Consider the following 57,671-nt stretch of genomic DNA (forward strand, 5'->3'; position numbering starts at 1 on the left):
TGACCACAACCCCTACAACCACTCCCACCGACGAGTCACGCCGCCGGACGCTCCACCGCGCGTGGCTGAGTCCATTCTCGGACTAGGTCGCGCAGCGACCGTGTCGAGATGAACCAGGCACGCCCCTGCGCCGGCTGAGCGACCGAGGAACGAGGGAGTCGAAGCCAAGCCCACAGACTCGCCCAAGAACTTCTCCAAACCCTCTTGACTGAATCAAACACAGTGACTATTGTTGGATGCAGCAGATGAGAGGAGGTGACCAAAGATGACCACCAACGAACGAGCCCAAGTGTTCGCCGCGATCCGCGCCGAAAGCGACACCATCGCCCAGGCCGAAGCACACCGCCTGGTCGCGATCGCCGCCGCCTGCGACACCTACTCCGGCCTCAACACCCACACCGACGAACTCACCACCCGCGTGCTCCACGGTGAACAACTCGTCTTCCCCGGCGCCGACGGCACCCCCGGCATCACCGAGTTCTTCCACCTCGAACTCGCGCTCTCCCTCGAGTGTTCACCCGAGACCGCGCAGGTCTGGACCGCCGACGTGCTCAACCTCCGCCACCGGCACCCGATCCTGTGGCAAGCCACCCTCGACTGCGACATCCCCGTCTGGGTCGCCCGCGACATCTCCCGCGCCGCCCTGCACTTGAACTTCACCCAGGCCCGCGAATTCGACTCCCTCTGGTCACTCCGGCTGGTCAACCTCACCCCGAAACGAGCGGTGGCGACGACCGAGGCCCAGGTCGCGTTGATTCTCAACGACGACAAAGAAGCCGAACGCCAGGCCGCCAAGAAGCAACGCCGCGTCGAGTTCCAGTCGTCCTCGATAGCAGGGATCACGAACCTGTTCGCATCGATGGACGCTTGTGATGCGCACCAGCTCAACGGCACCCTCGACCGCCTGGCCGATGTCTTGAAAGCCGGCGGCTCCACCGCCGGCCGTGACGAGCTCCGCGCCGAAGCCCTCGGCCACCTCGCGCATCCCGACCGGGCCCGACAGTTGCTCCAGCCGTCGTTGCTCGACGGTGCGATCGTCACCCCGCAAGGGGATGTGGTCAACAGCAACGGCGAAGTCGTCACAACGACAAGCGAGAGGTGCCGGCACGGCGCCGGGCTGATCCTGCACATGAACTCCCGAGACCTGGCCAACGGCCGTGGTGGTGAAGGCGAAGCACTCGGGCCCGTCACCCTCCAGCATCTGAAAGAACTGCTGGAGCACTGCTCCGGCACCGTGAAAGTGCGGCCGGTCATCGACCTGGCCGCCCCGGTGATGGTCAACACCTACCGACCCAGCGACGAGTTGGCGCAGCGGGTGAAGCTGCGGGACCGCTACGTCCGCTTCCCGCACTCCAATCGCTCCGCGTTCGGCCGCGGGATCGACCTGGACCACACCATCCCCGCACCCGACGGACCGACCAGCTCGAGCAATCTGGGACCGCTGACCCGAACCCCGCACCGCGCGGTCACCCACGGCGGCTTCCTCATCGAACAACTCTCCTCAGGGGTGTTCCACTGGAAAACTCCCGCCGGGCAGGAAGCCTGGCTCACGCCCCACGGCACCTGGGACCACCCACCACCCGACCACCTGATCAACGACCCGGCCGCCTCCCTGTCCCGGACCGAGCAACTCCTCCGCGACACCCTCGGCAACGGCCAGACCCAGTTGGAGAAGGAACAGGCCGAAGCCGAACAAGCCGCCGACGAAGCTCGCGAACGCGAGCGACTCCGCCGCGCCCGCAAAGCCCAACGCCTCCGCGACCTACGCCAGGCGGCCCGCGACCAGGCCAACGCAGCCAAACAGAAGAGGGCGAAGAAGCCGGCTCCGCCGGATTCCCAACCTGCCCTGATTCCCAACCAGGGCTAGGTTTTCACACGCCCATCGAGCAGGCCGGTATGCCAAGATGGCGCATGAGCAGCCCCACCCGGCACACCGTGCGCACCCGCGAAGAGCAGATCGAGGCCGGGTTGGACGCCCGCGAACGCATCCCGCCGGCGAGTCTCGGTGAGCTGGCGGGGTACGCCGGGCGTACCGACCCGGTCGACCTGCTGGCCGACCAGTCCGCCGACCGGATCGCCGAGCTGGTACCGATCCGCTACGGCCGGATGGCCGCGACCCCGTTCACCTTCTTTCGCGGCGCCGCGCTGCCGATGGCCGACGACCTCTCGCGTACCCCGAACTCCGGGATCACCGTCTGGCTCTGCGGGGACGCCCACCTGAGCAACTTCGGGTTGTACGCCACCCCCGAGCGGGAACTCGCGTTCGACCTGAACGACTTCGATGAGGCATACCCCGGCCCGTTCGAGTGGGACGTGAAACGGCTGGCCGCCAGCATCATGGTCGCCGGCCGCGAGAACGGTTTCACCAGGAAGGAGGCGCGGCGCGCGGTCCGCGCGATGGCGAAGCGCTACCGTGCGGTGATCCGCGAGCAGGCCGACAAGCACACCCTGGCGGTCTGGTATTCCGGGGTGAAGGCCACCGACATGGTCGAGGCGGTCGGCGCGGAGCTGGACACCTCGGCGACGAAGAAGACCCGCAAGGCGCTGCAGAAGGCCCGGCACCGCAACAACGTGCAGGCCTGGGGCAAGCTGACCCACGAGGTCGACGGGATCCGCCGGTTCACCGACGAGCCGCCGCTGATCGTCCCGATCCACCAGCTCGCCTCCCCCGAGCTGATCGCCAACGGCTTCCAGAACGTGCGCCAGGCGTTCGACCGGTACCGCAGCACGCTCAGCTTCGCGCACCGCCACCTGCTCAACGAGTTCGAGGTCAGCGACATCGCCCGCAAGGTCGTCGGGGTGGGCAGCGTCGGGATGGATGCCTGGATCGCGCTGATGCACGGGGCGGCGCAGGACGACCCGCTGATCCTGCAGCTCAAGCAGGCGACCACCTCGGTGCTGCAGCGCTATCTGCCCGGCCCGGCGTACCAGCATCACGGGGAACGGGTCGTCGACGGACAGACCCTGATGCAGCGCACCAGCGACATCTTCCTGGGCTGGCAACGCACCGAGGGCGTCGATGGGACGACCCGCGACTACTACGTGCGCCAGCTGCGCGACGGCAAGGGCTCGGTCGTCGTCGAGGCGCTGACACCGCAGGAGATGGCGATGTACGCCGAGTTCTGCGGGACGGCGCTGGCGTACGCCCATGCCCGCGGCGGTGACCGCTACGAGATCGCGGCCTATCTGGGTGAGGACAAGGCCTTCGACAAGGCGATGGTCGCCTTCGCCGACGCGTACGCGGCCCGGAATCTCGAGGACTATGAGAAGTTCACCGCGGCCATCGCCGACGGCAGCCTTCCCGCCGAGACCGGCGTGTGATGCTGGAGCCTGTCAGCGGCGAACGCGGATCCGAGCCAAGGAGAGGAATGACATGACCAAGGTGCTGTACGCCGAGTTCACCGCGACCCCCGGCAATGCCGACCGGGTCGCCGAACTGCTGGCGGGGTTGGCCAGGGATGTGCGGGCCGAGGAGGGCAATCTGATCTTCGATGCCCATCGGCTCAGCGAGGACCGGGACAAGTTCTTCGTCTATGAGGTCTATCGCGATGACGACGCCTTCGAGACCCACATCGCCGCCCCCTATGGCGCGGTGTTCAACGCCGCCCTCAACGACCTGATCGTTGAGGACCACTCGGTGCTGACCTTCCTCGACCCGGTCGAGTGACCCCGCCCACCGCAGACATGACAGAAGGCCCTGGTCGGAAACCTCTCCGGACCAGGGCCTTCGCGTTGTCGGGGTGACAGGATTTGAACCTGCGACCTCTTCGTCCCGAACGAAGCGCGCTACCAAGCTGCGCCACACCCCGATGCCCCGAACCGTCGGCTCCGGGCACCCGATGAATGATAGACCCACCGAGGTTCGGGCCACAAACCGGAATCAGCGGGCGATGGTGATGGTGTCGTAGGGGCGGACCTCGCGCGCGACGGTCCGCAGCTGCTCATCATCGATCGTGATCCCGGCGCGGGCGGTGCCGTCGTCGGCCTGCACTGCGGCCGCGCGCGCACCCTGGTCGAGCGCGATCGCGATCCGCGGGTCGGCACCGGCGAGATAGGGATTCGTCCCCAGTGGGTACGCCTCGGCGAGCGGATAGCTGCCCGCGGCCAGCCCGCTCTCCCACGCATCGGCCGCGACGACCTGGTCGAATCCGCAGGTCGAGTTGGTGCGCAGATAGAGCTTCAGCGAGGCGGCGGCGCCGGTGCCGCTGACCACGGTGAGGCTGCGGTTGTTCGCCGGCCAGACCACATCGACCCCGTCCAGGGTGAACCGGCACTCGGTCCACAGCGGCGAGGATTCCGGGCGCCCGGTCATCTCGATCCGGGTCGCACCGCTCGCCGCGTCATAACCGATCCGGCCGTACTGGAAGTCGCTGGCCCGCCCACCGGGCACGGCGTACTCACCGCCGACCGGCAGCCCCAACTCGGACACCTCCGCACCCACTGCCCGGTAGCGGGCCGCGATCGCACCCTGCACCGCCTGGGCACCGGTGGCCGGCGACCAGAGGATGACCCCGTTGCTGAAGCTGCTCACCCGGCTGCCCGGCAGCCGGCCGTCCTCCTCGTCGCTGGTCGGCAGACCCAGGCCGGCCCCGACCTGGCGGTAGCGCTCGGCGATCACACCCTGCACGGCGTACGCGCCGAGCTCCGGTGTCCAGTAGATCTGGCCGTTCTGGAATGCGGTCCGCCGGGCACCGAGGTGACCGTCGGTCTCGTTGCCGACCGGCAGCCCGAGCGCCTCCCGCACGGCCGGATCCCCGGCGTACCGGCCGTCGATCTCCCCGAAGACCACCTGCGCACCGGTCTCGGCGGACCAGTAGATGGCACCACCGGTGAACCGGCTCTGCCGGCTGCCCGGACGCGAGCCGTCCTGCTCGTCACCGACCGGGGCGCCGAGCCGGGTCTGCTCGGCCGCGCTCAGGGTGCTGAACCGCCGCTCGATCGCGCCCACCAGGACCCGGGCGGCCGGTGGGGCGTAGTAGATGGTGCCACCGGCGAAGCGCTGGATCCGGCTGCCGGGCACCGGCCCATCGGTCTCCGCGCCGACCGGGCTGCCGAGATAGGAGTTCGTCCCGCCGAGCTGCTGCCAGCGCTCGGTGATCGGGGTGGGCGCGTTCGGGGCCGCGGACGCCGAGGGCGCGAGCAGCGCGAGCACGGCCACGCCGAGCCCGAGCACCATCGCGAACCGTCGGCGCACGATCACTCCTCTCCTCACCGTTCGGCAGCGTAGGACGGGTGCGCGCGGGGGGCCTAGAAACTCTCAGCCGCCGGCTGAGGGTTGGGGTACGCCCGATCGGGCCACCCTGCAGCCACCGGCGCGGCGCGTTAGGCTGCCCGGGAGCGCCCAATCGGGTTCTGGCAACGATGAGGGAGATGGCATGGACAAGGTGGTCCGTTCGGCCGCCGAGGCGGTGGCGGAGATCCAGGACGGGTCCCGGCTGACCGTCGGTGGCTTCGGGTTGTGCGGCATTCCGATGGTGCTGATCAAGGCGCTGCACGATGCGGGCACGACCGATCTCGAAGTGGTGTCGAACAACTGCGGGGTCGATGACTGGGGGCTGGGCATCCTGCTGGGTGACAAGCGGATCAACCGCATCATCGCCTCCTATGTCGGTGAGAACAAGGAGTTCGCGCGGCAGTACCTCTCCGGGGAGCTCGAGGTGGAGCTGACCCCGCAGGGCACGCTGGCGGAGCGGATGCGGGCCGGCGGCAGCGGGATCCCCGCCTTCTACACCGTCACCGGTGTGGGCACCCAGGTGGCCGATGGTGGCCTGCCGTGGCGCTACGACGCCGATGGCAATGTCGTGAAATCCTCGCCACCGAAGGAAACCCGGGTCTTCGAGACCCTCGATGGCGACAAGGAGTTCGTGCTCGAGCACGCCATCGTCTCCGACTTCGGCCTGGTCCGCGCCTGGAAGGGCGACCGGCACGGGAACCTGGTGTTCCGCGAGGCCGCGCAGAACTTCAACCCGGTGTGCGCGATGGCCGGCAAGGTGACGATCGCCGAGGTGGAGGAGCTCGTCGAACCGGGCGAGATCGATCCCGCCGAGGTGCATCTGCCGGGTGTCTATGTGCACAAGGTGGTTCCGCTGACCCCGGAACAGGCCGCCGACAAGCGGATCGAGAAGACCACCGTACGTCCCCGCCCGGAGTCGGCGGACGCGCAGAGCAAGGAGGCCTGAGATGCCCTGGACCCGTGAGCAGATGGCCGCCCGCGCCGCGCAGGAGCTGGAGGACGGCTCCTATGTGAACCTCGGCATCGGGCTGCCGACGATGGTGCCGAACTATGTCGCCGACGATGTGGAACTGGTGCTGCAGTCCGAGAACGGCATCCTCGGCACGGGGGCGTACCCCTATGAGGGTGATGAGGATCCCGACCTGATCAATGCCGGCAAGGAGACCGTGACGCTGCGCAAGGGCGCCTCGCTCTTCGATTCCGCGCTCAGCTTCGGGATGATCCGTGGCGGCAAGATCGACGCCGCGATCCTCGGCGCGATGCAGGTGTCGAAGAACGGTGACATCGCCAACTGGATGATCCCCGGCAAGATGGTCAAGGGCCCCGGCGGGGCGATGGATCTGGTGCACGGCGCCAAGAAGGTGATCGTGCTGATGGAGCACGTCGCCAAGGACGGCTCCTACAAGGTGGTCAACGAGTGCTCGCTGCCCTACACCGGCAAGGGTGTGGTGCAGCGGATCATCTCCGACCTCGGCGTCATCGATGTCACCGAGAACGGCCTGGAACTGATCGAACTCGCCCCGGACGTCACCGAGCAGGAGATCCGCGACAAGACCGAACCGGAGCTGATCAGCAAGCTCTGAGGGTCAGCGCGGCGGTTGCTGGGTCTGTTGCAGGTACGCCCCGGGCGGACCCGGCGGGTGGGTCGATTGCGCGCCCTGGCGTCCACCCCAGGCCTTCACGACCGCCAGCACCAGGCAGACCGTGCTGGCCAGTCCGAGCACGCTCGCGACGATCTGCGGCACGAGGACGATCAGGACCCGGTCGGCGGAGTCGGAGGCGAGGGCCGTCACCGCGGGGAAGCTCGCCCGGGCCAGCAACATCAGCACACCGGCCACCACGACCAGCACCCGCACGGCGCCACCGGTCTTGACGATCGCGAAGATCAGCACCGCAAGCGTCGCCAGGGTGAACGCGATGGACATCACGGACACGATGAGGCCGATCTGCGCGACCGAGATTGATCCCATGCGGCAACGCTAGTCGGCGACGGTGTCAGCGATCTCGCGGCCCGCGTCGATGAGGGCGGTGAGCATGGCATCGGCGGCGGGGGTCCGCGCGGTGCCGCGGAGGACGGTGACCCCGACCGACCAGCCGACCTCATCCAGCGGCAGGTCGAGTGTGGTCAGGGCCGGGTCGTCGCGGACCAGCGACCGCGGCAGGATCCCGAGGTACCGCCCGGTGCCCAGCAGCCGCCGGATGGTCAGGAAGGTGTTGCACTCCACCACATTCGCCGGCAGCACGCAGCCGTGCCGGGTGAAGAACTGCTCCACCTCGGTGCGCAGGGTGGTCTCGGCGACCGGCAGCAGCCACGGCTGGCCCAGCAGCTCGGGCAGCTCCGGCGGCGCGGCCGAGGCGAGCGGATGCCCGGTACCGACCGTGAGCGCCATCGGCTCGCGATACACGCCATGGAAGGAGAAACGGGGATCGTCCTGTTGTGCCGCCCGCCCGGTGATCAGGTCCAGTCCACCCGCCGCCAGGGCCGAACGCAGCATCCCCACGGTGTCCTCGCGGACCACCACCCGCAGTCCCGGATGCCGACTCTTCAGCCGGTCGATCGCCAACGGCAGCAGCAGATGCGCCGCCGCCAGATAGGTGCCGACGGTGACCGTGCCCAGATCGGCGCGCCCGAGCTGCTCGAGGTGGGTCTGCGCGCTGCGCAGCTCCGCCAGCACCGACTGCGCGTGCCGGACGAACGCCGCACCGTAGTCGGTGACCGTCATCCCCCGCGGGTGCCGCTCGAACAGAGGTACGCCCAGGATCTCCTCGAGTTCCTGGATCGCCCGGGTGACCACCGGCTGGCTGATGTAGAGCTCCTCGGCGGCCCGGACCAGGCTGCCGTGCTCCGCCACGGCCGTGACCAGTGTCAGGTGCCGCAGCTTCAGCCGGCTGTCGAATCCTCGCGTGCTCATCCCGCCCCCTCCGCGTACACCTATGCCCGGAGAGGCATAGCCCCTGCGCGAAATCCTACTGGCTGGGTATCGCCCCCGGGGGCACAATCAAACCAGAGCAGCCGAGCAAGGAGGACCATGACCGACGCCAGAACCGTGCCGGGCAAGGCGAAACCGCGCGGCCGCTTCCCGCATGTGAAGGTCTCCGGCGGGTTCGCATTCGTCTCCGGCACCAGCAGCCGTCGCCCGGACAACACCTTCGCCGGGGTCGAGGTCGACGAGCTGGGCACCACGAACCTGGACATCCGCGCCCAGACCGAGGCGGTGATCGGCAATCTCGCCGACATCCTGGCCGAGGTCGGTGCCGGGCTGTCCGACATCGTGCAGATCACCACCTTCCTGGTGAACATGAACGACTTCGGTGGCTACAACGAGGTGTACGCCCAGCACTTCGAGGAGACCGGGCCGGCGCGCACCACGGTCGCGGTGCACCAACTCCCCCATCCCCATCTGCTGATCGAGATCCAGGCCATCGCAAGCATCCCGGAGGAGCAATCGTGAGCATCCCGACCGTCTTCAACTTCGAACGTTGGATCGCCGAGCATCAGGACCAGCTCCGGCCACCGGTGAACAACAAGCAGATGTATGAGCAGACCGCCGACTTCATCATCCAGGTCGTCGGTGGCCCCAACCAGCGCACCGACTTCCATGTCGACCCCTACGAGGAGTGGTTCTACCAGTACCGCGGCTCGATGCACGTCAACATCCAGACCGAGAACGGGGCCGAGCGGGTCGTCATCAACGAGGGTGACATGTGGCTGCTGCCGGGCAATGTGCCGCATTCGCCGCAGCGCCCCGAGGCCGGGTCGATCGGCATCGTGGTGGAACGGATCCGCCCCGAGGGTGTCCTCGAGTCCTTCCGCTGGTACTGCCCCGAGTGCAACCACCAGCTCCATGAGGTGGAGTTGCAGGTGCGTGACATCGTCGCCGACCTGCCGCCGGCCTTCGAGAAGTTCTATGCCGACGAGGAACTGCGACACTGTGCCAACTGCGGTGCGGTCCATCCGGGGCGCGGCGCGTGAGCCAGGAATCCCAGCCACCGTTGACGAATCCGATCCTGGACAAGGTCGACGCCCATTCCCATCACGTCCCGCACGGTTGGCCGGAGCTGGCCGAGGTCGCCGGTGGTGGGGCGGACTGGCCATGGCTGAAACCGCTCACCGAGCGGGAGGCGATGATCATGGTCGGCTCGACCGAGTTCCGGCGGATCGGTGACAACTGCTGGTCCCCCGAGGTCCGCCTGTCCGACATGGCGCGCAGCGGGGTCACCCACCAGGTGGTGTCACCGACCCCGGTGTTCTTCGGCTACGACCGCCCGCCGGAACAGGCGATGCGGGTGGCCCGGGTGTTCAACGATCTGGGTCGGGAGATGTTCGCCGACACCGGCGAGGCGTTCAGCACCTTCTGCCAGGTGCCGCTGCAGGATGCCGACCTGGCGTGTGCGGAGCTGGACCGCTGCCTGGCGAACGGTCACCGCGGTGTCGAGATCGGCAACCATGTCGGCGACCGCGATCTCGACGACGCGGGCATCGTCACCTTCCTGCAGCACTGCGCCGAGGTCGGTGCACCGGTTTTCGTGCACCCGTGGGACATGCCGAACTCGCCGCGGCTGAACCGCTACATGCTGCAATGGCTGACCGGGATGCCGGCAGAGACCCATCTGTCGATCCTGTCGCTGATCCTCAGCGGCGCCTTCGACCGGATCGATGACCGGCTGCGGATCGCCTTCGCCCACGGCGGTGGGTCGTTCGCGTTCTGGCTCGGCCGGGTGGAGAACGCCTGGCAGCGCTCCCCGAATGTCAACCGGGGCAGCGAAAAACCGCCGTCACACTATCTGGACCGGATCCTGGTGGATTCGGTGGTCTTCGACCAGCGGGCGCTGCGGCTGCTGGTGGACACCCTCGGCGCCGACCACGTGCTGCTCGGCTCGGACCACCCCTATCCGCTCGGCGAGGAGCCGGTCGGCCAGGTCGTCGAGGACGCCGAGGCCGCCGATTGGCTCACCGCCGAGCAGGCGGCGGCGATCCGTGGCGGCAACGCGCGCCGCTATCTCGGTCTCGCCTAGGCGTACCCGTCAGCGGCCGGTGCCGGCGTAGACGACGGCCTCACCCTCGGCGTCCAGCCCGAACGCGGTGTGCGCGGCACGGACCGCGCGATCCACCGCCTCGGCGTCGACGACCACCGAGATCCGGATCTCGGAGGTGGAGATCATGTCCAGGTTGACCTCGGCATCGGCCAGCGCCCGGAAGAACCGCGCGGTGACCCCGGGGTGCGACTTCATCCCGACGCCCACGATCGACACCTTGCCGATCTGGTCGTCGAAGAGCAGCTCCTCGAAACCGACCTCGGGCTGGATCTCGTTCAGCTTCTGCATCGCGTTCCGGCCCTCGGTCTTGGGCAGGGTGAAGGAGATGTCGGTGCGCGAGGTGGAGACCCGCGACTGGTTCTGCACGATCATGTCGATGTTGATGCCGGAGGCGGCGATCGCGTCGAAGATCCGGGCGGCCTCACCGACCTTGTCGGGCACCCCGACGATGGTGATCTTGGCCTCGCCGCGGTCGTGCGCGACACCGGAGATAATGGCCTGTTCCATCGGGTTTCCATCCTTGTCGGTCGTGGCGATGTCCTTGAGGTCCTTGACCCAGGTGCCGGGGCGGTCGGAGAAGGAGGAACGCACATGCACCTGCACGTTCTCCCGGCGGGCGTACTCGACGCAGCGCAGGTGCAGCACCTTGGCGCCGCTGGCCGCCATCTCCATCATTTCCTCGTAACTGATCTCGGGCACCTGGCTGGCGGCCGAGACGATCCGCGGGTCGGCGGTGAAGATGCCGTCCACGTCGGTGTAGATCTCGCAGTAGTCGGCGCCGACGGCGGCGGCCAGCGCGACCGCGGTGGTGTCGGAGGCGCCGCGGCCGAGGGTGGTGATGTCCTTGGTGTCCTGGGCGACGCCCTGGAAGCCGGCGACGATCACGATCGAGCCCTCATCGAGAGCGGTGGTCACCCGGCCGGGGGTGATGTCGATGATCCGGGCATCACCGTGCTTGCCGGTGGTGATCACCCCGGCCTGGGAACCGGTGTAGGAGCGGGCCTCGACACCCAGATCGGCGAGCGCCATCGCCAGCAGCGCGGCACTCTGCCGCTCACCGGTGGTCAGCAGCATGTCCAACTCGCGCGGCTTGGGGATCGGCGAGACCTGCAGTGCCAGGTCCATCAGCTCGTCGGTGGTGTCCCCCATCGCCGAGATCACCACGCAGACGTCCTTGCCCGACTGCTTGGTGGCCAGGACCCGCTTGGCGACGCGCTTGATGCTGTCGGCGTCGGCGACCGACGAGCCGCCGAACTTCTGCACTACCCGGGTCAACTCATTCTCCTCGCTGCCTCACCTGGTCGCGGCCCGCGAACGGGGTCCGCCGATGCAGCGGCCACAATACCGGCCGTGCGGGAGGGCACCAGACTCGTCCACGGGCGCCGGCGCGGTGCCTCTAGGCTGAGCCCATGACTACGCGCTGGGGTATCGCCGGGACCGGACGGATCGCCGATGTGGTGGCCGAGGACTTCGCCCATGTGAGCGATGGTGAACTGGTCGCGATCGGCTCCCGGGACGCCGACCGGGCGGCCGAGTTCGGTGCCCGGCACGGCGGCGCCCGCGGGCTGACCTATCGCCAGCTGATCGACGATCCCGAGGTGGATGCGATCTATCTGGGTACGCCGCATCCGCAGCACCGTGATCTGGCCCTGGCCGCCATCGCCGCCGGAAAGGCCGTCCTGGTGGAGAAGGCGTTCACCGCGACCGTCGCCGGTGCGGAGCAGGTGGTCGACGCCGCGCGGCAGGCCGGGGTGTTCTGCATGGAGGCGATGTGGACCCGGTTCCAGCCGGCGACGGTGAAGGCGCGGGAGCTGATCGCCGACGGCGCCATCGGTGAGGTGCGCCAGGTGCAGGCCGACCTGGGTGCCTACCGGGCGTACGACCCGAGCGACCGGCTCTTCGACCCGAAGCTCGGTGGCGGGGCGGCCCTGGATCTGGGTGTCTATGTGCTCTCGATCGCCCAGCAGTTCCTGGGTACGCCGGACAAGGTCACCGCGCACGGCGAGTTGGCGCCCAACGGGGTGGACATGAGCTTCGGCGCGCTGCTCGGTCACGCGGACGGGCGCGTCGGCGTGGTCACCGCCGGGTTCGACGTGGCGTCCCCGGGCCGCGCGGTGGTGATGGGCAGCGACGGTTCGATCGAGCTGATGCCGCGCTTCCACCACCCCACCCGGCTGCGGGTGACCCCGCGCCAGGGTGATGCCTATGAGCTCGAGCTGCCGGCGAGCGGGCGCGGGTACGCCCACGAGTTCAACGCGGTCGATGAATACCTGGCCCAGGGGTTGACCGAGAGCCCGGTGATGCCGCTCGATGACACCCTCGCCGTCCAGCGGATGCTCGGCCAGGTCACCGACCAGCTCGGCGTCCAGTACGAAGAAGGCACCGTCGAGGTCTGACACCCCACGCTCATCGAGTGGCCGACCATGCGCAGCGACGCGGAGCAATGGTCGGCGTGGGATCGCGTCAGAGAGGGCGGAAGGTGAGGCCCAGGCTGAAATCCCGCGGGGTGAGCCAGTGTTCGCGGCTGGGCGGGGCGCCGCAGGCGGCGGAACCGAGGGCGTGCTGGGCGAGGTCGAGATTCAGCCAGTGCCGGTCCCCGGCCACCAGGTCATCGACGTGGGTCGCGGCGGCCAGCTGCTCGGCGGTCCACGGGCGCAGCGACACGTTGATCGGGGTGTCGGACTCGATCCGCAGCCCGTGCCCGGCCTCACCGCCGCCGACCAGACACCAGCTCACCTCGGCGCGGTTGCCGTTCTCCTGCGGGAAGACATACGGCGTCTGCAGCTCGTCGATCCCGGCGGTCCAGCGACCCAGTCGCTGCGACTCGTGCGAGTCGACATAGGCCTCCCCCGGGCCGCAGCCGAACCAGGTCAGCCGATCCCATTCGGCCGGTACGCCGAACCGAAGGCCGATCCGCGGCAGGGTCGCCCCGAGGTCGCCGACGACCTCACCGGTCACGTCCAGGCGTACCCCGCCCGGCACGGCGGTCCAGCGCCAGCTGGTGCGGTACCCGGCGTTCGTCGCGGCCGGACCATCCTGGGTGACGAACTCCAGCCCGGTGGCGGTGTCGGCCGCCGAGACCAGCCGATGGTGCAGTCGGTGCAACCCGATCCGCTCCCAGGCGGTGGCGGCGTCGGCGGCATGACTGCCCCGCCGGTCGTTGTCGATCGGTGCCCGGTAGAGATCCAGCACCGGGCCCTCGACGGCGACGCCGAACAGCTCGGTGAGGCGGCCGCGCCCGTCGAAGCTCGCCACCTCCGGCGCGGGTCGTCCCGCTCCCGCGTCCGGCGTACCCGGTTCGCGCCGATCCGCCTGGCCGAAGGTGATCTCGTGGCCGGTCTCGGCCCAGTTCCGCGCCTCGGCCAGTGTCGCCGACACCGTGAGCACACCCGCCCCGGTGGTGGGCAGCGGCACCGTCACCCGCTCCCCGGTGGCCACCGGCGGCACGCCGAGCTCCCCGGACTCGAGCTCGTCACCGGAACCGTCGACCAGCGTCCAGGCGAACCGGAGATCGGTGCAATCGCCGTGCCGGTGGAGATTCTCGACCTCCACCACGTCGGCACCGATGGTGATCCGGATCGGTTCGAACACCTTCTTCAGCTCGATCAGGCCCGGGGACGGAGTGCGATCGGGAAGCACCAGCCCGTCGATGACGAAGTTGTCGTCGTGCAGTTCCTCGCCGAAATCCCCGCCATAGCGGAAACTCCGCCGCCCCTGCGCCGGTGTGATGCCGTGATCGAGCCACTCCCAGACGAACCCGCCGGCGATCCGGTCGTGCCGTTCGATCAGCTCCTGGTGCTCGCGCAGCTCCCCCGGCCCGTTGCCCATCGCGTGCACGTATTCGCAGAGCATGAACGGCAGGCTGCGGCTGCGTTCGGTGTAACGCGGCGGCACCACCCCGGTCTGGTAGCCGTCGTGCTCGGCGAGCCGCTGCCCGATCGCATCGATCTCGCTCAGTGAGGAATACATCCGCGAATAGATGTCGACGTATTCGCACTCGTAGTCACCCTCGTAGTGCACCGGCCGTGAGGGGTCGCGTTCCTTCGTCCAGGCAGCCATCGCGGCGATCCCGGGTCCGGTGTGCGATTCGTTGCCGAGGGACCAGAGCGCGATGCAGGGATGGTTCTTGTCACGCTCCACGGTGCGCTGCATCCGTTCCAGCAACGCCGGGAAGAAGCGTTCGTCGGTGGCCGGCGTGCCCTGCCAGCCGATCACCTCGAAACCGTGGGTCTCCAGGTCGCATTCGTCGATCACCCACAGCCCGTATTCGTCGCAGAGATCCAGAAAGTCCGGATGCGGCGGATAGTGCGAGGTGCGCACGGCGTTGATGTTGTGGCGCTTCATCAGCAGCACATCGGCCAGCATCGTCGCCCGATCGAGCGTACGCCCGGTCTCGGGATGCCATTCGTGCCGGTTGACGCCACGGAAGATCAGCGGCCGGTCGTTGGCGTACAGCACCCCGTCGCGGATGGCGATGCTGCGGAAGCCGATCCACTGCCGCACGGTCTCGCGCTCGCCGACCACCTCGAGCAGGTAGCGACGCGGTGACTCCGCCGACCACGGTTCGATGCCGGGCAGCTCCCGGGTCTCCCCCGGTGCCAGCTCCAGATCCAGCTCGGGCAGGCGTACCGTCGCCGGCCCGCCGCTCACCTCGACCCGCAGGGTGCCGACCCCGTCGGCCCAGTCGGCGTGCACGAAGACGTCGTCGATGCCACCGGCGGGGCGGGTGAGCAGGCTCACCGAACGGAAGATGCCCGAGAGCCACCACATGTCCTGGTCCTCCAGATAGGAGGCGGCCGACCACTTGTGCACCCGGACCGCGAGCACGTTGCGGCCCGGTACCAGCAGGTCGGTGACGTCGAACTCGTGCACTAGCCGGGAGCCGGTCGCGGTGCCGACGAGTTGTCCGTTCAGATAGCAGGCGAAGCTGGAGTCGACCCCGTCGAAGCGCAGCAGCACCCGGTCCTGGTCGTCCCCGAATCCCTGTGGTGGCGTGAAATCCCGGCGGTACTCCCCGGTCGGGTTCGCATCGGGAACGTGCGGCACGTCGATCGGGAACGGATAGAGCACATTGGTGTACGCCGGCAGGTCCCAGCCGAGGGGGTCCTGGTCCGGGGTGCGCTCGGCGATGTCGGTGAGCTGCCAGCAGGACGGCACCGGCAGGGTGCGCCAGTCGGAATCGTCGAAGTCGACGGACTCGAACCCCTCGGTGGTCGCGGCCAGGCTCGGTGACCAGCGGAACCGCCAGTCCCCGTCCAGGTCCAGGCTCGGCGCCGAGGTGTCGAGCCGGGCCCGTGGCGGCAGCACCCCCTGCGACGCGGTGAAGTCCTCGACATAGCCGAAGTCAGTCATGCTCTCTCTTCCTGTGTCCACGCACCGCTGCGGGATTGTCGCTGGCCGCCATCCACCCTGCCACACGCCTGCGGTAGCCATGCGCCGACTAGGCTGGAGGAATGAGCGACGAGCAGTTTTCGATGCGAGCCGGCGATGCGGATCGTGACGATGCTGTGTCGTTGCTGCAGGAGCACCTGACCGCCGGCCGGTTGAGCCACGAGGAGTTCGATGAGCGGATCTCCAAGGCGCTGAGCGCCAAGACCCAGCAGGAACTGCGGGACCTGTTCACCGATCTGCCGGGCCGGCGACCGGGTGAGGCGGCCGGCGCGTCGCGGGCACCGCAGGATCCGCCGGGCCGTGGTTTCGCCGAGTACCCGCAGACCCCCGGTGGCTATCCCGCCCCGGTCGACCACCCGGCGTACGGCCCCGGTGCCGGCTTCGCGCCGCCGAAACCCGAACGCCCCTGGTTCGCCCAGTGGTGGCTGCTGCTGGTCGCGATCTTCGTGTCCGGGATGAGCGGTGGCCGGCTCGGCCCGCTGGTGCCGATGGTGATCATCTGGCTGTGGGTGGTCTGGCCATTCCTGATCCGACCGCGGATGGGTCAGCAGTACCAGCCCCGGCAGGAGCAGGCGCCCTATTCGATGCGGATCACCCACACGGTGCGGGAGACCTACTATCCGACCCATGGATCGCGGCCGCTGACCAATGAGCAGCGGTTGCAGATCGAGGGCGCGCTGACCTACGGCAACAAGCACGAGGCGATCCGGCTCTACCAGGAGTTCACCGGCGCCGGGATCCCCGAGGCCACCCAGGTGGTCCGTACGATGCAACGCGAACTCGGCGGCTGAGCACCTCCCGCGATACGCTCGCCACAGGCCCTTCCGGACCACCAGCGATTGCGGTTCCACCAGGGGCCGGAAAGGTGGCCAGGTGTCCGCAACGGTTCTTGTGCTCAACAGCGGCAGCTCATCGGTGAAGTTCGCCCTCTACGATCCCGAACGCGAGCAGGAGCTCCTCAGCGGCATCGCCGAACGGGTCGGTACGCCCCGGGCGAGCGCGACGATCCGACTGCCGGACGGCGAACGCGAACTGACCGACCTGGGCGACGGTGATCATCAGGCGGTGCTGAGCCGGGTGCTGTCGGGGCTCGGTGACTGGCTCGACGAGCAGGGCCATCACATCGCCGCGGTCGGGCACCGGTTGGTGCACGGCGGGGAGCGGTTCCACTCCTCGGTGGTGCTGGATGAGGAGACCCTGGCCGCGGTGCGGGACTGCATCCCGCTCGCCCCGCTGCACAATCCGGCCAACATCGCCGGCGTCGAGGCCGCCCAGCAGGTGCTGCCGGAGGTGCCGCAGGTCGGGGTGTTCGACACCGCCTTCCACCAGACGATGCCGGCGCACGCCTATCGCTATGCGGTGCCGCCGGAGTGGTACAGCGACCTGGGCGTACGCCGGTACGGATTCCACGGAACCAGCCACCGCTACGTCTCGCAGCGCGCCGCCGAGTTCCTCGACCGGCCGCTGGCCGAGCTCCGGATGATCACCGCCCACCTGGGCAACGGCTGCTCGCTGACCGCGATCCGTGACGGCGTCAGCGTGGACACCTCGATGGGACTGACCCCGCTGGAGGGTGTGGTGATGGGCACCCGCTCCGGGGACGTCGATCCCGGCGTACCGGGTTATGTCCAGGATCGGACCGGTGCCGAGCTGGAACAGATCACCCTCGATCTGAACAAGCGCAGCGGGCTGCTCGGCCTCTCCGGGGTGAGCAACGACATGCGCGAGATCCGAGCCGCCGCCGACGACGGCGATCCCGACGCCCGGCTGGCGTTGGAGGTGTTCGGCTATCGGCTCGCCAAATACGTCGCCGCGCTGGCGGTCGCGACCGAGGGGGTGGATGTGCTGGTGTTCACCGGCGGCATCGGCGAGAACGACACCCAGATCCGTGCGGAAGTGCTGCAGCGGTTGGGATTCCTCGGGCTGCGCCTGGATGCCGGCGCCAATGACGCACTGCGCGGCGAACCGGGTGTGATCACCACCGAGGACTCCCCGGTCACCGCCCTGGTCATACCGACCGATGAGGAACTGGTGATCGCCCGGGACGCCCACCAGCTCACCACGGAGGCAGATCGATGAGCCGCCGGATCCTGGTGGTGCCGATCAACCACGGTGCCGAACTGACCGCCACCTGTCTCGGCCTGGTGCACGCCCTGGACGCCCGGGGGGTCGATGTCGGCTATCTGAAGCCGGTCGCGCAGAACCGCGGCGGCCGGCCCGACCACGCGCATCGGCTGGTCCGCCTGATCAGCCCGTTGCAGGCACCGGAGCCGATCGGGGTGAGCGAGGCCGAGGGGTTCATCGCCCGCGCCGAGGACGACGACCTGATGGAGCGCGCGCTGACCGTCGGCGAGGAGGTGCTCGCCCGCCACGATCTGGTGGTCGTCGAGGGTCTGCTGCCGAGCGCGGAGCTCACCTATTCCGGTCGGGTCAACCACGACCTGGCGCAGGCGCTGGACGCGGAGATCCTGCTCGTCGGCGCGGTCCGGGACCATTCCCCGGAGCAGCTGGCCACGCTGGTGTCGGGGGCGGCGGGCTCCTATGCGGTCGGTGAATCGAGCCGGGTCTGCGGGATCCTGCTCTGCCGGTTGCCGGCCGACGCGGACGCGGAGGCGTACCGGCGCCTCGTCGGGCGCAGCGGGCCGCCGGTCGTGGGGGTGGTCACCGAGTCGCCGGACCTCTACTGGCCGCGGGTCGCGGATCTGGTCCGCCAGCTCGACCTGGAGGTGCTGAACGCCGGCGATCAGGAGCGCCGGATCCGGCGTACCACGATCATCGCCCAGGCGATCCCCGGTGCGGTGCCCGAGCTGAAGGAGGGCCGGCTCTGCGTCTTCCCCGGTGACCGGCACGATGCGGTGATGGCTTCCGCACTGGCGACCATGAGCGGTACCCGGTTGGCCGCGGTGCTGCACACCAAGGGTGTCCCGCCGGACCCGAGCCTGATGGCGCTCGCCCAACCGGCACTGGATTCCGGCCTGCCGATTCTGCTGTCCCGCGAGGGCACCTTCGACACGGTGGACAAGGTGATCCGGATGGACACCGAGATCCCCGCCGACGATGAGACCCGCACCCGGCTGGTCACCGAACGCTTCGGCGAGGCGTTCTCCGAGCAGTGGCTGGCGAGCCTGCCCGCCGAGTCCACCCGGCGCCGGCTCAGCCCGGCGGCGTTCCGTCGCCAGCTGACCCTGCTGGCGCAGCAGGCCGGCAAGCGGATCGTGCTGCCCGAGGGTGCCGAACCGCGGACCGTGCAGGCCGCCTTTTCCTGTCAGCGCAAGAAGATCGCGCAGTGCGTGCTGCTGGCGCCGCGCCCGGAGGTGGAGGCGGTCGCGATGCAGCTCGGGCTCGAGGTGCCCGACGACATCGAGATCATCGACCCCGCCGAGGTGGCCGACCGCTATGTCGATGCCCTGGTGGAACGCCGCAGGCACAAGGGCATGTCGCCGCAGATGGCCCGGGACTCGCTGGCCGACACCGTGGTGCTGGGCACCATGATGCTCTATCTGGGTGAGGTCGACGGGTTGGTCTCCGGGGCGGTGCACACCACCGCGAACACGGTCCGCCCGGCGCTGCAGATCCTCGGTACCAGCCCGGATGCCAGCCTGGTCTCCTCAGTGTTCTTCATGGGCTTGCCCGATGAGATCGTCGTCTACGGTGACTGTGCGATCAATCCCGATCCGGATGCCGAGCAGCTGGCCGATATCGCGATCCAGTCGGCGGATTCGGCGAAGGCCTTCGGGATCGAGCCGCGGGTGGCGATGATCTCCTTCTCCACCGGGACCTCCGGGGCCGGTGCGGATGTGCAGAAGGTGGCCCGGGCGACCGAGCTGGTACGCCAGCGGCGCCCGGATCTGCTGGTCGACGGCCCGCTGCAGTACGACGCGGCGACGACCGCCTCGGTGGCCCGCTCCAAGGCACCGGATTCCCCGGTCGCCGGTCGGGCGACGGTGTTCATCTTCCCCGATCTGAACACCGGTAACACCACCTACAAGGCGGTCCAGCGCAGCGCCTCGGTGATCAGCGTCGGGCCGATGCTGCAGGGCATCGCCAAACCGGTCAACGATCTCTCCCGCGGCGCCCTGGTCGAGGACATCGAATACACCATCGCCCTGACCGCGATCCAGGCGGCCGCCGCCGGCTCCTGACCCTCCGAACTTGTCAGGGGTTATGCACACTGCCTGCGCCGAGAACTGTGTGATCGGCCCCAGGAGTTCGGATGGCGCGCCGCGCGCGAGCCGGACGACACACCCCATTCACAGGGTCCTCACAAATTGGCGACGTTTACTCTCCCGCATGACATCCGATCCACGAGATCTGCGCATCGGGGACGCCGAACGCGACGACGCCACCCAACTGCTGCAGGAGCATTTGAGTGCCGGCCGACTGGACGCCGACGAGTTCGACGAACGCGTGCAGCAGGCCCTGCAGGCGACCCATGAATCCGATCTGGGCGCCCTCTTCCGTGATCTGCCGGGCCGCCGACCGGGGCAGGGGATGGCCCCGGCCCCGGTGCAGCGCCCGCTGGTCCCGCAGAGCCCGATCCCGCCGATCGCCTGGTGGATCGGTACCGCCACGCTGGCGGCCTTCACCCTGATGGCGATGATCGCGCCGCTGGCGGCGCACCATCCCGGCCGGTACGGGCATCACGGCCGGGGTCGTGGCCCGGCCGCCGATCAGGTCGCCCAGCAGGGTGGCCAGCCGGTCTTCTGGGTGGTGCTCGGGATCATCGGCCTGGTGGCCCTGGTGGTCGCCGGGGTGTTCGCCGTCCGGAAGATCCGCAGCAGGCGCCGAGCCTCCGCGAAGCGCGGCTGAACCGGGGTGATACGCCGCCTCAGCGGCGTACCACCCGAACCGCCAGACCCAGGTCGGCGTCGCTGACCCAGCCCTCGCCCTGCCCGTCGCCGCGGCGTACCGAGCCGGCCAGCACCTCGTCGGCGATCAGGTCGGCGTGCCGTTCCACCGCCTCGGCGAGCTCACCCTCGGCGGCCCAGTCCAGCGCGATCCGGTCGGACACCTCGAAACCGCTGTTCTTGCGGGTCTCCTGGATCAACCGGATCGCCTCCCGGGCCAGGCCGGCGAGCCGCAGCTCGTCGCTGACCTCGAGATCCAGGGCCACCGTCTCGCCCTGGTCGTTGACCACCGACCAGCCCTCGCGGGGGCGTTCGGAGACGATCACGTCGTCGACCGCCAGTTCGACCGGTTCGGCACCGACCTCGGGCACCTCGATCGTCGCGGATCCCCGGGTACGCAGGGATTCCGCGAGCGCTGCGGCATCACCGGCGGCGATGGCGTTCGCCACCACGGGGGTCTGCTTGCCGAACCGCTTGCCGAGCGAGCGGAAGTTGCCCTTGACGGTGTAGTCGACCAGGTCCCCGGCGGAGCCGAACGGCTCGACCGCGACCACGTTGAGCTCGGCGGCGATCTCGCTGCGCAGTTCCGGAGTCAGCGAGTCGTACGCCGCAGAGGGCACCAGGATCCGTGCCAGCGGCTGACGCACCTTGACCCGTGCCTCGGCCCGGGCCGCGCGGCCGAGCTCGACCAGCCGCTCGGTGAGCGCCATCGATCGCTCCAGCTGCTCGTCGACCAGTGACTCGTCGGCCACCGGCCAACTCGCCAGGTGCACCGAGCGCGGGCCCTCGGGATCGCTGCTGACGAAGAGATCCTGCCAGACCCGTTCGGTGATGAACGGGGTGAGCGGGGCCATCAACCGGGTGAGCACGTGCAGGGTCTCGTGCAGCGTCCAGAGCGCCGCCGGGTCGCCGTCCCAGAACCGCCGCCGGGAGCGCCGGACGTACCAGTTGGACAGTTCGTCGATGAAGTCCTGGATCAGGGAACCGGTGCGCTGGGTGTCGAAGTTCTCCAGTGCCGCGGTGACCTCCTGCACCAGCCGGTTGGTCCGGGAGGTGAGCCAGCGATCCAGCACGTGCCGCTCGGCGACGGGTGGGGCCTCACCGGCCGGCGCCCAGCCGTTGGTCCGGGCGTACAACGCATGGAAAGCGACGCTGTTCCAGTAGGTGAGCAGCACCTTCCGCACGGTCTCGGTGATCGAGGCGTTGCCGACCCGGCGGGCCATCCACGGTGACCCGGAGCAGGCCATGAACCAGCGCACCGCGTCCGCGCCGTGGTCGTCCATCAGCGGGATCGGTTCCAGGATGTTGCCCAGATGCTTGGACATCTTGCGGCCGTCCTCGGCCAGGATGTGGCCGAGGCAGAGCACGTTGCGGTAGTCGTTCTGATCGAAGACGGCGGTGTTCACCGCCATCTGCGAATAGAACCAGCCGCGGGTCTGGTCGGTGGCCTCGCAGATGAAGTCGGCCGGGAAATGCTTCTCGAAGACCTCCGCCGAGCCCTCCTTCCACGGATAACCCCACTGCGCGAACGGCATCGACCCGGAGTCGAACCAGGCGTCGATCACCTCCGGCACGCGGCGGTAGGTGCCCGGCTCACCGTCGAGGGTGAAGGTGACCTCGTCGATGAACGGACGGTGCGGGTCGAGATCGGAGAGATCCTTGCCGGCAAGGGATCCCAGCTCCTCGAGGCTGCCGACGGCGACCACCTTGCTGGGGTCGGCGTCGTTGCGCCAGATCGGCAGCGGGGTGCCCCAGTAGCGGGTCCGCGACAACGCCCAGTCGACGTTGTTCTTCAGCCAGTCGCCGTAGCGGCCCCACTTGATGGTCTCGGGATACCAGTTGGTGTTCTCGTTCTCCCGCAGCATCGCATCCTTGAACTCCGTGGTCCGGATGTACCAGGAGGGCTGCGCGTAGTACATCAGCGGCGTGTGGCAGCGCCAGCAGTGCGGATAGGGGTGCTCGTGCTTCAGGGTCCGGAACAGCGTGCCCTGCTCGCGCAGGTGGTCGATGATCACCGGATCGGCGTCCTTGAAGAACAGCTCGGAGACGAACCCGTTGCCGGGCAGGAAGCGTCCGTCCGGGCCGATCGGGTTGACGAAGGCGACGCCGTTCCGCTTGGTGGACAGGAAGTCGTCCTCGCCGAAGGCCGCCGACTGGTGCACCAGCCCGGTGCCCTCGCCGGTGGTCACATAGTCCTCGGTGACCACGAACCAGGCCCGGCCCGGCTGCTCCATCACCTCGATCGGGCGCTGGTAGTCCCAGCCGACCATCTCGGCTCCGGTGAACCGCTCACCGGCCTCCCAGCCCTCACCGAGGGCGAACTCGACCGATTCCGCGGCGACCACGACCGGCCGCTCGCCGTCGGAGCGGGCGACCACATACTCGATCTCGGCGCCGACCGCGATCAGCGCGTTCGAGACCAGCGTCCAGGGCGTGGTGGTCCAGATCAGCAGGTCCGCGCCGTCCGGCAGCCCGGGCGTGCCCCCGGGGGCGTAGGGGCCGGAGGTGAGCGGGAAGCGGGCGTAGACCGTGGTGTCGACGGTGTCCTCGTAACCCTGCGCGACCTCGTGGTCGGAGAGCGTGGTGCCGCAGCGCGGGCAGTAGGGGGCGACCCGCTGATCCTCGGTCAGCCAGCCCTTCTCGTAGATCTGCTTGAGCGCCCACCATTCGCTCTGCACATAGTCCGAATCCATCGTCCAGTAGGCCTCGTCGAGGTTGACCCAGTAGCCCATCCGGGTGGTCAGCTCGGCGAAGGCGTCGACATGCCGCATCACCGACTCGCGGCAGCGGGCGTTGAACGCCTCGATGCCGAAGGCCTCGATCTCCGGCTTGCCGTTGATGCCGAGTTCCTTCTCGACGGCGAGTTCGACCGGCAGGCCGTGGCAGTCCCAGCCGGCCTTGCGGTCGACCCGGCGGCCCTGCATGGTGCGGAACCGCGGGAAGACGTCCTTGAAGACGCGGGCCTCGATGTGGTGGGTGCCGGGCATCCCGTTGGCGGTCGGCGGGCCCTCGTAGAAGGTCCAGGTCTCACCGTCGGCGGTCTGCTCCAGGGATGCCTCGAAGGTGTCCTGCTCGTTCCAGAGCTGGAGGATCTCGCGCTCCATCTGGGGCAGGTCGATCTGCGGCGGCACCGCGCGGTAGCTCTCGGTGCGTTCGGTGGCCGACTCGGTGGTCGTTTCACTGCTCATCGGAAAGGGCGTCCTCTTCGTGGATCCTGCACTGCGAAGAGGGACGAGCCGTCGGCCCGCGGTACCACCCTCGTTGGCCGGCCACCCACGGCGTCCGGCCCACTCGATTGCTCGCCGCGGCCGGGTCTAGTGAGCGAGGCGTACGCCTCAGCCGTTCTTCCGGCAGCTCCGGGGTGATGGCCCCATCAATGCCTTGCGACCTCTCCATTTTGACAGATGGCGCAAGACTGCTCCACCCGGAGACCATCCACCGCTCAGCGCGGCGGCGCGGTGGAGGCGCGCACCACCAGCGCGGGGGTGAACAGGATCTGCCGGGCGGCACCGGGGTCGAGCAGCAGACCGGCCGCCTCGGCGCCCATCTGGTACATCGGCTGGCGCACCGAGGTCAGCGGCACCGCCAGCTCGCCGGCGAAGGAGACATCGTCATAACCGAGCACCGACAGCTCACCGGGCACCGCGACCTCGGCCTCCCGGGCGGCGCGCATCGCCCCCAGTGCCACCAGATCGTTGATGCAGAAGACCGCGGTCAGCTCACCGTGGTCCTCCAGCAGCTGGGCCATCGCACCGTGCCCATTGGTGGCATCCATCGAGGCGACCTCGATCTCGATCAGGTCCTCGTCCGGATCCCCGCCGTGCTCGGTGATCGCCTGCCGGGCACCCTCGCGGCGGTCGCGGCACTGCTTGATGTCCAGCGAGCCGTTGAGGAAGCCGATCCGTCGATGACCCAGTGCCAGCAGGTGCTGCAGCGCGATCCGGCCGCCGGCGACATCATCGGAGGCCACCGCATCCAGATCCGAGTCGGCGGGCCGGTGGTCCAGCAGCACCACCCGGGTGCCCTGCTCCAGCAGGATGCCCAGGTTGTCCCGGGTGCCGCGGGAGGGGGTGACCAGCACCCCGCGCAGCCGCTGCTGGGCGAACTGTTCCAGCACCCGGCGCTCCCGTTCCGGATCGGCGTCGGAGGAGCTGAGCGACATGGTCAGGCCGGCCTCGATGAGCCGGTCCTCGATCCCCCGCGCCATCTCGGTGAAGAACGGGTTGGCGATGTCCAGCACCAGCACCCCGGCGGTCCGCGAGGCCCCTTCGCGCAGTTGCCGGGCGGAGGCATTGGGCACGAAGCCGAGTTCGGCGATCGCCGCGTGCACCCGGTCCCGGGTATCGGTGGAGACGATCTCCGGGCGGTTCAGCACATTGGAGACCGTGCCGACCGAGACGCCCGCGGCCCGCGCCACATCACCGATCCGCACCTTCGTCGCGCTGGCCATCACCCTCCTCCGCACCCCTCTTGCGGTTGTTCATCAAACCTGATTGAATCGTTTCATACCAACCGCGACACGGTCTGCGCGCGCCGCAACCGAACCGCTCGCCGCGGACCGTACGACGCCGAAGGAGCCGTCCATGACCGAATCCGCACCACGCCTCGCCGATCTGCCCGGCGAGGCCCGCGCCGCACTCGATGCCCAGACCATCGAGCTGCCGTCCTGGGCGTTCGGCAATTCCGGCACCCGGTTCAAGGTCTTCGGCACCCCGGGCACCCCGCGCGACCCCTTCGAGAAGATCGCCGACGCGGCCCAGGTGCACGCCCACACCGGGATCGCACCCCGGGTGTCGCTGCACATCCCCTGGGATCTGGTCGATGACTTCGACGCCCTCGCGGCCCACGCCAGCGAGCACGGCGTCCGGATCGGGGCGATCAACTCCAACGTCTTCCAGGACGACGACTACCGGCTGGGTTCGCTGTGCAATCCGTCGGCGGGGGTACGCCGCAAGGCGATCGATCACCACCTGCGCTGCATCGAGGTGATGCGGCGGACCGGATCACGGGACCTGAAGATCTGGCTGGCCGACGGGTTGAACTACCCGGGCCAGGACGATCTGCGGGCCCGCCAGGACCGGCTCGCCGAGGGCCTCGCCGAGATCTATGCCGGCCTCGGTGCGGAGCAGCGGTTGATCCTGGAGTACAAGTTCTTCGAACCGGCCTTCTATGCCACCGACATCCCGGACTGGGGCACCTCGCTGCTGCACTGCCTCGCCCTCGGTGAACGCGCCAAGGTGGTGCTGGACACCGGGCACCACGCCCCGGGCACCAACATCGAGTTCATCGTGATGCAGCTGGTCCGCGCCGGCCGGCTCGGCGCCTTCGACTTCAACTCCCGGTTCTATGCCGACGACGACCTGATGGCCGGCGCCGCCGACCCGTTCCAGCTGTTCCGGATCATGCACGAGATCGTCCGCGTCGGGGCCCTCGACCCCGCCGCGGGAATCAACTTCATGCTCGATGAGTGCCACAACATCGAGGACAAGATCCCCGGCCAGATCCGCTCGGTGCTCAATGTCCAGGAGGCCACCGCCAAGGCGCTGCTGGTGGACCGGGAGGCCCTCACCAAGGCGCAGGCCGCCGGCGACGTGCTGGCCGCGAACGGCGTACTGATGGATGCCTACAACACCGACGTCCGCGCCCTGCTGGCGGAGTGGCGCACGGACCGCGGGCTGCCGGCCGACCCGATGCGCACCTTCGCCGAGTCCGGCTATCTGGCCCGGATCGCGGCCGACCGGGTCGGCGGTACGCCCGCCGGCTGGGGCGCCTGAGGCCTCTCCCCTGTCCCCCCGAACTCCCTGTTTCGACACACCGGAAGGAAACCAGCGACATGACCCACCAGGCCGTCGCCGATCTGCTCGCCCGCTCGAACCGCCTCGGCAGCGATCCGCGGAACACCAACTACGCCGGCGGCAACACCTCGGCCAAGGGCACCGAGACCGACCCGGTCACCGGCGCCGATGTCGAACTGCTCTGGGTGAAGGGCTCCGGTGGTGACCTCGGCACGCTGCAGGAGTCAGGGCTGGCGGTGCTGCGCCTGGACCGGCTGCGGTCCCTGCCGAAGGTGTATCCGGGGGTGGAGCGCGAGGACGAGATGGTCGCGGCCTTCGACTACTGCCTGCATGGCAGGGGTGGCGCCGCACCGTCGATCGACACCGCGATGCACGGCCTGGTCGAGGCCGCCCACGTCGACCACCTCCACCCCGATGCCGGGATCGCGCTCGCCACGGCCGCCGACGGCGAGCGGTTGACCAAGGAGATCTTCGGCGAGCAGGTCGCCTGGGTGCCCTGGCGGCGGCCGGGATTCCAACTGGGATTGGACATCGCGAAGATCAAGGCCGAGAACCCGGCGGCGAAGGGGGTGATCCTCGGTGGTCACGGCATCACCGCCTGGGGGGACACCTCCGAGGAGGCCGAGGCCAACTCACTGATGATCATCGAGACCGCACAGCGCTACATCGACGAGCACGGCACCGACGAACCCTTCGGTGCGCCGCGGAGCGGTTTCGAGGCCCTGTCGGCCGAGCAGCGCCGCACCCGGGCCGCCGCCCTGGCACCGCTGCTGCGCGGCATCGCCTCCACCGACCGGCGGATGGTCGGTGACTTCAACGACGCCCCGGAGGTGCTCGAGTTCCTGGCCGGTGATCAGCTCGATCGGCTGGCCGAGCTGGGCACCTCCTGCCCCGACCATTTCCTGCGTACCAAGGTGAAGCCGCTGGTTCTCGACCTGCCGGCCGATGCCGAGCTGGACCAGGTGACCACCCGACTGCGGGAGCTGCACGAGGCCTACCGGGAGGACTACCGCGGCTACTACGAGCGCTACGCCACCGCAGACTCGCCCGCGATGCGCGGCGCCGATCCGGCGATCATCCTCATCCCGGGGGTCGGCATGTTCAGCTACGGCAAGGACAAGCAGACCGCCCGGGTGGCCGGGGAGTTCTATCGCAACGCGATCAACGTGATGCGTGGCGCGGAGGCGATCTCCACCTACACCCCGATCGAGGAGTCGGAGAAGTTCCGGATCGAATACTGGGCGCTCGAGGAGGCCAAGCTCGCCCGGATGCCCAAGCCACGCAGCCATGCCGGCCGGATCGCGCTGGTCACCGGTGCCGCCTCCGGTATCGGCCGGGCCATCGCGACCCGGCTGGCCGCCGAGGGCGCCTGTGTGGTGATCGCCGATCTGGACGCCGAGCAGGCCCGCGCCGCCGCGGCCGAGCTGGGCGGACCGGATGTGGCGATCGGGGTGGGCGCCGATGTCACCGACGCCGCCCAGGTGCAGGCCGCCGTCGACGAGACGGTGCTCGCCTTCGGCGGTGTCGACCTGGTGGTGAACAACGCCGGCCTGTCGATCTCCAAGCCCCTGCTGGAAACCAGCGAGGGCGACTGGGACACCCAGCACGCGGTGATGGCCAAGGGATCCTTCCTGATCGCCCGGGCCGCGGCGCGCGCGATGATCGAACAGGGCCTGGGTGGCGACATCGTCTACATCTCCTCCAAGAACGCCGTCTTCGCCGGCCCCAACAACATCGCCTACAGCGCGGTGAAGGCCGACCAGGCCCATCAGGTGCGGCTGCTGGCCGCCGAGCTCGGTGAGCACGGCATCCGGGTGAACGGCATCAACCCCGATGGTGTGGTCCGGGGTTCGGGGATCTTCGCGGGCGGCTGGGGTGCCAAGCGGGCCGCGGTCTACGGCGTACCGGAGAGCGAGCTCGGTGCCTTCTATGCCCAGCGCACCCTGCTGAAGCGGGAGGTGCTGCCCGAGCACGTGGCCAATGCGGCGGCCGCGCTGACCTCCGAGGAGTTCAGCCACACCACCGGGTTGCACGTGCCGGTCGATGCGGGCGTGGCCGCCGCCTTCCTGCGATGACCGGGCCGTCGGGCGCCCCGGCGGGGGCGCGGGTGTTCGGCGCGATCGACATCGGCGCCTCCGGGGGCCGGGTGATGGCCGGCGTCCTGACCGCTGGCCGGCCGGAGCTGCACACGGTGCACCGCTTCGGCAACCGGGCGGTACGCACCCCCGACGGGTTGCGCTGGGACTGGTCCCGGTTGGTCGCCGAAGTCGAACAGGGGTTGGGATCGCTGGCCGAGGCCTACCCGCAGACCGAGTCGATCGGCATCGACACCTGGGCGATCGACTACGGGTTGCTGGACGCCGAGGACCGGTTGCTCGCCGATCCGATGAGTTACCGCGATGACCGTGGCCCGCGGGCGGTGCCGGAACTGGATGCCCGGATCGATCGGCAACAGCAGTATGCGATCAACGGCTTGCAGCACCTGCCGTTCACCACCGGATACCAGCTGGCGGCCGAACGCTCGGGGCCGCTGTGGCCGCGGGCGGCGCGGATCGTGCTGCTGCCGGACCTGCTCGCCCACCACCTGACCGGTGTGCTGCGCACCGAGGCCACCAACGCCTCGACGACCGGCCTGGTCGATGTCCGCACCGGCGACTGGTCTGCCGAAATGCTTGCGGCGCTGGACATTCCGGCCGGCATGCTGCCGCCGATCGACCAACCCGGTGAGGTCCGTGGCCGGCTGCGGCCGGAGCTGGCCGAGCGCTGGGGGTTCGATGCGGTGGTGACGACGGTGGGGTCGCACGACACCGCGTCGGCGGTGGTCGGCGTGCCGGCGAGCTCGCGGAATGTGGCGTACGCCTCCAGCGGGACCTGGTCGCTGGTCGGGGTGGAGCTGGACGAGCCGGTGCTGACCGAGGCCAGCCGGGACGCCAACTTCACCAATGAGCGCGGTGTGGACGGCCGGATCCGTTATCTGCGCAACGTCGGCGGGCTCTGGCTGCTGCAGGAGTGCCTGCGGGCCTGGGACGCCGAAGCGGACCAGGCGGCGCTGCTGGCGGCGGCCGCCGAGGTCGCCCCCGGTGGGCCGCTGATCGACGTGGACGATGAGGAGTTCATCGCCCCCGACGGGATGCCGGAGCGGATCGCGGCCGCGCTGCGGCGTACCGGTGCCCCGGTTCCACAGGATCGCGCGGGTCTGGTGCGCTGCATCCTCGATTCATTGGCGGCGGCGTACGCGAACACCGCCAGCCGTGCGGCCGAGCTCGCCGGGCGGCGGATCGAGGCCATCCACCTGGTCGGTGGCGGTTCGCAGAACGAGCTGCTCTGCCGGCTGGTGGCGCAGGCCGCCGGGCTGCCGGTGATCGCCGGCCCCGTGGAGGCCACCGCATTGGGCAATGTCCTCGTCCAGGCGCGCGCCCATGGTGCCGCACCCACCACCCTGGAGGAATTGCGCCGCCGGTTGGCAACCAGCCAGGAACTCCGCCGCTACTGCCCCTGAGAGCTGAGACCATCGCCGCATGGATGCGTGGTGGCTCGTGGTGGTGCTGGTGGTCGGCATCCCGCTGGCCATCGCGATCACGATCGCGGTGCGCCGGCAGATCCGGATCAACAAGCTGCGCGGTCACGGCTGGGCCTTCGAGTCCGCACCGGGACCCGAGCCGGCATACCGGTTGAACTGCCCGCCGTTCGGTCTCGGCGAGCGGCGCCGGGTCAAGGATCTCATCACCGGTCAGACGGCCGGGGGGACGCCGTTCAAGGTGTTCCGCTACGACTCCGACGGTTTCGACAACCAGGTGCTGGTGCTGCCGCTGCCCCGATCGGTGCCCGAGACCCGGTTCACCGCCAACGGTTGGCAGGGTCAGGACCCGGCCTTCATCGATGCGATCCGGCCGGCGGTCGAGGCCGCCGCGGCCGGTTATCGGGCGGGCCCGCTGCACCTCAGCCTGGACGGCGCCGCGCTGGTCCTCTGCGGCGTACCGGTCGACCCGGATGAACTGAAGACGGCCGTCGAGCAGGCGTCGGCGATCCAGCGGGCCCTGGTGGCGGCGATCCCGGCGAATGCTCCGCAACCACTGGTACCGAATGAGCTGAGCGTCCACGGCCGGCCGCACTGGACCTATCGGGAGCAGGACGACTCCTGGCTCGACGTGGTCCGCACCAACGGCGCGCGCGGGGAGGCGGAGCGGGTGCTGTTCGGTGAGCACCACGGCATGCGTTGGGTGGCGCTGACCCATCACTGGACGACCACCACGACCACCACCTCGACCGATTCCGAGGGCCGCACGCAGACCCAGACCCAGACCCATCATCATCGCGAGGATCTCTTCGAGGTCTGGGTTCCCAGCGGATTCGGCAACCTGTCGCTGAACCGGTTCGAGCTCTTCGCCCGCCCGATCACCTTCGAGAGCGCGGCCTTCAACCGGAGGTTCAAGGTGCGCGGGGACGATCCCCGGTTCTGCCACGACGTGATCCATCCGCGGATGATGGAGTTCCTGATGGCCCGCGGGGCACCGGCCTTCGACATCGACGGCGGTGTCTACCGGACCGATTTCGCATACTCGCACGAGGCGATCGACCACCACCTGGAGTTCCTGCGGCAGTTCCTCAGCTGGGTGCCGTCCTTCGTCTGGGAGAACATCGGGCACCCCGATCCGCCAGACTTCGGCCCCAAACCGCTCCCGCGGTAATAGCATGCGAGTAACGCATCCACCGGAAGGGCGGTCATCATGTTGACCCTACGGACCTCCACCTCACTCATCATCTCCGGCATCCTCGCTATCCTCTTCGGCATCCTGGCGAGCATCTGGCCGGCCACCGCAATCCTCACGCTCGTGCTGATCTGGGGCGCCTACGCCCTGATCGACGGCATCATCATGCTGGTGCTGGCCTTCCGCCGCGGCGCCAGCGGCGCGGGCCGGGTCTTCCTGATCATCGCCGGCATCATCGGCGTCCTGGCCGGGTTGATCGCCCTGATCCGGCCCTTCCAGAGCGCGGTCGCACTCACCTGGGTGCTGGGCATCTGGCTGATGGTGCGCGGCATCATGGAGATCATCTCGGCCTTCAGCGCCGGCCGGGGCGGGCGGCGTTGGCTGCTGGTGCTCGGTGGTGTGCTCTGGTTGCTGGCCGGCATCCTGTTCGCGGCCAATCCCGGCGCGGCCGCGGTCGGCATCAGCCTGTGGATCGGCATCATGGCGATCATCTGGGGCGTCCTGCTGGTGATCGGCGGCATCCAGCTGCGGTCCGCGCTCAAGCAGGAGAACAGCCGCAACCTGAGCTGAGCAACCAGAAACCTCAGCCGTACGCCGCCGGCCGCCGGTCGGCGAAGACGTGGTTGTGCGGGCCGAGTCGCTTGTCCTCGGCGAGCGCCGGGTCGAGTTCGACCAGCAGCTCGGTCGGCACCGGGGCGGCTGCCGGACCGGCCAGCGGATAGCCATCCGGCCCGACGATCACCGAACCGCCGACCCAGTGCTGACCGCGTTCGACACCACAGCGGTCGGCCACCACCACGAACACCCGGTGCATGGCCGCCATCGCCTGGGCCCGGATCACATCGACCGGCCGCTCACCGGCCGGCGGTGCGCCATCGGCGGGCCAGTTCACCGGTGCGGCGAGCAGTTGGGCGCCGCGGCGGGCTGCCGACTGCACCAGCTCGGGGAACTCCAGGTCGTAGCAGACCAGCGGCGCGACCCTGCCGATCGTGGTCGCAACGACCGGTACCGGTTCGTCACCGGCGGTGAAGATCGCCGCCTCGGTGCCCCAGGCGTGCACCTTGCGGTGCACCGCGAGCAGCTCACCGCCCTCGACCAGCACCGCACTGTTGCGGAGCCGGTCACCGTCCCGTTCCGCCAATCCGGCGACCACCACGCACCCGTGCCGCCGGGAGCGTTCGGCGAGCGCGGTGACGAAGGGGCCGTCCAGGGGTTCGGCGAGCCGGAGCGCCTCGGCGCTGTCGGTGAACACGTAACCGCTGCTGGCGAGTTCCGGCAGCACCACCAGATCGGCGGCCGGTGCCAACCGGTCCAGGGCGTCGAGGACCCGGTCGCGGCTGCCCGCCTGATCGGTGATGTCGAGCGGGAGCTGGGCGGCGGCGACGGTGATCATCGCGCCGCGAGCCACTCCTGGCGGGCCCGCGAGGCGGCGAGCGCCGTCCGTGGCAGCACCGATCGGGGCGCCAGATAACCGTTGGGGTCGAGCACCCAGTCGTTGGCGGCGGCCTGTTCGACCACCTCGGGCGCCCAGTCCAGCAGCACCCGGCCATCACCGCCGCAGACGATCACCAGTTCCCCGGCATCCTCGCCGGCGGCCGGTTCCACCAGGCGGGCGCTGCGCCAGGCACCGGGGGGCACCGAGATCTGGTCGGCGGGGCCGACCCGCACGGTGCGTGCCTGCTCGGCCTCGTTCACCGTCACCTCCCAGACCCCGGTACGCCCGATCAGCACCGACGGCTGGTCGTGGCGATGCCGCAGGATGCCCTGCCCGGCCTCGGCACGCAGCACCGCCAGGTTGAAGCTGTGCGGTTCGGTGAGCCGGGGCGCCTGCCGCCGGTTCTCGCTGATCCCGTAGCCGATCACCAGATCGAGACCGGCCGCACCGCCGGCCGCCCGGGTGCAGAGCAGCGCGTCGGGGTCGAAGACCCGGTCGCCGACCTGCGAGACCCGGGTGCGCATCTCGGTCGGGGTGTAGTGGGTCAGCTGGTCGATCGACCGCTGCTCCATCGGGGTGATCAGCTCGGCGTCATCGGGTTTGGGCTGCCCGTTGACGGTGTCGATGAGCATGTTGTCCGCGCTCAGGTAGAGACCGTGGTTCTCGGCCTGGCGCAGCACCGAGGGGCCCCAGATGATGCCACCGGTGTCGTCGTGACCGAGCACGGTGAGCAGCACGCCGGAATCCTCGCCCTCGTTGGTGAATCCGCGGAAGATCCACGGCGGCACCGAGATGATGTCCCCGTCGGTGGAGAGATATTCACCCTCGTTGCCGTCGGCCCCCCAACGCACCCGGTAGGTGCCACCGAAGTTCAGGAAGACCTCGGCGGTGAAGTGCAGGTGCAGGCTGTTGGTGGTGCCGTGCGGCATGCCCGCCGCACCGGTCTGGAAGCCGTGCGGTTCGGAGAGGTTGATGAACTGCTCGGAGCTCTGGGAGACACCGACCCCGATGAAGGAGTAGTTGTCCTTCAGATCCGAACCGGGTGTGCGGCAGTCGATGAAGGCCGCCTTGCACGGCACCCAGTCGGTGCGGGCGATCGTCCGGCGCCGGAGCTCTTCGGCGCTGATGGTGGGAACTGCTGTGGGCATTGGCTTTCTCCGGATCAGTAGAGGTTGTCGAACTCGTGCACCAGGTCACCGCGGGTGGCGTTGATCTGGGCACGCAGCCCGATCTCGTCGTAGACACGCATCTCGCGCACGATCCGGCCTTCGTGCAGCTGGAACTGGGAGATGCCGAGCAGGTCGATCGGGGCACCGGTGAGCGGGCCGAACTTCGCGATACCGGTGTAGCTGCCGCGCATCTTCCAGAGCACCGCGATCCGCAGGCCGCCGTAGCGTACGCCGTTGTTGGTCTGCACATCGCGCACCTCGAAGGTGGCGTCGGGGAACGCCGAGACCAGGTCCAGGGTCGCCTGGCCGTAGCCTCGGGGCCGGATCAAGGTGGCGTCACCGACGGTGTGCAGGAACAGGTCCCGGTCGAAGAAATCCTTGATGGTGTTGAGATTCCGGCGGCTCCAGACGCTGTCGATCATCTCCAGCACCAGCTCGCACTCGCCCCGGTATTCATCCGGTCGCGGACCGGAATCACCGGCGGCGAGCACATCGGCGGGCGGATCGTCGGTGAGGCTCGGCTGATAGCCGACGAACTTCTGCCGACGCGCGACCTCATCGGGATCCAGCCCCCGGTTCAGGCACTTCGTCAGTTCGTCGCGGACCACCCATTCCTCCACCATCCGGCCGCGCCGATAGAGGCAGTTGGCGATGGTGCGGCTGCTGGTGATCCGGCGCCCGTTCGGGGTGTCCACCGGGTCGCTGGCGAAGACCAGGTGCGAGCTGAGGAAGGCGTCGTCACCGCGGGCCTCCCAGATGACGTCCTCGGCCTGCCCGACGTGGTCGTAGTCGGTGGCCATCCGCATCGTGCTGCCCTGGACCACCTGCTCCACACCGATCGCGGTCCCGAACGGGCCGTGCACGATCGAGTCCGGCTCGTAGTTGTCGTAGATGTGCGAGATGTCCTTGTCCACCCAGATCAGGTCGGTGACCTCCCGGATGAATGCGTCGGGATCTGCATAGGGCCGGTAGGCCACCTCATCGAGTGCCATGTCTTCCTCCTGCCCACCACGGGGCCGCCGAGTTCAGTCAACGTGACTGTATGCGTATGCATTGATGTGTGCAAGACCCTGCCCGGAATCCGAGGGTGCCCCGCCGACGATCAGCCGCGGTCGGCGGGGCCGATGCTGCCGCGCTCGAGGAACGAGCTCTCGAAGACCTGCTGGGTGAAGGTGTCCTCGGCGCGCCCCTCCGCCCGCTCGGCGATCAGGCGCACCGCGGCGCGCGCCATGCCCGGCAGGTCGAAGGCCACGGTGGCCAGGTCCAGCAGCGGCCAACCGGCCATCGGCAGGTCGTCGAAGCCGAGCACCGAGATCTCCTCGGGGACGCGGACCCCGCGCTCGCGGGCGGCGTTCAGCACCCCGACCGCCACCACGTCGTTGCCGCAGACGACCGCGCTCGGGCGTTCCGGCAGGTCGAGGATCTCGCTCATCCCGGCATGGCCGGAGGCCACATCGAAGGGTCCGCGGCGGCAGGCGGCCTCGTCGAGCACCAGGCCGGCGGAGCTCAGCGCGGCGCGCAACACGGCCTCGCGGTGCAGGCCGGTGCTGGTGTTCTGCGGACCCAGCACCGCACCGACCCGGCGATGCCCCAGCTCCGCCAGCCGGCGCGCCGCGGCGGCGTACCCGGCGGTGGCGTCGACGACCACCGAGTCGGCCGCCACCCCCGGTACCGTGCGGTTGAAGTAGACGAAGGGCAGCCGCCGATCACGGAGCCGGATCGGCAGCGCGGAGTCGGTGGTCGAGGTGGTGAGCACGACCCCGTCCAGCCCGTTGGCGATGATCCGCTCGGCCACCGGATCGGCCTCCTCGGACTCCGGCAGCAGCACCATCTCGTATCCGGTGGCGCGCAGCTCCCGGTACAACGGCGCGATCAGATGGGGATAGAACGCGTTCTCCACATCGGTGAGCAGCAGGCCGATCCGGTGCGAGCGCCCCACCGCCAGGGCACGGCCGGTGGCGCTGGGCACGTAACCGAGCAATCGGGCCGCATCGCGGATCCGGGTCTTGGTCGCCTCGGACACCTTGGGGTCGTCGCGCAGGGCGCGGGAGACCGTCGGCTGGGAGACGCCGACATAGCGCGCGACGTCCTGACTGGTGACCACAGCACCTCCCGTGTTGCTCATGGGCGTCGGACCACCACGTGCGGGCCAAGCCGTCACAGGCTAACCCACGGCGCGACCGGTCCACTCGGGCACGATTCCCGACCCGGGTCCCCGTTACCCCTTGACGGCGTCATCGACACCGCCTTCAATGTAGGGCATACGTATGCTATTGACGAGAGGTTCACGGTGTCAAAGGTTCTCAAGTCCGGACGCTCGAAGTCGTTCATCGATACCAATCAGGCGGACGTGCAGCAGCGCGTGACCGAGCTGATCGCCGAAATCCGCGGACGCGGTGAGGCAGCGGTGCGGGAATGCTCCGCGCAGTTCGACAACTGGGAGCCGGAGTCCTTCCGGTTGTCCGAGGAACAGATCCAGCAGATCATCGGCACCCTGGACCAGCAGGTGATCGACGACATCGCCTTCGTGCAGGAGCAGATCCGCGGCTTCGCCCAGGCACAACGGGATTCGATGACCGACATCGAGGTGGAGACCCTGCCCGGGGTGTTCCTGGGCCACACGCATGTGCCGGTCGCCTCCGCCGGGGCGTACATCCCCGGTGGCAAGTATCCGCTCACCGCCTCGGCGCACATGACGATCATCACCGCCAAGGTCGCCGGCGTCCCCCGGGTGGTCGCCTGTACGCCACCGATCCGCGGCGAGATCCCGGCAGCGACGATCGCGGCGATGAAGATGGCCGGCGCCGATGAGATCTACGTGCTCGGCGGGGTGCAGGCGGTCGCCTCGATGGCGATCGGGACGGAGTTCATGGAACCGGTGAACGTGATCGCCGGGCCCGGCAATGCCTATGTGGCCGAGGCGAAGCGGCAGCTGTTCGGGGAGGTCGGGATCGACCTGTTCGCCGGGCCGACCGAGATCCTGATCCTGGCCGATGAGACCGCCGACCCCTTCCTGATCGCGGTCGACCTGCTCTCCCAGGCCGAACACGGCCCGGATTCGCCGGCGGTGCTGGTCACCACCGATGAGGGGCAGGCTGCTCGGGTGCTCGAGCTGATCGAAGAGATCCTGCCCGGATTGCAGACCCGGGACATCGCCGAGGTCGCCTGGCGTGACTACGGCCAGGTGATCGTGGCCGACTCGATGGACGAGCTGTGGCAACTGGGTGACGAGTTCGCCTCCGAACACGTGCAGGTCTTCACCAGCGAACCCCGGGATGCGTTGACCCGGATGCAGGACTACGGCGCACTGTTCCTCGGTGAGAACACCTGTGTCTCCTACGGCGACAAGGTGATCGGGACCAATCATGTGCTGCCGACCCTGGGCGCCGCCCGCTACACCGGTGGCCTGTGGGTCGGGAAGTATCTGAAGACCTGCACCTATCAGGAGATCCGCGATCCCGCCGCCAGCGGTGAGCTGGGCCTGGTCTGCGGCCGCGCCGCCCGGGTGGAGCTGTTCGAGGGGCATGCCCGCTCCGGTGACGCCCGCGCGAATCGCCATCTGGGCAGGGATTTCGCCTGGATCGACGAGGTCGGTTCCCTGCAGGCGGTCCGGTGAGCGGCGACGATCCGCTCGCCGGGCGGACCGCGCTGGTCTCCGGTGGCGGCAACGGCCTGGGGGCGGCGATCGCACGGACCCTGGATGCCGCCGGCATCCGCGTCATCATCACCGGCCGGACTCTTGAGAAGCTCACCCGGGTCGCGGCGGAGCTCGGTGGCCGGCCGCGGGTGGAGACGGTCGACGTCTCCGATCCGGTGCAGGTCGAGGAGCTCGCCGAACGATTGTCCGACGAGCGGATCGACGTGCTGGTGAACAATGCGGGCATCGCCGGGCCGGTGGCGCCATTGATCGAGATCGAACCCGAACAGTGGGACGAGGTGTTCGACATCAACGTCCGCGGCACCTATCTGATGTGCCGCGCCTTCCTGCCGCCGATGATCGAGCGCGGCACCGGCGATGTGATCAACATCGCCTCGGTCTCCGGCAAACGGCCGCTGATCCGAAGGACCCCCTACTGCGCCTCCAAGATGGCGGTGATCGGGTTGACCCAGACCCTCGCGTTCGAGGTCGGCCCATCCGGGGTGCGGGTGAACACCCTCTCCCCCGGTCCGGTCGAGGGCGAGCGGATGGACCGCAACTTCCGGATGGAGGGCGAGCGCACCGGTGCCGGATCCGAGGCCGCTCGGGAGGCCTTCGTCTCCCGGGCCGCGTTGGGCCGGATGGTCACCGAACAGGAGGTCGCCCAGGCGGTGCTGGCGATGCTGCAGCTGCCGGGAATGACCGGTGCCGACATCGATCTGTCCGGTGGCATGGTCGCATGAGCAGCATCAGGCAGCGCCTGGACGCCGGTGAGCGGCTGATCGGGGCCCTGGTCCGGATTCCCAACGAGGAAACGATCGAGATGCTCGCGGTGGCCGGGATGGACTTCATCCTGCTGGACTGTGAACACGGCCCCAGTGAGGTGCAGGCGGTCCGCCAGCACATCGCGGCCGCATCGATGTATCGGGTGCCGGTGCTGGTGCGGGTCGGTGGTTCCGAACCCCAACTGGTGCTGCGCGCCCTCGACCAGGGCGCCGAGGGCATCGTCGCACCGCACACCGATTCGGTGCAGCTGGCCGAGGAGCTCGTCCGCGCGGTGCACTACCCGCCGCAGGGGAATCGCGGTTTCGCCACCTATTCGCGGGCCGGTCGCTTCGGCACCGTGCCACCCGAGGAACACCGCCGGCACCAGCTGGAGCACACCCTGGTGGTCGCGATGATCGAGTCACCGCAGGCCGCAGCCGACAGCGCGGCGATCCTCGCCGTCCCGGGGATCGACGCGGTGATGATCGGCACCGCCGATCTGGCCGCCGCCACCGGGGCGGATGATCCGACACCGGCCGAGTCGGTGGCCGCGGTGCATCGCGCCTGCGCGGCGACCGGCACCTGGCGGATGGACATCCGCAACACCGTGGACGCGGCTGTTGCGGCGTACGCCGAGGGCGCCCAGCTGGTCGTCTACAACCTGACCGCGCTGCAGCTCGAGCTCTTCCAGCGCGCGGCCGCGGTCCGGCCGGACTGAGCGTTCAGGCTCGCAGCCACTGCCCCAGGGCGGTGGCCACCGCGTCGGGAGCCTCCAACGGAGTGAGGTGACCGGCATCCGGCACCGGCACCAGCACCGCCCCCGGGATCGCTGCGGCGATCTCGTGGTGCCGAACAGCTGGGCAGAGGGCGTCCCGCTCGCCGTGCAGCACCATCGCCGGCACCGCGACCTGGTGCAGCCCGGGCAGCTCGGCCACCCGGGTCTGCTGGATCTGCAGCTGGCGGGCCAGCAGCGCCGAGCCGGTGCGCTCCCCCATGGCGATCACCGGCCCGGCGAGCCGGTCCCGGTGCTGATCGGTGATCAGCAGGTCGAGGATCTCCGTCTGGTACGCCGCAGCGGTCAGGCCACCGGTGAGCCGGTCGCGCACCTGCTGCCAGCCGGCCCGTTGCGCGTCGGTGGGGGCCAGCGCATTCGTGTCCAGCAAGGCGATCCGGGTGATCCGGTGCGGCGCGATCCGGTGCATCGCCATCGCCACGATGCCACCCAGGCTGAGCCCGGCCAGCGCGAACCGGTCCGGCAACCGGGCCAGCAACCGGTGTACCGAGTCCTCCAGATCCGCACCGTCGATGACCGGGGTCAGTGCCTCGCGACCCAGCCGCTGCAGCACCGGCGACCAGAGCTCCGCGGTGCAGTTCATCCCCGGCAGCAGGACCAGCGGCGTACCGGCCACCTCAGCCCTTCACCGAACCGGAGGCCAGCCCGGCGACCAGGTACTTCTGGGCGAAGAACGCGATCGCCACCACCGGCAGGGTGAGCAGGATCGTCGCCGCACCGGCCTGTTGCAGCATCGGCAGCGTCTGGCCGAGCTGGGTGGCGATGAACACCGGCACGGTCTTGGCGTTCACATCGGTCAGCACGACGGCGGTGAGGTATTCCTGGAAGGCGAACAGGAACACGAAGATCCCGGCGGTCAGGATGCCCGGTCCCATCAGCGGGATCATGATCCGGCGCAGCACCTGGAACCGGGTGCAGCCGTCGATCATCGCGGCCTCGTCGAGTTCGATCGGCAGCTCGGCGAAGAAGTTGCGCAGCAGCCAGATCGAGAACGGCTGGTTGATCGCGATCAGCGCCAGGGCCAGTGCCGGGGTGGTGTCATAGATGCCGATCGACTTGGTGAACTCATACATCGGCAGCACCACCGAGAATCGCGGCAGGGCACGGAAGATCAACGCGATCACCAGGATGATCGCCGAGACGTAGCTGGGGAACCGGGACAGCGCATAGGCCGCCGGCAGGCCGATCACCAGGGCGACCACGGTGGAGATCACCGCGACGACGATCGTGTTGATGAGGTATTTGTAGAAGTCGGTCGTCTGCCACAGGTCGACGAACGCCTGACCTGTCGGCGCGAAGGTCCACACCGGCGGGTTCGCGAAGGCGACATCGGTCGGCTTGATCACCGAGATCGTCGTCCACAGGAACGGGGCCAGCATGATCACGCAGGTGGCCAGCAGGAACAACCCGATCAGCACCGTGGTCGGCCGGGTCCGGCCGCGCGGGCGCGCGGTGCGGGTTGCATGGATCAGCCGATCGGCAGAGGCGAGCTCAGCCATTTCGTGCCTCCTTGAGGATTCCGCGGATGAAGGGCCACAGGGCGAGCAGGATCAAGATGATGGTGAGCACGTTGATCGCACTGCCCAGGCCGAGCTGGGGATTGCCCTCGGTGAACGCGATGTGGAAGACATAGAGCATGATCGACTCATTGCCGATCGAGGTCGCCTGCGGGCTGAGCGGGATCAGGTTGTCCATCACCCGCAGGATGTCCATCACCAGCACCAGCGAGACGAACACCATCACCCCGCGAATGGTCGGCAGGATCACGTGCCAGTGCAGGGAAAGCGGGCCGGCACCATCGATCTGGGCCGCCTCCAGCGACTCCTCGGGCACGCCCTGCAGGCCGGCCAGGATCATCAGCATCGCGAACGGCAGCATCGACCAGACGACGTTCAGCAGGATGACCAACCGGTTCGGCCAGACATCGGTGAACCAGAGCACCTCCTGGCCGGTCAACTGGCTGACGATCAGATTCGCGACCCCGCCGAAGTTGGTGTCGAAGAGCCAGGAGAAGGCGGTGGCGCCGACCACGTGCGGGATCACATAGGCGATCAGCATGATGCCGAGCACCACCGGCCGGGCCCGCTTCAGCCGGTTGATCATATTGGCCAGCACATAGCCGAACAGCAGGATCACCACCACCGCGGCCGCGGTGAGCAGCACGGTGAACCAGACCGCCTCCAGGAATCGCGGATCGGTCAGCGCACTGGTGTAGTTGTCGAAACCGACGAAGGTGCCGGGTGAGCCGTAGGTGACCTGCTGGAAGCTCCAGACGATGGTCCGGTAGACCGGCACCGCCAGGAAGCCGAACATGATCAGCAGGCTCGGGGCGATCAGCAGCCAGAATTCACGACGTTTCATTCCAGGTCTCCTCGCTTCGGCCGAGGGAGTACGCCGCAGCCCGGCGTACTCCCCCGAACGCTCAGCTCTTGGCCACCGCCGCTTCGGCCTCCGTCTGCATCTGCTGCACCGCCTCATCGACCGAGAGCTGACCGCCCACCGCCTTGGCGACGATCGGGGTGATCGCACTGGTCACCGCGGGGATGTAGGGGTACGGCTGCGGGGCCGGAACATTGCCCATCGACTCGTTGGCCGCCTTGGCGTACGGCGAGTTCTGCTCGGTCGCCATTCCCTTGCGGGCCGGGAAAGCCGCCGGAACCGAGGCCTTCGACGCTTCCTCGCTCACCGAGGAGGCCGCGATCTGGAACAGCAGATCCTTGTCCGCACTGGCATTCTTCGGGATCGACCAGCCATCTACTGACAGCGAGGCGATCGTCTTGCCACCGGAGGTCACCGCGGGCGGGGCGGCGAATCCGATCTTGTCGAAGTATTGCGAGTTCTTCTGCTGCACCAGATCGTTCATCCGGCCGGAGAACATCACCGAGATCGCCGCCGACCCGTTGTACATCTGCTGCTGCACCTTGGGCTGGTCGAAGGTGGTCACCTGCGGATCCATGTAGGGCAGCAGCGACTTCATCTCCTCCAGGGCCTTCCTGGCCTCCGGTGAGTCGAAGTTCGGCTTCTTGGACTGCGGATCGACGAACGGCTTGTTCTGCGCCAGCATCGTGTTCGCATACCAGGTGGCGATGTCGGAGCTCGCCAGCCAGGGCAGCGCGACCGGGTACTTGATCTCCCCGCCGGCCTGGATCTTCTGGGCGGCGGCCCGCAGCTCCTCCATCGTCTTCGGCGGCTGGATGCCGTATTTGTCGAGGATGTCCTTGCGATAGGCCATCACGTGCACCTGGGCCTGCATCGGCAGGTTGTACATCTTGCCGTCATAGGTGACCGACTCGATCATCTCCGGGGAGATCTCACCGAGCCCGTACTTGTCCTTGTACTTGTTGAAATAGTCATCCAGCGGTTCGAGCTTGTCCTGCGACCCGAAGGTCGGGACGACGAAGGAATAGGTCTCCAGGATGTCGTAGGAACCCTTGTCGCTGCCGAGGGTGGCCTGGGTCTTCTGCACCTGGCCGGCGAAGTCGATCGGGTCGTGCTTCACCGTCACTCCGTCCTTGGAGCAACTCGCCACCATCGTGTTGGTGTAGGGATCGACCGCCGAGGAGTTGTAGGCCAGCACGTTGATCGTCACCGGGTTGGCGGGCTTCGCGAAGTCGCAGGCGACCTTGGTGGCGGTGTTGGCGGCGGTCCGCGAACCGGCACCACAGCCGCTCAGCACCAGGCTGGTGGCCATGGCCGCACCGACGGCCACCAGCATCCTCTTCTGCACGCTTGGCTTGAACTTGCTCTTGGTCAACACAGTCGTTTCCTCCCTTGGCTGGCTGTGCATCCCGGTCGACATCGGTGGCGACCGGGTTTCAGTTCTGCTGCGCGATCAGATCGAGCCGCAGTTGCGCGGAATCCCGATGGGCGGGCATCTGCTCGAAGTCGGAGATGGTGACCACCGGCTCCGCCTGGGCGCGGGTGGCCTCCCGGCTGGCCCGCTGATAGGTGAGCTGTTTGAGGAAACCGAGCACCGACAACCCGGCGGTGTAGCGGGCGCCGCGGGCGGTGGGCAGGACGTGATTGGTGCCGGACATCCCCTTGTCGGCGTACGCCACGGTGGACCAGTCGCCGAGGAACAGCGAACCGTAGTTGGTCAGCCGCTCCAGCCACCAGTCCAGGTCCTCGGCGAGCACCTCCAGGTGTTCGGGGGCGAGGATGTCCATGATCTGGCAGGCGGTCTCGCGGTCCTCGGCCAGATAGACCGATCCGTAGTCCCGCCAGGCATTGCCGGCGATGTCGCGGGTGGCCAGGCCCGTCAACTGGCGGTCGACCTCGTCGAGGGTCTCCTTGGCGAGCCGCTCGGAGGTGGTGACCAGAGCGGCGGGGCTGGTCGGGCCGTGTTCGGCCTGGGCGAGCAGATCGGCGGCGACCATCTCGGCGCTGGCGGTGTCGTCGGCGAGCACCGCGACCTCGGACGGCCCGGCCAGCACGTCGATGCCGACCTTGCCGTAGAGCTGGCGCTTGGCCTCGGCGACGAAGGCGTTGCCGGCGCCGACGATCATGTCCGCGGGTACGCCGTCCAGCAGCCCGAAGGCCATCGCCGCGAGCGCCTGGACACCGCCCAGGGCGTACACCTTCTCCGCACCGGCCGCCCGGGCCGCGTAGAGCACGGCGGGGTGTGCCCGGCCGCCGCGGCTGGGCGGGGTGCAGGAGACGATGTTGGGTACGCCGGCCGCGCGGGCCACGCCGACGGTCATGAACGCGCTCGCCAGCAGTGGGAACCGGCCCGCCGGCAGATAGCAGCCGACGTTGCCGACCGGCACGTACTTCTGCCCGCAGACCACCCCCGGGGTCACCTCGGCGGAGAAGTCGACCAGGTGCTCGCGCTGCATCGCGGCGAAGCGGCGGGTCCGCTCCGCCCCGGTGTCGAGTGCGGCGCGCAGCGACTCCGGCAGCTCGGCGAACTCGGCCTCGGCGGCGGTCAGGTCGATCGCCACGTCGGTGCCGGTGAAGCCGTCCAGGTCGCGGGCGTAGCGCAGCACGGCGTCCATGCCCTGCTGCTCGATGGTGCGCAGCATCTCGCTCACCGTCGCGATCACCTGCGGGTCCTGCTGGGCAGGGGCGTCCCGGCCCGGCGGCTCCTTGATCACGGTGAAGCCACCGGTGATCAGATCACGGTCCTCAGGATTCAAGTGCATACGCATACAATGCACAGGTCAGGCCTGTTGGCGCAAGGGTGATTCGAAGAAATCTCACTACTGTCCGGCAACTCAGGTCGCCCTAACCTGTTGTTCCGCTGGCCGTCTGGGCATGGTGGTTCTACGTATGCATTCCCGTTTGCCGGTCGCCGACTTTGTCAGCAGTCCTGGCCGGTGTTCGGCGTACGCACCGGCCGATCGGCCCCAGGAGCCCGATCGGACGCTTGACCCACTGTGGCAGGCTTGCCCCGACCACCAGGGAGGGTGCGATGACGGGTTGGCTGCGGGCGACGCTGGCGACGGGGCTGGCAGTCGGGATCACCGGTTGCACCGCATCCGCACCCCCGCCGCCCTCCCCCGTGCCGTCCCCACCGGTCGCGCCTCCGGCGAGCACCGTGCCCGCGACGACCGCCGCGGCACCGACGACCAGCCCGTCCCCCACCCCGTCGCAGGAGACCCCGATGCCCGACCAGGCCGCCCTGAACCAGCAGTTGCGCGACGCGGCGTGGCGCAATGACGTGGCGGCGGCGCGGTCGCTGATCGAGCGCGGCGCGGACGTCAACGCCAAGGACGACACCCAGCAGTCGGCGTACCTGGTCGCGACCAGTGAGGGTTATGACGAGCTGCTCGAGTTGACGATGGCGAACGGCGCAGAGTTGAACGACAAGGATTCCTGGAACGGCACCGGGCTGATCCGGGCCGCCGAGCGGGGCCACGGCCCGGTGGTCGGCCGGCTGCTCAAGGCCGGGATCGACCGGGATCATGTGAATCGGATCGGCTACCAGGCGATCCATGAGGCGGTCTTCCTGGGCAAGAACACCGACAGCTATGTGGAGACGGTGCGGTTGCTGATCGCCGGTGGCGTCCAGCTCGACCGCCGCTCCGGGCGCGAGGGCCGCACACCGCTGCAGTTGGCGGAGCAGCGCGGTTTCGACCGGTTGGCCGAGACCCTGCGCCGGGGGTTGCAGGCGCCGCGTCCCGACAATCCCGATCGGGCGCTGCTGGAGGCCTCCCGCACCGGGGACGCCGACCGGGCGGTGCAGGCCCTGCGCGCCGGCGCGAACCTGGCGGCGACCGACGACCGCCGTCGTACCCCGCTGCTGCTCGCGGTGACCGGCAACCATGTCGAGGTGGCCCGGATCCTGCTGGCGCTGGGCGCCGATCCGAACGCGGTGGACCAGCAGCAGGACACCCCGTGGCTGGTCACCGGGGTCACCGGTTCGGTGCCGATGGCGGAGAATCTGCTGCGCTATCACCCGGATCTGACCAAGCGGAACCGCTTCGGCGGCACCTCACTGATCCCGGCCAGCGAGCGCGGCCATGTGGACTATGTACGCCGGGTGGCACCGATCCGCGAGATCCAGATCAACCACGTCAACAACCTGGGCTGGACCGCACTGCTCGAGGCGGTCGTCCTCGGTGACGGCGGGGAGCGCCACCAGCAGATCGTGTCGATCCTGCTGGACAACGGCGCCGATCCGCGGATCGCCGACAAGGACGGGGTACGCCCGCTGCAGCTCGCCCGCGACAAGGGTTACCGCCAGATCGCCGACACCCTCGCCGCCCGCGGCGGTTGAGCACTCGGCGAGCGTCGGCAAGCGCGCCCCCGCTCTGGAAGAGCACCAAGGAGAAATCCCCGCGTCACCGACGAAACCAGCAAGAAGATCCTCGCGTGGATTTCGACGACTGCGATGAAGAGCGGGGATTGGGCGCGCGGGCGCGAGCCGAGAAGATCAGGCGAGCGTCGGCAAGCGCGCCCCCGCTCTGGAAGAGCACCAAGGAGAAATCCCCGCGTCACCGACGAAACCAGCAAGAAGATCCTCGCGTGGATTTCGACGACTGCGATGAAGAGCGGGGATTGGGCGCGCGGGCGCGAGCCGAGAAGATCAGGCGAGCGTCGGCAAGCGCGCCCCCGCTCTGGAAGAGCACCAAGGAGAAATCCCCGCGTCACCGACATTCGCCACGCCGAACCTCCGCGTGGATTTCGACGACTGCGATGAAGAGCGGGGATTGGGCGCGCGGGCGCGAGCCGAGAAAATTACGCCGTCATGTAGTTGCGACCGGAGAAGGCCCGCCCGAGGGTGACCTCGTCGGCGTACTCCAGATCGCCGCCGACCGGCAGGCCGCTGGCCAGCCGGGCCACCTTGACACCCATCGGCAGCAGCAGGCGGGTCAGGTAGGTGGCCGTCGCCTCGCCCTCCAGGTTGGGGTCGGTGGCGACGATCACCTCGGTCACGGTGCCGTCGGCCAACCGCTGGCAGAGCTCGCGGATGTGCAGGTCACCGGGGCCGACGCCCTCGATCGGCGAGATCGCCCCGCCGAGCACGTGGTAGGTGCCGCGGAACTCGCGGGTGCGTTCGATCGCGACCACATCCTTGGACTCCTCGACCACGCAGATCGAGGTCTGGTCGCGGCGCGGATCGCGGCAGACCCGGCACCGCTCCGATTCGGAGACGTTGAAGCAGACCTCACAGAACTTCACCGTCTCCTTGACCCGGCGCAGCGTGTCGGCGAGCTGTTCGACCTCGGCCGGGTCGGCGGAGAGGATGTGGAAGGCGATCCGCTGGGCGCTCTTGGGCCCCACCCCCGGCAACTGGCCGAGGGCGTCGATGAGGTCTTGAACCGGTCCTTCGTACAAGGTGGTCCGCCGCTCAGAAGCCCAGGCCGTTGGCCATGCCGCCGAACTTCGCCTCGGTCATCGCCTGCACCTTGTGGTTGGCGTCGCGGATCGCGGCGATCACCAGATCGGCGAGTGCCTCGGTGTCGTCGGGATCGACGGCCTCGGGCTTGATCACCAGGGCCTTGATCTCCCCGGTGCCGCTCAGGGTCGCCTTGACCAGGTCACCGCCCGCGGTGCCCTCGAACTCGGCGGAGGCCATCTCCTCCTGTGCCTGCTGCATCTGGGCCTGCATCTGCTGTGCCTGGGCGAGCAGGGCGTTCATGTCCATGCCACCGTCGGGGGGAATCATCCGGTTCTCCTGTTGATCGTGGGTTCTTCGACCCAAGCCTATGCGCCCGAGTCCTCTTCGCCGATGAGCTGCGCGCCGAGGTGTCGGCTGAGCAGTTCGCTGTGCGAGCTCTCCGCGACGTCTTCGGCGGAATCGGGGTCGAAATCCTCGTAGGGATCCGGTTCGGGCTCCTCGTCGGCCGACCCACGGTCGGCGGCCTTGCGGGTCGGCCGGATGCTCTCCCGGGCGCGGGCCGAGAACTGGGCGGCCTCGGCACCGGAGGGAGTTGCCGGTGCCGCCGGTGGATCGGTACGCCCCTGCGGTTCAGCCGGCGGCCCGGCGGGCGCGGCCGGGGTTGCCGGGGTGGCCGGTGCGGGGGGTGTGGGTGCCGCCGGGGGCGGATCGGCCGAGGGCGGGCTGGCCGACGGTGCCGGCGTACCGGGTCCGCCACCGGCCCACGGATCCCGGTTGGCGGGTTCGGCGGGTGCCGGTGCCGGGGCGTCGTCGACCAGGGTCTGGATCCGCAGATTGCTGCCGAGCACCTGGACCAGGGCGTCGACGAGCACGTCCTCGTTGCCACCCTTGCCGAACGACTCGCGGGCTCCCGCATTCTTCAGCGCCAGGGTGAGCACCCCGTCGCGGACCTCGTGCACCTGGGCGTTCTGGGAGATCAGGATCCAGGTGAACCGGCGGCGGCCCTTGACCTCCTCCAGCACATCCGGCCACAACCGGCGGACATCGGCGGTGCTCAAGCCACCGGCCGACCCGGATGGTTGCGGGGTCGGTGGTTGCCGTTGCGGGGCCGGAGGTTGCGGCTGCGGGGCCGGCCGGGTCTCGGCCGCCGGTGCCGGTGCCGGGGGTGTCGGTTCGGCCGGGCGCGGTGCCGGTTCCGCTGCCGGGGTGGGCGCGGCGGGGCTGACCGGTTCGGGTGCGGGCCGCTCTTCGGGACGCGGCGCGGTGGCCGGCTCCTGCGCAGCGGGCTCCGGGGCAGCGGGCTGCGGAGCCGTGGGCTGCGCGGCGGGTTGCTCGACCGGCTGCTGCCGATCGGCCGGCTGGCCCATCCCGATCCGCCGTTCGAGGCGATCGAGGCGGGCGTGCAGGCCGCGGTCGTCCACGTCGGCACCGGGCAGCAGCACCCGGGCGCACATCAGCTCCAGGTGCAGCCTGGGCGCGGTGGTGCCGCGCATCTCGGTCAACCCGGCGGCGATCACCTCGGCGGCCCGGGTCAACTCGCCGGCACCGAGCGCGGCGGCCTGGGCCTGCAGCCGCTCGCCCTGGTCCTCGGCGGCCTCGACCAGCCCGGAGCCGAGCGCATCGGGCACCGCGGCGATGATCACCAGATCCCGCAGCCGGCGCAGCAGGTCCTCACCGAAGCGCCGCGGATCCTGACCGACCTCGATCACCTTGTCGACGCTGGCGAAGACACCGGCGGCGTCCCCGGCGGCGAAGGCGTCGAGGATCTCATCGAGCAGCGAGTCCGGGGTGTAGCCGAGCAGCGCGGTCGCCTGGGCATAGGAGACGCCGGTCTCGGCGGCACCGCCGAGCAGCTGGTCCAGCACCGACAGCGAATCCCGCACCGAGCCCTGACCCGCGCGTACCACCAACGGCAGCACGGTCTGTTCGACCGCGATCCCCTCGGCCTGGCAGAGCTCGCCCAGATAGGACTGCAGCACCTTCGGCGGCACCAGCCGGAACGGGTAGTGGTGGGTCCGCGAGCGGATGGTGCCGATCACCCGCTCCGGCTCGGTGGTGGCGAAGATGAACTTGACGTGCGGCGGCGGTTCCTCGACCAGTTTCAGCAGGGCGTTGAAGCCCGCCGTGGTCACCATGTGCGCCTCGTCGACGATGTAGATCTTGTAGCGGCTGTTGACCGGGGCGAAGAAGGCCCGCTCGCGCAGGTCGCGGGCGTCGTCGACGCCACCGTGCGAGGCGGCGTCGATCTCGATCACGTCGATCGATCCGGGACCGCCGCGGGCGAGATCCTGGCAGGACTGGCAGACCCCGCACGGGGTCGGGGTCGGACCCTGTTCACAGTTCAGGCAGCGGGCCAGGATCCGCGCCGAGGTGGTCTTGCCGCAGCCGCGCGGGCCGGAGAAGAGGTATGCATGGTTGACCCGGTTGTTGACCAGCGCGCGCTGCAGCGGTTCGGTGACATGCTCCTGCCCGATGACCTCGGCGAAGGTGTCGGGGCGATAGCGCCGGTAGAGCGCCAGCGGCGCGGTCGGAGGCGGCGCGGGCGGCGTACGCTCGGCGATCGGCTCCGCGGGCGGTGCCACGGGGGCAGGCTCGGAGGGCGCATCGGTCGACTCGGGTGCAGCACCGGCGAACAGCGACTCGCCCTCCTGTTCGAAGGGCTCGAAGCCGTACTCGTCGTCGGTGAATTCGGTCTCGTCCTCCACGCACTGCACCCTAGTGCGGGCCCCTGACATTTCCCACCGGCAGCCGGGGCCCGGTCATCGACCGCACAGCTCGACGGCCGCGCTGATCGCACCGTGGCAGACGGCATCCGAACCCAGCGCAGTCCGGCGGACCCGCAGCGTCCGACCCGACACCAGCGGGTTGGCCGCCAGCGCCTGCTCCAGACCGGGTTCGAGGAGGTCCCAGGACGCGGTCACGCCGCCGCCGCAGACCACCCGATCGAGGTCGAACAGGGTGCCGGCCATGGCCAGCGCCCGGCCCAGTGCGTCGCCGGCTTCGGTGAACACCGCGCGCGCCTCCGAATCGCCGGCGTGGGCCGACTCGGCGACCTCGGCCGCACCGCGGGTGGGCCGGCCGGTGCGCTCCTGATAGCGCAGCGCGAGACTGCGACCGGACGTCAGGGTCTCCAGGTGGCCGCGGCCGCCGCAGGTGCAGGGCAGGTCCCCGAAGCCGGGCATGTGGCCGATCTCGGCCGCGCCGCCGAGGTCCCCGGCGTACAGCTGCCCGGACAACTGCACCGCGCCGCCGACCCCGGTGCCGAGCATCACCCCGAGCGCGGTGTGGGCACCGTGCAGGGCGCCCCGGTCGATCTCGCCGAGCAGGAAGGCGTTGACATCGTTCAGCACCGCGACCGGCAGCGGTTGGGCGCCGCGCAGAATCGTCCCCAGCCGGTGCCCGGTCCATCCCGGAATGGAGTCGGAGGCGGTGAGTACGGTGCCCGAGCGCGGGTCGATCACCCCCATCGAGGCCACGCCGATGCCCGCCAGCGCGCCTCCTGCGGTATTCGCGGCGATCTCGCGCAGCAGCACCTCGGTGATCGCGTCGGGCGATCCCGGTGTCGGTACCGCGCCGCGCCCCAGCACCCGGCCGTCGTCATCGGCGAGCAGCCAACCCGTCTTCGTACCGCCGATGTCGAAACCCAGCCACGTCCTCATGCCGACACCTCCCGGACGGCCGCGACCAGGGCCGCCACCCGCTCCGCCGCAGTCACGCTGCGCCCGGTCGCGGCACCGGGGCCGGTCGGCCCGCCGGTCACCGACCGACTCGCCGAGGCGTGCACCGCGCCGACTCCGAATGCGGCCAGCTCCGCCACATCAGCCACCGCGAGCCCGCCACCGGCGATGATCCGATCACCACCCAGCAACCCGGCCAACCGGCCGAGACCGGTCATCCCCTCGGCGACGGTGCTGCCGCCCCCGGAGGTGAGCACCTCGGCGATCCCCGTCTCGGCAAGGGTTTCTGCGGTGTCGGTCGGCCCCACCACGTCACTGGCCCGATGCAACACCGTCGGCAATCCCTCGGCCGCGCCGACCAGGCGACTCAACGCCGCCCGGTCCAACCGCGGTCGGCCGCCGAGCCGATGCACCGCACCGACGACGACCCCGCTTGCACCCAGGTCGCGGGACCGCCGGATGTCCTCAGCCATCAGCCCGATTTCCTCATCCAGATAGGCGAAATCGCCCTCTCGGCAGCGGATCAGCACCCGGACCGGGAGTCCCACGGTGACCACCGACGCGATCAGACCGGCGCTCGGGGTGAGCCCGCCGGTGGAGAGCCCGGTGCAGAGCTCGAGGCGATCCGCGCCGGCCTCGGCGGCGGTCGCCGCACCGGCCAGGTCCTGCACCGCGATCTCAACCAGCATGGGCGCCTCCGGGACAGATCGCGACCGCGACGGGGCTGTCCCGCAGCACCGTCGGCACGGTGAGCAGGCCGTCGGCCGCGGGCATCGCCGCGGTCCCCGGTGCGCCGAGCCAGTGCGCCGGGTGCGGGACATCGGTGGGCAACGAGATGACCCCTCGTGCGGGGTGCAGCAGATGCACGAACAGGTCCCCATCGCGTTGCGTGTAACGGAAATCATCGGCATCACCGAACCGGCGCCACGGCCTGGTGCCGTGGATCGCGTCCACATTGTCAGCCATCCACACCCCCAGTTCGTCGAGCACCCGGGTCTGCGCGGCCGGCAACTCACCGGCGGCGTCGGGGCCGACGTTGAGCAACAGATTGCCATTCTTGGCGACCACATCGACCAGCAGCCGCACCAGGTCGGCACCGGTGAGCGTGTGCTCGGGTGCTTCGTCGGTGTTGAGGCCGAAGGACAGGCCGATGCCCCGGGTCGCCTCCCATGGTTCGGGGAGGGTGTCGGGGACGTGGCTGTACTCCCGGGTCAGGTGACCGTGTGCGGGGATGCCCCAGCGGTCGTTGACGACGCCGTCGGGGACGAGGTTTCGATACTCGGTGAGCAGGGTGGCCAGTGAGTCGGGGCCATGGTCCTTGCCGGCGTCGGGCCAGTCGATGTCGTTCCAGAGGATGTCGGGTCGGAAGCGCTCGATCAGTTCCCGGAGCTGCCCGGCGGCGTACCCGGCGAACTCCGGATCATTGCGCCGGAACACGAACAGCTCCGCATCACCGGCGATCGGCGGGAAGTCGCTGACGTGCCAGTCCAGGGCACCGGAATAGTAGAGGCCCAGGCGCATCCGGTGCGCCCTGGCCGCGCGGGCCAGCTCGTCGATCAGGTCGCGGCGAGGACCACGGCGCACGGTGTTGAACGGGGTGGTCCCGGTGCCCCACAGGCAACAGCCATCGTGGTGCTTGGTCACCGGGACCAGATAGCGACCACCGGCGCGGGTCAGTCGGTCCACGAATTCCGTTGCGTCGAAGGATTCGGCGTGCCAGTCATCGAGGAGGTCCGCATAGCTCGTCCCCGTCCCGTAACGGTATCGGTGCAGTGCCGCGGTGGGGCCATCGGTGAAGCGCACCGTGTTGGCGTACCACTCGGCATAGCGATGCCAGTGGTAGGGGTTGTCGGCGGGGCGATCCGGGCCCGCGTACGCCCAGGCCGGCACCGAGTAGATCCCCCAGTGCACGAAGAAGCCCAGCTTGGCGTCCCGCCACCACGCGGGCACGGTGAGGTCCGGGTAGCGCACCGGTGGATCGATGACCGGGCCGGTGTGATGCTCGAAGTTCAGCACCCGCGGACCTCGGCGAGCGGGAAGTGGCAGGCGACCTGGTGGCCGTCACCCCGCAGCGGTGGTTCGGTGCTGCGGCACAGCTGCTGGGCCCTGGGGCAGCGGGCCGCGAATCGGCAGCCCTGACCGGGATCTCGGGCGTCGGCCGGTTCGCCGATGATCTCCGGTTGCTCCTCCACCGACTGGTCGATTTCCGGAATATCTGCCACCGAAGGGATCGCGTCGATCAGCGCCCTGGTGTAGGGGTGCAGCGGATTGGTCACCACCTGGTCCGCGGCACCGATCTCGACGATCTTCCCCAGGTACATCACCGCGATCCGGTCGGCCATGTAGCGGACCACCGACAGGTCGTGGGAGATGAAGACGTACGCCAAGCCGAGCTCGTTCTGGAGATCGTGCATCAGGTTCAACACCTGCGCCTGGACCGAGACGTCCAACGCACTGACCGGTTCGTCGCAGACCACCAGATCCGGTTTGAGTGCCAGCGCCCGGGCGAGCCCGACCCGCTGCAGCTGCCCGCCGGAGAACTCGTGCGGGTAACGTTCCAGCGAGGTCCGAGCCAGTCCGACCGAGTCCAACAGGTCACCGGCCTGCGCCGCCCGTTCCCGAGCGGTGCCGATCCGTTGGATGGCCAGCGGTTCGGTGAGGATCTCATCGACCCGCATCCGCGGATCCATCGCGGCATAGGAATCCTGGAACATCAGTTGGATCCGGCGATGCAACCGCTTGCTGCGCGGTGCCGAGTCCCGATCCCCGACGACCGCACCGTCGAACTCCATGGCCCCCGAGGTCGGCTGCTCCAGGCGGGCGATCATCCGACCGAGGGTCGACTTGCCGCAACCGGACTCCCCCACGATGCCGAGCGTCTCCCCGCGGGCGACGGTCAGCGACACGTCCGACACGGCATGGATCTCACCGCTGCGGCGGCGCAGCACCGTGCCCGACATCGCCGGATAGATCTTGGAGATCTCGCTCAGCCGCAGCAACGCCGCCGGATGGGCAGGCTCGGTGGCCGCGCTCCCCTCGGTGACCTCGACGACCGCGGGCGGGGTCGGTCGCCGGTCCTGTTCCGGGCGGGCGTGCGGATGGTGGCAGAAGAAGCGATGCTGCGGGGTGCCCTGCTCACCGGGGTCCTGTTCGCACTCGCTGGTCGCGGCCGGGCAGCGGGGTGCGAACGAGCAGCCGGTGATCGGCCGGGCCAGGTTGGGCGGCATCCCCGGAATCGACAGCAGCCGCTGGCCGCGGTCCTGTCGATGGTCGGGTACCGCGCCGAGCAGGGCGCGGGTGTACTGGTGCCGGGGATCGGCGAAGATCTCCACCGCCGGGGCGCTCTCGACGATCCGGCCGGCATACATCACTGCCACCTTGTCGGCGCGACCGGCGACGACACCGAGATCGTGGGTGACCAGCATCACGGCGGTGCCGAACTCGGCACGGATCTCATCGATCAGATCGAGGATCTGCCGCTGGGTGGTGACGTCGAGGGCCGTGGTCGGTTCATCGGCGATGAGCAGCTTGGGTGAGCAGACCAGCGCCATCGCGATCATCACCCGTTGCCGCATCCCACCGGAGAGCTGGTGCGGATAGTCATCGACGATCTTCTCCGCGCGCGGCATCCCGACCCGGCGCAGGATCTCGATCGCCCGATCGCGGCCCTCGGCCCGGTTGGCCTTCTCGTGGATCCGCAGGGGTTCGGCGACCTGGTTGCCGATCTTGAGGGTCGGGTTCAAGGAGGTGAGCGGGTCCTGGAAGATCATCCCGATCTCGGTCCCGCGGATGCGCCGGGACTCGGCAGGGGTGAGCCGGGTGATGTCGCGACCGGCGACGGTGATCGACCCGTCGGTGACCCGACCGCCGGACGGCAACAGGCCCATGATCGACAATGCGGTCATCGTCTTGCCGGAGCCGGATTCACCGGCCACGCCGATGATCTCACCGGGATCGACGGTCAGGTCCACGCCACGCAGCGCGTGCACCGCACCCCTGCGCAGGGCGATGTCGACCGTGAGCCCGTCCAGAGCGAGCAGGGGCTGGGGGCTGGGATCAGTCATGTCTCACCGTTTCCGCAGTCGGACCTCGAAGGCGTCCCGCAGTCCGTCGCCGACGAAGTTGAACGCGAGAACCAGAACAATGATGAGGATTCCGGGCGGGTAGAGCAGCCACCAGCGTTCCGAGTACGCCTCGGAGATGCCGGTGGAGAGCATGCCGCCCCAGTTGGCCGCGGGCGGGGGTACGCCGAGACCGAGGAAGCTCAGGTAGGCCACGTAGAGCACCGCATCGGCGACCTGGAAGGTGGCGTTCACGATGACGGTGCCGATGGCGTTGCGGACGATGTGCGAGCGCACCGCCCGGACCGGCCCGCCACCCATCCCGCGCATCGCCAGGATGTATTCGCGGGACCGCAGCGCGATCGCCTCACCGCGAACCAACCGGGCGGGGTTCAGCCAGGCGAAGGCGCCGATGATCAGGATCAGCAAGCCGATCGTCGGGGTGACCATGGTCGCGATGAGCATGAAGAGGAAGAGTGCGGGGATCGACATCAGGGCGTCCACGACGCGCATCATCGCGGCATCGATCCAGCCACCCAGGAAACCCGCGACCGCACCCCAGATGGTGCCGATCAGGGTGGCCAGCAGACCTGCGGCCAGGCCGACGATGATCGAGGTCTGGCCGCCGAGCATCAACCGTCCGAGCTGGTCGTAACCCAGACCGTCGGTGCCCAACCAGTGCCCCGGTGCACCGGGGTCGAGATAGGCGGAGGCGAGATCGGTGTGCACCTGCTCGGTGGGCCGCAGCAGCGGGCCGAGGAAGCAGAACAGCACCAGGCCGATGATCAGCAGCGCACCCACGACGGCGAGCCGATTCTGGGCGAACACCTCCAATCCCTGCCGCCACAGGGATTGCCGACGATCTACCTCGACGCTCTCGGCGGGGACCGGGGTCGTCCCGGGTGCGGGGGTGGCGTCAGACATCGGCACCTCCGAGGCGTACCCGCGGGTCGACCGCGGCATAGAGCAGATCGGCGATCAACGCACCGACGACGGTGGCCAGCGAGACGATCACGGTCACCGCCAGCAGCACCGGATAGTCACGGTGCTGGGCGGCCTGCCAGAACATCAGACCCATCCCGGGGAAGTTGAACAGTGACTCCACCACCAGGGCACCGGAGAACAGCGCCGGCAGATACATGCCGAGCAGCGTGATCACCGGGAACAGGCTGTTGCGCAGGGCGTGGCCGAAGATCACCCGGGATTCGGCCATCCCCTTGCTGCGTGCGGTGCGGATGTAGTTCTCGTTGAGGTTGTCCACCATCGAGGAGCGGACATAGCGGGTGTATGCCGCCAGGGTGCCGATGGCGAGCGTGACCACCGGCAGGATCAGCGCCTGGGAGTCGGCGAACATCTCGGCCAGGGTGAACCCCTGGGGTGCCTCCGGCGGCAGGATCGGCCAGGTCTGGGAGAACAGGATGATCAGCACCAGGCCGGCGAAGAACAGCGGGGTGGCGTAGGTGAGCAGGGCGACGGCGGTCACCAGGTAGTCCTGCCACCGGTTGCGGCGGACCGCCTGCAACACCCCGAGCGGGATGGCCAGCAGCACCGCCACCCCGGTGCTCAGCAGCGACAGCACCATCGTCTTCGGCAGCCGCTGCGCGATCGCCTCGGCCACCGGTTGGTTGTAGAGGTAGGAATAACCGAGATCACCGGTGAGCAGCCGCCCCAGATAGCGCAGATACTGCACCGGCAGGATCTGGTCGAAACCGTTGTCCCGGTTGAACTGGGCTATCTGCTCCGCGGTGGCCTCCTTGCCGAGCGCGGCGCGGGCCGCTCCACCGGGCAGCAGATGCAGGATGGTGAAGGCGATCACGGTCACCAGGAAGGTGACCGCGACCGCCTGCAGCAGCCGCTTGAGTACGTAACGGACCACGGCTCAGTTCGTCCTCGCCCAATCCTGGGGGTAGACCTCGAGGGTCGGGTCCTGCGGTTCGATGCCGGTGATGTCGGACTTGTACGCCGACACCTGCGCGACCGGGTTGGGCATCCAGAGCACCGGCAGTTCCTTGGCCAGGTAGTCGTTGTAGGCCGTCATCGCCGATTCGTCACCGGAGAACTGGGTCTCATCGATCAGCTGATCCGCCTTCGGATCGCTGTAGCTGCCCAGGTTCACCGCACCGGTGCTGGCGAACAGTCGCTCCCCGGAGGCGTACACCGGGAAGTACCAGCTGGACTGCGATCCGAAGAAGGACAGGTCCCAGCTGCACCCTGGATCGGCCGGTTCACACTTCTGGGTGACCGAGACCGAGTCGGGCACCTCCTTGATGGTGAGCTGGATGCCGGCGCCTGCGAAACGCGACTTGAGTTCGGCCATCATCTTGGTGGTGGCCGAGAACCCGGACTGGCTGGTCACCTCGAACTGCAACGGTGCGCCGGCCGCGACACCTTCACCGCACTGCCCGGGGCCGGTACCTGGCTTCTCACAGGTGGTCACGCCGTCGGGGACGACCTTCCAGCCGTTCTCGGTGAGCGTCTGCTTCGCCTTCTCCGGGTCGAACTGGTAGGCGCAACCGTCCATCGAACCCGCCGATCCGGGCTTCTGCGGCACCGGGCCGCAGGTGGGTGCGGCCTGTTCCTGCCACACCACCCGGGAGATGGTCGGCTGATCGATCAGCATCTGCATCGCCTGCCGGACCGGCAGCTGCTTGAAGATCGGCCCGGTCTTCGGGTTGTTGAAGTTGAACGGCATGTAGCTGATCGACCAGCCGTACCACGGGGAGACCTTGTAACCCCGGGACTCGATCGTCTTGCGCTGGTTGATGTTGCCGGCCGGGATGTAGCCGTAGTCGATGCCGCCGGAGCGCAGCACGTTGAACTCGGCGTCGTCACCGGTGAACGGGCGGAAGACCACGTTGTCCAGCTTCGGCTTGTCGGCACCGGTGTAACCGGCGTTCTTCGCCAGTTTCACCTCACCCTGTGGCACATAGGACTCGAGGGTGAAGGCACCGGAGACGGTCTTCCACAAGGGATTGGTGCCATAGCTCGCGGTGTCCTTGGCGGCGGCCTCCAGGGTGCCGAAGACCTCCTTGGCACCCTCGGGGGTGGCGGCCTTGCCCTCCGGATCCCAGGCGTGCGCCGGGAGCGGATAGATCTTGTCGAGCTGGTTGTCGACGAACCAGGTGGGGGCGTATTCACGGGTGGTGGTGATCGAGAAGGTCTGCTCGTCGATCACCTTGAACTCGGCGACGTTGTCCGGCAGCGCACCCTTGCGGTAGGAGGACCACTTGTCCTTGTTGGCGTTGACCAGATTCCACCAGAACTGCACATCCTTGGTGGTGATCGCGGTGCCGTCGGACCACTTCTCGTCCTTCAGCTTGACGGTGTAGGTCTTGCCGT

The 57,671-nt window shown here is 69.0% G+C and carries 48 protein-coding genes and 1 tRNA gene (1 of these 49 running past the window's edge); 22 read left to right on the forward strand and 27 right to left on the reverse strand.

All coding sequences use genetic code 11. The features are described 5' to 3' along the window. The first annotated feature begins 265 nt into the window (after positions 1-265). From C8D81_RS08180 to C8D81_RS08190, 3 genes are read left to right on the forward strand one after another with little or no spacing between them, the layout of a single operon-like run. Positions 266-1,867, forward strand: coding sequence for a hypothetical protein (locus C8D81_RS08180; protein WP_094429855.1), 1,602 nt, complete (start codon positions 266-268; stop codon positions 1,865-1,867). A gap of 44 nt (positions 1,868-1,911) precedes the next feature. Next, a complete protein-coding gene (locus C8D81_RS08185) occupies positions 1,912-3,321 on the forward strand; it encodes a DUF2252 domain-containing protein (RefSeq protein WP_133625890.1) in 1,410 nt (469 codons plus the stop codon). A 52-nt stretch (positions 3,322-3,373) separates the two neighbouring features. Beyond that, a complete protein-coding gene (locus tag C8D81_RS08190) occupies positions 3,374-3,667 on the forward strand; it encodes a putative quinol monooxygenase (RefSeq protein WP_133625891.1) in 294 nt (97 codons plus the stop codon). A 68-nt stretch (positions 3,668-3,735) separates the two neighbouring features. Here C8D81_RS08190 and C8D81_RS08195 read toward each other — a convergent pair. After that, positions 3,736-3,809: transfer RNA gene (locus tag C8D81_RS08195), tRNA-Pro, on the reverse strand. Positions 3,810-3,880: 71 nt separating this feature from the next. Next, a complete protein-coding gene (locus C8D81_RS08200; RefSeq protein ID WP_133625892.1) occupies positions 3,881-5,194 on the reverse strand; it encodes an LGFP repeat-containing protein in 1,314 nt (437 codons plus the stop codon). Between the two features lie 181 nt (positions 5,195-5,375). Between C8D81_RS08200 and C8D81_RS08205 the strand changes: the two genes are divergently transcribed. After that, entirely contained in the window at positions 5,376-6,179 is an 804-nt protein-coding gene (locus C8D81_RS08205) for a CoA transferase subunit A (protein WP_094356321.1), read from the forward strand. A 1-nt stretch (position 6,180) separates the two neighbouring features. Then, a complete protein-coding gene (locus tag C8D81_RS08210; RefSeq protein ID WP_094356322.1) occupies positions 6,181-6,816 on the forward strand; it encodes a CoA transferase subunit B in 636 nt (211 codons plus the stop codon). A gap of 3 nt (positions 6,817-6,819) precedes the next feature. Here the strand turns inward: C8D81_RS08210 and C8D81_RS08215 are convergent, their stop codons facing one another. Both C8D81_RS08215 and C8D81_RS08220 read right to left on the reverse strand, forming a co-directional pair. Beyond that, entirely contained in the window at positions 6,820-7,203 is a 384-nt protein-coding gene (locus C8D81_RS08215; RefSeq protein ID WP_133625893.1) for a hypothetical protein, read from the reverse strand. A 9-nt stretch (positions 7,204-7,212) separates the two neighbouring features. Then, positions 7,213-8,145, reverse strand: coding sequence for a LysR substrate-binding domain-containing protein (locus C8D81_RS08220; protein WP_133625894.1), 933 nt, complete (start codon positions 8,143-8,145; stop codon positions 7,213-7,215). A gap of 117 nt (positions 8,146-8,262) precedes the next feature. Between C8D81_RS08220 and C8D81_RS08225 the strand changes: the two genes are divergently transcribed. The 3 genes from C8D81_RS08225 to C8D81_RS08235 are packed head-to-tail and all read left to right on the forward strand — an operon-like array spanning position 8,263 to position 10,249. Continuing rightward, a complete protein-coding gene (locus C8D81_RS08225) occupies positions 8,263-8,685 on the forward strand; it encodes a RidA family protein (RefSeq protein WP_094429851.1) in 423 nt (140 codons plus the stop codon). Continuing rightward, a complete protein-coding gene (locus C8D81_RS08230) occupies positions 8,682-9,206 on the forward strand; it encodes a 3-hydroxyanthranilate 3,4-dioxygenase (RefSeq protein ID WP_229117683.1) in 525 nt (174 codons plus the stop codon). Before C8D81_RS08225 ends, C8D81_RS08230 begins: the two co-directional genes overlap by 4 nt. Continuing rightward, the gene (locus C8D81_RS08235; protein WP_229119451.1) at positions 9,203-10,249 is read left to right on the forward strand and encodes an amidohydrolase family protein; all 1,047 of its coding nucleotides are present in this window, start codon (positions 9,203-9,205) and stop codon (positions 10,247-10,249) included. Before C8D81_RS08230 ends, C8D81_RS08235 begins: the two co-directional genes overlap by 4 nt. 9 nt (positions 10,250-10,258) lie before the next feature. On the opposite strand, the gene C8D81_RS08240 is transcribed toward C8D81_RS08235, so the two are convergent. Next, complete coding sequence (locus C8D81_RS08240; RefSeq protein WP_094356327.1) at positions 10,259-11,545, reverse strand: aspartate kinase; 1,287 nt, start codon at positions 11,543-11,545, stop codon at positions 10,259-10,261. 134 nt (positions 11,546-11,679) lie between these two features. Here C8D81_RS08240 and C8D81_RS08245 point away from each other — a divergent pair, with 134 nt between their 5' ends. Further along, complete coding sequence (locus C8D81_RS08245) at positions 11,680-12,666, forward strand: Gfo/Idh/MocA family protein (protein ID WP_094356328.1); 987 nt, start codon at positions 11,680-11,682, stop codon at positions 12,664-12,666. Between the two features lie 67 nt (positions 12,667-12,733). Here the strand turns inward: C8D81_RS08245 and C8D81_RS08250 are convergent, their stop codons facing one another. After that, positions 12,734-15,622, reverse strand: a complete 2,889-nt coding sequence (locus C8D81_RS08250) for a glycoside hydrolase family 2 TIM barrel-domain containing protein (protein WP_166646727.1) — start codon at positions 15,620-15,622, stop codon at positions 12,734-12,736. Between the two features lie 101 nt (positions 15,623-15,723). On the opposite strand from C8D81_RS08250, the gene C8D81_RS08255 reads away from it, so the two are divergent. The 4 genes from C8D81_RS08255 to C8D81_RS08270 all read left to right on the forward strand — a co-directional run bounded on the left by C8D81_RS08255 (position 15,724) and on the right by C8D81_RS08270 (position 20,470). Beyond that, positions 15,724-16,452, forward strand: a complete 729-nt coding sequence (locus tag C8D81_RS08255; RefSeq protein ID WP_094401786.1) for a DUF1707 SHOCT-like domain-containing protein — start codon at positions 15,724-15,726, stop codon at positions 16,450-16,452. A gap of 82 nt (positions 16,453-16,534) precedes the next feature. After that, positions 16,535-17,740: an acetate/propionate family kinase gene (locus C8D81_RS08260; RefSeq protein ID WP_094429847.1), complete on the forward strand. Its 1,206-nt coding sequence runs from the start codon at positions 16,535-16,537 to the stop codon at positions 17,738-17,740. Then, on the forward strand, positions 17,737-19,803 hold the full coding sequence (pta, locus tag C8D81_RS08265) for a phosphate acetyltransferase (RefSeq protein ID WP_098476913.1): 2,067 nt from the start codon (positions 17,737-17,739) through the stop codon (positions 19,801-19,803). The genes C8D81_RS08260 and pta overlap by 4 nt, the downstream gene beginning before the upstream one ends. Positions 19,804-19,951: 148 nt before the next feature. Continuing rightward, entirely contained in the window at positions 19,952-20,470 is a 519-nt protein-coding gene (locus C8D81_RS08270; protein WP_166646728.1) for a DUF1707 SHOCT-like domain-containing protein, read from the forward strand. 19 nt (positions 20,471-20,489) lie between these two features. Here the strand turns inward: C8D81_RS08270 and ileS are convergent, their stop codons facing one another. Both ileS and C8D81_RS08280 read right to left on the reverse strand, forming a co-directional pair. Next, complete coding sequence (ileS, locus tag C8D81_RS08275; RefSeq protein WP_094429844.1) at positions 20,490-23,696, reverse strand: isoleucine--tRNA ligase; 3,207 nt, start codon at positions 23,694-23,696, stop codon at positions 20,490-20,492. 254 nt (positions 23,697-23,950) lie between these two features. Next, entirely contained in the window at positions 23,951-24,958 is a 1,008-nt protein-coding gene (locus C8D81_RS08280) for a LacI family DNA-binding transcriptional regulator (protein ID WP_094401774.1), read from the reverse strand. Positions 24,959-25,091: 133 nt separating this feature from the next. On the opposite strand from C8D81_RS08280, the gene rhaI reads away from it, so the two are divergent. The 5 genes from rhaI to C8D81_RS08305 are packed head-to-tail and all read left to right on the forward strand — an operon-like array spanning position 25,092 to position 31,582. Continuing rightward, entirely contained in the window at positions 25,092-26,282 is a 1,191-nt protein-coding gene (gene rhaI / locus C8D81_RS08285; protein ID WP_094429843.1) for an L-rhamnose isomerase, read from the forward strand. 59 nt (positions 26,283-26,341) lie between these two features. Further along, on the forward strand, positions 26,342-28,378 hold the full coding sequence (locus C8D81_RS08290) for a bifunctional aldolase/short-chain dehydrogenase (protein WP_094429842.1): 2,037 nt from the start codon (positions 26,342-26,344) through the stop codon (positions 28,376-28,378). Then, on the forward strand, positions 28,375-29,802 hold the full coding sequence (locus C8D81_RS08295) for a rhamnulokinase (RefSeq protein ID WP_133625896.1): 1,428 nt from the start codon (positions 28,375-28,377) through the stop codon (positions 29,800-29,802). The genes C8D81_RS08290 and C8D81_RS08295 overlap by 4 nt, the downstream gene beginning before the upstream one ends. A 19-nt stretch (positions 29,803-29,821) precedes the next feature. Further along, positions 29,822-30,991, forward strand: coding sequence for a hypothetical protein (locus C8D81_RS08300; protein ID WP_133625897.1), 1,170 nt, complete (start codon positions 29,822-29,824; stop codon positions 30,989-30,991). A 39-nt stretch (positions 30,992-31,030) separates the two neighbouring features. Next, positions 31,031-31,582, forward strand: coding sequence for an HdeD family acid-resistance protein (locus tag C8D81_RS08305; protein ID WP_094426737.1), 552 nt, complete (start codon positions 31,031-31,033; stop codon positions 31,580-31,582). Positions 31,583-31,595: 13 nt separating this feature from the next. Here the strand turns inward: C8D81_RS08305 and C8D81_RS08310 are convergent, their stop codons facing one another. From C8D81_RS08310 to C8D81_RS08325, 4 genes are all read right to left on the reverse strand, one after another. Further along, the gene (locus C8D81_RS08310; protein ID WP_133625898.1) at positions 31,596-32,405 is read right to left on the reverse strand and encodes a nitrilase-related carbon-nitrogen hydrolase; all 810 of its coding nucleotides are present in this window, start codon (positions 32,403-32,405) and stop codon (positions 31,596-31,598) included. Continuing rightward, positions 32,402-33,595, reverse strand: coding sequence for a cupin domain-containing protein (locus tag C8D81_RS08315; protein WP_133625899.1), 1,194 nt, complete (start codon positions 33,593-33,595; stop codon positions 32,402-32,404). Before C8D81_RS08315 ends, C8D81_RS08310 begins: the two co-directional genes overlap by 4 nt. 14 nt (positions 33,596-33,609) lie before the next feature. Then, a complete protein-coding gene (locus tag C8D81_RS08320) occupies positions 33,610-34,608 on the reverse strand; it encodes a nuclear transport factor 2 family protein (protein WP_133625900.1) in 999 nt (332 codons plus the stop codon). Between the two features lie 110 nt (positions 34,609-34,718). Next, positions 34,719-35,741 (reverse strand): LacI family DNA-binding transcriptional regulator, encoded by a 1,023-nt coding sequence (locus C8D81_RS08325; RefSeq protein ID WP_094356344.1) that lies wholly within the window; start codon positions 35,739-35,741, stop codon positions 34,719-34,721. A 165-nt stretch (positions 35,742-35,906) separates the two neighbouring features. Here C8D81_RS08325 and hisD (C8D81_RS08330) point away from each other — a divergent pair, with 165 nt between their 5' ends. Genes hisD (C8D81_RS08330) through C8D81_RS08340 form a run of 3 tightly spaced genes read left to right on the forward strand, consistent with a single transcriptional unit; the run spans position 35,907 to position 38,736 of the window. Next, positions 35,907-37,232: a histidinol dehydrogenase gene (gene hisD / locus C8D81_RS08330; protein WP_094429837.1), complete on the forward strand. Its 1,326-nt coding sequence runs from the start codon at positions 35,907-35,909 to the stop codon at positions 37,230-37,232. Further along, positions 37,229-37,996: an SDR family NAD(P)-dependent oxidoreductase gene (locus C8D81_RS08335; protein ID WP_094429836.1), complete on the forward strand. Its 768-nt coding sequence runs from the start codon at positions 37,229-37,231 to the stop codon at positions 37,994-37,996. The genes hisD (C8D81_RS08330) and C8D81_RS08335 overlap by 4 nt, the downstream gene beginning before the upstream one ends. After that, on the forward strand, positions 37,993-38,736 hold the full coding sequence (locus C8D81_RS08340; RefSeq protein WP_094429835.1) for an HpcH/HpaI aldolase family protein: 744 nt from the start codon (positions 37,993-37,995) through the stop codon (positions 38,734-38,736). The genes C8D81_RS08335 and C8D81_RS08340 overlap by 4 nt, the downstream gene beginning before the upstream one ends. A gap of 4 nt (positions 38,737-38,740) precedes the next feature. Here C8D81_RS08340 and C8D81_RS08345 read toward each other — a convergent pair whose 3' ends face one another. From C8D81_RS08345 to hisD (C8D81_RS08365), 5 genes are all read right to left on the reverse strand, one after another. Next, the gene (locus C8D81_RS08345; RefSeq protein WP_094429834.1) at positions 38,741-39,427 is read right to left on the reverse strand and encodes an alpha/beta fold hydrolase; all 687 of its coding nucleotides are present in this window, start codon (positions 39,425-39,427) and stop codon (positions 38,741-38,743) included. A 1-nt stretch (position 39,428) separates the two neighbouring features. Beyond that, the gene (locus C8D81_RS08350; protein WP_094356349.1) at positions 39,429-40,310 is read right to left on the reverse strand and encodes a carbohydrate ABC transporter permease; all 882 of its coding nucleotides are present in this window, start codon (positions 40,308-40,310) and stop codon (positions 39,429-39,431) included. Continuing rightward, on the reverse strand, positions 40,303-41,172 hold the full coding sequence (locus tag C8D81_RS08355) for a carbohydrate ABC transporter permease (protein ID WP_166646729.1): 870 nt from the start codon (positions 41,170-41,172) through the stop codon (positions 40,303-40,305). Before C8D81_RS08355 ends, C8D81_RS08350 begins: the two co-directional genes overlap by 8 nt. Positions 41,173-41,233: 61 nt before the next feature. Continuing rightward, positions 41,234-42,568, reverse strand: a complete 1,335-nt coding sequence (locus tag C8D81_RS08360) for an ABC transporter substrate-binding protein (protein ID WP_166646730.1) — start codon at positions 42,566-42,568, stop codon at positions 41,234-41,236. Positions 42,569-42,626: 58 nt separating this feature from the next. Further along, the gene (gene hisD / locus C8D81_RS08365) at positions 42,627-43,952 is read right to left on the reverse strand and encodes a histidinol dehydrogenase (protein WP_094401745.1); all 1,326 of its coding nucleotides are present in this window, start codon (positions 43,950-43,952) and stop codon (positions 42,627-42,629) included. A 269-nt stretch (positions 43,953-44,221) separates the two neighbouring features. Here hisD (C8D81_RS08365) and C8D81_RS08370 point away from each other — a divergent pair, with 269 nt between their 5' ends. After that, a complete protein-coding gene (locus C8D81_RS08370; protein WP_229237945.1) occupies positions 44,222-45,529 on the forward strand; it encodes an ankyrin repeat domain-containing protein in 1,308 nt (435 codons plus the stop codon). A 461-nt stretch (positions 45,530-45,990) separates the two neighbouring features. Here C8D81_RS08370 and recR read toward each other — a convergent pair whose 3' ends face one another. From recR to C8D81_RS08420, 10 genes are all read right to left on the reverse strand, one after another. Further along, positions 45,991-46,590 carry a recombination mediator RecR gene (gene recR / locus C8D81_RS08375; RefSeq protein ID WP_094356353.1) on the reverse strand — a complete coding sequence of 200 codons (600 nt, stop codon included), beginning with the start codon at positions 46,588-46,590 and terminating at the stop codon, positions 45,991-45,993. 13 nt (positions 46,591-46,603) lie between these two features. Then, positions 46,604-46,921 (reverse strand): YbaB/EbfC family nucleoid-associated protein, encoded by a 318-nt coding sequence (locus tag C8D81_RS08380; RefSeq protein WP_094401987.1) that lies wholly within the window; start codon positions 46,919-46,921, stop codon positions 46,604-46,606. A gap of 38 nt (positions 46,922-46,959) precedes the next feature. After that, entirely contained in the window at positions 46,960-49,176 is a 2,217-nt protein-coding gene (locus C8D81_RS08385; RefSeq protein WP_229123794.1) for a DNA polymerase III subunit gamma and tau, read from the reverse strand. A 177-nt stretch (positions 49,177-49,353) separates the two neighbouring features. Then, a complete protein-coding gene (locus C8D81_RS08390) occupies positions 49,354-50,253 on the reverse strand; it encodes an ROK family protein (protein ID WP_094401992.1) in 900 nt (299 codons plus the stop codon). Continuing rightward, positions 50,250-50,960, reverse strand: coding sequence for a copper homeostasis protein CutC (locus C8D81_RS08395; protein ID WP_094401994.1), 711 nt, complete (start codon positions 50,958-50,960; stop codon positions 50,250-50,252). The genes C8D81_RS08390 and C8D81_RS08395 overlap by 4 nt, the downstream gene beginning before the upstream one ends. Then, entirely contained in the window at positions 50,950-52,287 is a 1,338-nt protein-coding gene (locus C8D81_RS08400; RefSeq protein WP_094401997.1) for an alpha-L-fucosidase, read from the reverse strand. Before C8D81_RS08400 ends, C8D81_RS08395 begins: the two co-directional genes overlap by 11 nt. Further along, a complete protein-coding gene (locus C8D81_RS08405) occupies positions 52,281-54,335 on the reverse strand; it encodes an ABC transporter ATP-binding protein (RefSeq protein WP_133625901.1) in 2,055 nt (684 codons plus the stop codon). The genes C8D81_RS08400 and C8D81_RS08405 overlap by 7 nt, the downstream gene beginning before the upstream one ends. A gap of 3 nt (positions 54,336-54,338) precedes the next feature. Continuing rightward, a complete protein-coding gene (locus tag C8D81_RS08410) occupies positions 54,339-55,256 on the reverse strand; it encodes an ABC transporter permease (protein ID WP_094402046.1) in 918 nt (305 codons plus the stop codon). Next, complete coding sequence (locus tag C8D81_RS08415; RefSeq protein ID WP_094402002.1) at positions 55,249-56,208, reverse strand: ABC transporter permease; 960 nt, start codon at positions 56,206-56,208, stop codon at positions 55,249-55,251. Before C8D81_RS08415 ends, C8D81_RS08410 begins: the two co-directional genes overlap by 8 nt. 3 nt (positions 56,209-56,211) lie before the next feature. Continuing rightward, positions 56,212-57,671, reverse strand: partial view of a peptide ABC transporter substrate-binding protein gene (locus C8D81_RS08420; RefSeq protein WP_133625902.1) — the 3' portion only. It continues 325 nt past the right edge of the window; only the last 1,460 of its 1,785 coding nucleotides appear in the window; its start codon lies off the right edge, out of view — the gene reads right to left on this strand; it ends in the stop codon at positions 56,212-56,214.

The sequence above is a fragment of the Enemella evansiae genome (assembly GCF_004362375.1).
GTDB classification, from domain to species: Bacteria; Actinomycetota; Actinomycetes; order Propionibacteriales; family Propionibacteriaceae; genus Enemella; species Enemella evansiae.

Coding starts and splice junctions, on each gene's coding strand:
- C8D81_RS08180 (WP_094429855.1), top strand. CDS start 266: ATGACCACCAACGAACGAGCCCAAGTGTTCGCCGCGATCCGCGCCGAA.
- C8D81_RS08185 (WP_133625890.1), top strand. CDS start 1,912: ATGAGCAGCCCCACCCGGCACACCGTGCGCACCCGCGAAGAGCAGATC.
- C8D81_RS08190 (WP_133625891.1), top strand. CDS start 3,374: ATGACCAAGGTGCTGTACGCCGAGTTCACCGCGACCCCCGGCAATGCC.
- C8D81_RS08205 (WP_094356321.1), top strand. CDS start 5,376: ATGGACAAGGTGGTCCGTTCGGCCGCCGAGGCGGTGGCGGAGATCCAG.
- C8D81_RS08210 (WP_094356322.1), top strand. CDS start 6,181: ATGCCCTGGACCCGTGAGCAGATGGCCGCCCGCGCCGCGCAGGAGCTG.
- C8D81_RS08215 (WP_133625893.1), bottom strand. CDS start 7,203: ATGGGATCAATCTCGGTCGCGCAGATCGGCCTCATCGTGTCCGTGATG.
- C8D81_RS08220 (WP_133625894.1), bottom strand. CDS start 8,145: ATGAGCACGCGAGGATTCGACAGCCGGCTGAAGCTGCGGCACCTGACA.
- C8D81_RS08225 (WP_094429851.1), top strand. CDS start 8,263: ATGACCGACGCCAGAACCGTGCCGGGCAAGGCGAAACCGCGCGGCCGC.
- C8D81_RS08245 (WP_094356328.1), top strand. CDS start 11,680: ATGACTACGCGCTGGGGTATCGCCGGGACCGGACGGATCGCCGATGTG.
- C8D81_RS08250 (WP_166646727.1), bottom strand. CDS start 15,622: ATGACTGACTTCGGCTATGTCGAGGACTTCACCGCGTCGCAGGGGGTG.
- C8D81_RS08255 (WP_094401786.1), top strand. CDS start 15,724: ATGAGCGACGAGCAGTTTTCGATGCGAGCCGGCGATGCGGATCGTGAC.
- pta (WP_098476913.1), top strand. CDS start 17,737: ATGAGCCGCCGGATCCTGGTGGTGCCGATCAACCACGGTGCCGAACTG.
- C8D81_RS08270 (WP_166646728.1), top strand. CDS start 19,952: ATGACATCCGATCCACGAGATCTGCGCATCGGGGACGCCGAACGCGAC.
- ileS (WP_094429844.1), bottom strand. CDS start 23,696: ATGAGCAGTGAAACGACCACCGAGTCGGCCACCGAACGCACCGAGAGC.
- C8D81_RS08280 (WP_094401774.1), bottom strand. CDS start 24,958: ATGGCCAGCGCGACGAAGGTGCGGATCGGTGATGTGGCGCGGGCCGCG.
- rhaI (WP_094429843.1), top strand. CDS start 25,092: ATGACCGAATCCGCACCACGCCTCGCCGATCTGCCCGGCGAGGCCCGC.
- C8D81_RS08290 (WP_094429842.1), top strand. CDS start 26,342: ATGACCCACCAGGCCGTCGCCGATCTGCTCGCCCGCTCGAACCGCCTC.
- C8D81_RS08295 (WP_133625896.1), top strand. CDS start 28,375: ATGACCGGGCCGTCGGGCGCCCCGGCGGGGGCGCGGGTGTTCGGCGCG.
- C8D81_RS08300 (WP_133625897.1), top strand. CDS start 29,822: ATGGATGCGTGGTGGCTCGTGGTGGTGCTGGTGGTCGGCATCCCGCTG.
- C8D81_RS08305 (WP_094426737.1), top strand. CDS start 31,031: ATGTTGACCCTACGGACCTCCACCTCACTCATCATCTCCGGCATCCTC.
- C8D81_RS08310 (WP_133625898.1), bottom strand. CDS start 32,405: ATGATCACCGTCGCCGCCGCCCAGCTCCCGCTCGACATCACCGATCAG.
- C8D81_RS08315 (WP_133625899.1), bottom strand. CDS start 33,595: ATGCCCACAGCAGTTCCCACCATCAGCGCCGAAGAGCTCCGGCGCCGG.
- C8D81_RS08320 (WP_133625900.1), bottom strand. CDS start 34,608: ATGGCACTCGATGAGGTGGCCTACCGGCCCTATGCAGATCCCGACGCA.
- C8D81_RS08325 (WP_094356344.1), bottom strand. CDS start 35,741: ATGAGCAACACGGGAGGTGCTGTGGTCACCAGTCAGGACGTCGCGCGC.
- C8D81_RS08340 (WP_094429835.1), top strand. CDS start 37,993: ATGAGCAGCATCAGGCAGCGCCTGGACGCCGGTGAGCGGCTGATCGGG.
- C8D81_RS08350 (WP_094356349.1), bottom strand. CDS start 40,310: ATGGCTGAGCTCGCCTCTGCCGATCGGCTGATCCATGCAACCCGCACC.
- C8D81_RS08355 (WP_166646729.1), bottom strand. CDS start 41,172: ATGAAACGTCGTGAATTCTGGCTGCTGATCGCCCCGAGCCTGCTGATC.
- hisD (WP_094401745.1), bottom strand. CDS start 43,952: ATGCACTTGAATCCTGAGGACCGTGATCTGATCACCGGTGGCTTCACC.
- C8D81_RS08370 (WP_229237945.1), top strand. CDS start 44,222: ATGACGGGTTGGCTGCGGGCGACGCTGGCGACGGGGCTGGCAGTCGGG.
- C8D81_RS08380 (WP_094401987.1), bottom strand. CDS start 46,921: ATGATTCCCCCCGACGGTGGCATGGACATGAACGCCCTGCTCGCCCAG.
- C8D81_RS08390 (WP_094401992.1), bottom strand. CDS start 50,253: ATGAGGACGTGGCTGGGTTTCGACATCGGCGGTACGAAGACGGGTTGG.
- C8D81_RS08395 (WP_094401994.1), bottom strand. CDS start 50,960: ATGCTGGTTGAGATCGCGGTGCAGGACCTGGCCGGTGCGGCGACCGCC.
- C8D81_RS08405 (WP_133625901.1), bottom strand. CDS start 54,335: ATGACTGATCCCAGCCCCCAGCCCCTGCTCGCTCTGGACGGGCTCACG.
- C8D81_RS08410 (WP_094402046.1), bottom strand. CDS start 55,256: ATGTCTGACGCCACCCCCGCACCCGGGACGACCCCGGTCCCCGCCGAG.